The following is a 57,671-nucleotide window of genomic DNA, read 5'->3' as shown; positions in this document are numbered from 1 at the left end:
TACAGCCGTTGCGAACTCTTGTCGCGTTCGTCGAACGTCACGTAGTTCAGCATCGCCGGAGTGATCGACCCCAGGCCGCCGAAGATGTTGAACGGCACGCAGTCCCCGGTGCAATTCGCGACGGGACCCAGTGCCTTGGCGAGCTTGGCGGCGTTGAGGTTGCCGGTGAACAGCTGATGGGCGTCATTCAGGCCGACCACGGCATTGGCGTCCCAATACCATTTCTTGGTGCCGAGGAAGAACGAGCCGTCGAGCGTGACGGTGCCCGAGAAAGTGTTGACGTCCTGGGTGAAGACGCGCTGGCCGCCTTCGACGAAGCGCCGCCGGATGGTCGAATAATTGGCCGGGGTGCCGTCCGCGCCCGAGGACAGGGTCACGCCGAACGGATTGTACGGGTTGGTGGCATCGACCGAGATCGTGTCGAGCAGATTGCCGTTCCCGGCGTCGGGCCCGATGAACAGCGGCAGGAACGCCGCCTCGGTGGTCGAATGGCGATGGTTATAGACCAATTTGACCCGCAGATTGACCGAGCTCGACAATTCCTGCTTGAAGTTGAAGAACCCGCCGATCCGCTCGTTCGGCGTGATCAAATAGTTATACGGCGCGAAATTGAACCGGTCGGCGAGCGTATAGTCCCGGAAATCGGTCGGATAGACCGGCTTGCGCCCGACCACCGGGGCGACCAGGGTCAGGCTCTGGCCAAGCACGTCGAACCGGCCATTGGGGATGGCGCTGCTGCAGCCGCTGGTCGGCACCGCGCACGAGGTGATGCCGGCGGTCGGGAATAGCGAGATGGCGCGGTTGGCGGTGCTCACCGCTTCCTGCTTGGTATAGGTCGCACCGAAGACCAGCGACGTGCCGGTCGATGGCGACTGGATGCCATAGCTCAGCTGGAGGTCGGTGGTATGGCCATCGCCTTCCCGATAGGTGCCGAATTGCGCTGATGCCTTGAGCCCTTTCTGCGCCTGGCGGGTGATGATGTTCACCACCCCGGCGACCGCGTCCGAGCCGTAGAGCGGCGACGCGCCGGACTGGAGCACTTCGACGCGCTCGATCATGTTGGTCGGGATTTCGTTGAGGTCGACCGAGGCCGGAATCCCGCCCGCGGCGGACCCGTTCACGAACCGCAATCCATCGACGAGCACGAGCGTGCGCTTGGCGCCAAGATAGCGCAAATCGATCTCGGCCGAGCCCGAACTGACGCCGGTGCCGTCGGGGGGACCGCCGATATTGCCGGCATTGTTGACCTTGGTGTTCAGCCCGCCGCCCGCGCTGGGCAGGCGCTGAAGCACGTCGGCAACCGAACTGAGTCCGGTCTTGGCCATTGCCGCTTCGTCAACGGTGACGACCGGCTTGTCGCTATCCAGCGGGCTACGGCGAATGCGCGATCCGGTGACGACGATTTCGTCGCCGGTGGCGGATGCTGCTGCTGCGGGGGTGGCGCCGGCGGTGTCCTGGGCGAATGCCGGCATTGCCGACAGACCAGCGATCAGCGCCAAGGTAGCCACCGAGGTGCGTTGTGTGATGCGTACGCGATTCATTGAGCCGTCTCCCTTTACGGCCCTCAAGCATCGCTCCCCTGTGACGGCAAAAGGGACCAAATCGGGACAAGGCGCAAGCACAAAAGCTTCAATCGCCGCCCAACCCACAACTCCTTTCGAAAGTGTGGTGGCAGAACAACGCCATTTTCGGTCGCCGTTGCGACGGTGATCTCCGACGGCGCGGACGAGCGCTGCAGGAACAGCGGCCGATACCGATCGCTTTCGCGGCCATAACGGCCGCTTACATTCGCGCCTGCTTAAGGCTAGATCGCTCGACCACGAACCGAGCGGCGGGCGCCCTTCCATGTCCATGATTTCGCGGAAATTACGTCGCAGTGGAAAGGGGCTGGCGGCGATCTTGTGCCTGCTGGCGCCATGGGCCGCCCAGGCGTCGCCCTGTCGCGTGATCGATGCCTATACGCCCGCCGATACGCTGTCGCATCGCACCACCGGCATGGCGTCGGCCGATCAGCTGGCGGCGTTCCGGCGAGACGTCGTCGCGCGATATCCGGGCCTTTATGCGCCACAGGTGCTCGATCTCTCGCCCGGTCAGGATATGGATACGCTCGTCCTCGCTTCCTTGGCCTCGGCGCGTGAAAGCCGGACGCGCGCCGCATTGATGGCCACGTTGCGCCACTTGGTCGACCGGACGCAGACGTCGTTCCGGAAACTCGACGGCTTTCGCTGCGACTTCCCGATCTATCTCACCGACAGCCTGGGCCAGTTCGATGGCGCCGGCCGTATCGTCGACGGACAGCGATCGCTGGTCCTGGGGGTGGATGCGCTCGACGGCGAGCAACGCCTCATCTCGCTTCCCGTCTTCATCGCTCACGAGATATTCCACCGGTACCATTTCATGGCCGGCGGCTTCAGCGACGACGATGCCGACCGCCAGCCGCTATGGCGCACGCTCTGGGCGGAAGGGCTCGCGACCTATGCCAGCCGCGCGCTGACCCGTGGCGCGACGATCGAGCAGGCGCTGATGCTGCCCGCCGACCTCTCGCAACGGGCCGCGCCCTTGCGGCAGACGATCGCCGCCGACCTGCTGGCGCATCTCGATCGGGCGGACCCGGATATCTACCGGACCTATTTCACCTACGGGAACAAGGCCGTGGCCGCGCGCGGCCTGCCCTGGCGATCGGGTTATTATATCGGCTATCTCATCGCCGCACAGCTCGCCCGGCGCCATACGCTCGGCCAACTCGCGCATATGCCGCCCCGTCAGGTCCACGCACTCATCCGCGACGCACTGCGCGAGATGGCGTCGCCGCGACCCTGACGGCGGCGGCATCACTGCCGCGATTGCGTCAATAGGCTGCCGACAGCGTCAGGAACCATTGCCGCGGCGCGATCGGATAGGCGGAATAGCTGTTGGTCGCCGATCCGATCGACAGGCTCGACACGCCCTTGCGGTCGGTCAGGTTGGTGACGTTGAGCGACACCTCCAATTTGCGCAGCGGCAGGATATTGTCCGGCACCTTGGCCGCGAGGCGCAGCGAGGTCAGGAAATAGGACGGCACGCTGGTGTCGTTGGTGAAGGTGGCGAAGCGACGGCCGACGAAATCGCCGATCACCTGGGCCTCGAACGGCCCGACCGACAAAGTGGCGACGGTCTTGTTCATCCATTTTGGCGTGCCGGGCAGCTGCTTGCCGCAGGTCGGGACGACGCCACCGGTCACCAGATAGCCGCCGATACAGGTCCCGGTGGCGGCGCCGATACCGGTCGCGGTGGACGAATAGTCGCTCTGATATTTCGACAGGTTGTACGACGTCGCATTGTAGAGCGAGAAAGTGCGGCCGACGCGGAAGGTGAAGGCGGCGTCGACGCCGTCGGTATGGACGTCGCCGACATTGACCAGGATCGAGGTGCCGCCGGTGATGCCGCTGCCGGCGATGCCGCCCGGATTGGTCGAGATCGCCAGCAAGCGGTTGTTGAACACCACGTGATAATAATTGACCTGAGCGTCGAAGCCGATGCCGTTGCCCAAGCCGCGGCTGGTGCGCAGGCCGCCTTCATAGGTCCAGCTGCTCTCGGGCTTGCCCTGGTCGGCGAAGGCGTCGAACGCCGCCTGGCTGCCGGTGAACCAGGGACCGCCACCGCCGGCCAGATAGGCCTGATACTGACGCAGATTCTTCTGGACGTTGAAATAGAGCTGCTCGTGGCCGTTGAAATTATAGTTCGCGCCGACCGCGGGCAGGAACCAGTTCTTCGTATCGATCCGGCCCTGAGGCAGACCGCCGGCCAGGCCCGACAGCGACCCCGCCTTGGGCTGGACCGGGAACCAGCCATTGGCCCATTGCGCGCTGGTCTTGAAGCCGGCGTTGACGAGCAGCTTGCTGGTCACTTGCCAGCTGTCCTGCAAATGGAGCTGCAGCTCGTTGATCCGCGCCTCGCCCTGATATTGGGTGAACAAGGGCGATTTGGCGTCGAGCGGGCGGATATAGGGCGTGCTCGCGGCCGGATTGTTGATGTCGACCGCGTACCAGCGGCGATATTGCGTCGTGCTGTTGCGTTCGAACCAGCCGCCGAACTCGATCTTGTGATTGCCCAGATCGAGGTTGAGCGCGGAGATAATGCCGCCGCGGTCGATGCGATATTCGGTGGTGCGGGTGATCAACCCCGAGCCGCCGGTCGCCGCGACCAGGGCGGCGCCGGCCGCCGCCGCCTGGGCGTCGGTCAGTCCGGTGCAGGCAGTTGGGCGCACGCCATTGGCGTTGCCGCCGAACCGGCAATTGGCGGGAAGGCTGGCATAAGCGGGGTCGAGATAGGGCTGCGCGGTGGTGATCGACTGGCCAAGCGGGCCGGCGACCACGCCCACGCCGTCATTATGGTGGAAATAGCCGGTGGTCGACCAGGTCACGCGGTCCGACAGATGCGCGTCGTAGCGCATGTAGAGCAGGTAATCGGTCCGCTGCGCGTCCGAATAATAATTGCGGTAATTGCTGCCTTGCGCCGCGGGCGAATTGCCCAGCGCGTTCAGATAGGACGTCCGGTAGGTGGCCAGGTCGGGATAGAAGAACGGCTTGGTATAGGGGGTATAGAGCTGGACCGGCGTCGCCGTGCCGCCAGCTGACGGCTTGAAGAAGGTGGTCGCGTCCTCGTTCGGCTGGGTCATGTCGTTATAGTCGAAATAGAGCGTCAGCTTGCCGGCCTTGCCGTCATTGACGAACTTGCCGTTCGCCTGCCAGCCGCCCTGGATGCCGTTGAAGTCCCAGGCGCGGGCATGCTGGCGCGCCGCCGAGACGTAAGCGGACGTATTGCCGTCGACGCCGAACGCGCCGGTATCGATCCGGACGAAGGTTCGCGACGTGTCGAAGCTGCCGAATGTCTGGCCGAGCTGGATACCGAATTTGTCGAGCGGCGCCGACGAATAGGTTTCGACCGTGCCGCCGAGATTGCTGTTCGACGCGGTGGCGAGATCGCCGGCGCCGGTCGACACGACGACGCGGCCGACATTCTCCGAGATGATCGCGCGCTGCGGCGCCAGGCCGTTATAATTGCCGTAGCTCTGGTCGCCCAGCGGCACGCCGTCCATCGTGTAGCCGAGCTGGTTGCTAGCAAAGCCGTGGATGAAGATCTGCGCGTTCTGCTCGTTATAGCCCCAGGGATCGGCGGTGATGTAGAGCACGCCGGGCAAGGTCTGGATCGCCTTGAGCGGCGAGACGCCGGGCAGGATCTTCTGCATCTCGGTCCCGGGAAGCTCGGTCGACGAACGCGTCGACCGGCCGGTGATCACGATCGTCGCCGCGGGGTCGAGCTGGGCATCGTCGGGCTGCGCACTGGCCGGATGGGCATCGCCGGGTTGCGTCGTGCCAGCATCCGCCATGGCGGTCTGCGCGGACGCCGCATCGGCGCAGAACAGCGCGCCGGCGAGCGCGAACAAGCTGGTAGTGGAACGGATCACGGCGGCCCCTTTATTGTGGACGTTGCTGCACTGCAGAACGAGGCGCCTGTGCCTCCGCATGATGCCATTTTCGCGTCGTTTCGGTTGCGATCGCATGACAGCGGCGAGGCCGACCGGCCGGCGCGGCGGGCGACGACTGGTCGCCGGTGCTGAGCGGGAGACGATGTTCACCACTATTCGGCCAGGCGCTGTCATCTAATTGGACAGTCGGCACCCGAAAACAAACGTCCGCTCGGCCCTAAGATGCCGTAATTTGCTATATTCTTCCGAATGAATTCCGATATGATCGGCCAGTGTTCAGCCTTCTTTTAACTACGGAATATGCGCCTTTCGCGGTCGCCTTCGTGGTAATGTTGGGCATTGGCATCATCGAAGGCGTGGGGCTGGGTCTGGGGCATCTCGACCTCGGGTCGCATTTGGATGCAGGCGGCGCCGAGGCTGGGCCGGGTCTGCTCGATTGGCTGGGGTTCGGGCGCGACTTGCCGATCCTGATCTGGCTGACCTCGCTGCTATGTTGCTTCAGTGTCGCTGGCGTCGCCATCCAGCAGATCGCCACGGTCGCGATCGGAAGCCCGCTACATTGGGGCATCGCGAGCGCTGCGGCGCTAGTGATCGCGGGCGTCGCAAATGCATTCGTCTCCGCCGGCCTGGCGCGAATCTTTCCGTCCTATGAGTCTTCCGTGATCAACGCCGAGGACCTGCTTCGGCACCGCGGGACGGTGCTGGAAGGCGCCGCCTCGCGCGGACATCCGGCGCGCGCGAAGGTCGTGGATCAGTTCGGCCAGGCGCATTACGTCATGGTCGAGCCGCATGACGACGCCGACGTGATCGCGCAGGGCGAAAGCGCCCTGTTGGTTGGCAAGCGGGGGGCGGTGTTCTTCGCCATTCCCGACGTCAGCACGCCGTTCCAGCCAATCTGAACGATTTGAAATTTGCAATTGGGGGAGGGTCTTTTGTCCGCATCGCTGCTGAACGTCCTGATTTATGCCGGTATCGCGCTCCTGGCGCTGGTCGTGATGGGGATCATCCTCACCCGCCTGTATCGCCGCGCCACGAAGGACATCGCGCTGATCCGCACCGGCTTTGGCGGCGAGAAGGTAGTGCTGAACGGCGGCATCATGGTGATCCCCGTGCTGCACGAATTGATGCAAGTCCGGCTGACCACCGTGAAGCTCGAGGTTTCGCGCCTCAACAAGGACGCGCTGATCACGCTCGACAAATTGCGCGTCGATGTCGTCGGGCTTTTCCACATCAAGGTGAAGCCCGATGCACAGTCGATCGCCGCCGCGGCGCAGACGCTCGGCGAATCGGTCAACAGTCCCGATGCGGTGAAGTCGCTGCTTGACGGCAAGCTGGTCTCGGCGCTGCGCTCGGTCGCGGCGACGATGACGATGGAGCATCTGCACGCCAACCGCGCCGACTTCATCCAGAAGGTCCAGGAAGCGCTGATGACCGATCTGGACATGAATGGCTTTCAGCTGGAATCGGTCAGCATCACCCATTTCGATCAGACCGCGTTCGAGCATTTCAACGAGAACAACGCGTTCGACGCCGAAGGCCTGACCGTGCTCACCCGCACGATCGAGGAGCGCAAGAAGATCCGCAACGATATCGTCGCGACCAACCGCGTCGAGATCGAGCAACGCAATCTCGATGCGAACAACCAATCGCTGGCGATCGCGCAGGAAGCCGAGCAGGCCCGCCTCACGCAGGAACAGACACTGGCCGCCCGCCGGGCAGAGCAAGCGACCGCGATCGCCACTGCCGAAGCCGAACAGACCCGGCTGGCCGAAATCGCCCGGATCAATGCCGAGCAGGCGCAGACGGTCGCGCAGACCGAGGCCGACAAGGTGATCCAGACGGCAACGATCGCCCGCGACGGGGCGGTGCAGACCGCGGCGATCGAGCGCGACCGCACTATCGAGATCGCGCGCATCACCACCGCGGTACAGACCGCGCAGAAGTCCGAGGAGGAATCGACGGCGACCGCCGCGGCCAACGAAGCACGCGCCTTGGCCGTGCGTGCCGAAGAAAGCGTCCAGACCGCAAAGGCGACGGAGATCGCCAATCGCAACAAGAATGTCGCGGTGATCGCGGCCACCCAGCGCGCGCAGGAAGAGGCGGTCCAGATCACCGTCGCCGCGACGGCCGAGAAGGAAGCCGCCGAATCCCGCGCTGCCGCTTTGCGCACCGAGGCCGAGGCCGAGGCCGATGCCGAAAAGGCGCGCGCCGAGGGTCGGGCGGCAGCGTTCGAGGTCGATGCCGCGGGCCAGACCGCGCTCAACGAAGCCACCAACGTGCTCAACGATTCGCAGACGGCCTTGCTGGTGCGCAAGGCGATGCTGGAGGCGCTGCCCGGGATCATCGCGGCGGCGAGCAAGCCGATGGAGCAGATCGACAAGATTTCGATCCTCGACGCACGCGGCCTGCACGGAGATTCGGGCGCCTCGGATGGTGCTGGCGGTCCCGGGAACCTTGCCGATTCCGCGGTTGCTGCGGCCATGCGCTATCGGGTCGGCGGCCCGCTGATCGACGGACTGATGGCGGAATTGGGGATGAGCGGGGGCAGCCTCAACGGCATGCTCTCGGGTGCGGCAGCCGCGCAGGGCGCGGTCGCGACCGACGATGAGGCGGAAGGCAGCAAGGAATAGGGTCGTCCGCCGCTATCCCCGCGGAATCCTCCCGTCACCCCAGCGAAAGAACATCGGGTTGAGCATGCCCCACATACTCAACCCGATGTTGGTCTCTGGCGGTGACGCGATGCCGCTTGAGATCCCGGCTTTCGCTGGGATGACGAGTTTTGGAAATGGATCGCTTTAAGAACAACGACTTATTTTGGTTCTCAACCTAGTCCTCGATGATCGTGTCGCTGCCCTCCTGCTTCATACGGGCGAGATTATCCTTCATCTCCTGGAGTCGCTCGGGGGGATGGCCGACCCAATCCTCGACCTCGCCGGTGATCCGTAGCGGATCGACCGAGCGGTAGGATGCGGTCATATTGCCGGGGAATCTCTGATCGGTCAGATTCGGATCGTCCTCGAACGGGCCGGTCGGCTCCACCACGAAGATGCGGCCCCGGCCTTCGCCCTTGGCGAGTTCCGCGCCCCAGGTGGCCGCTTCAAGCGTCGCGGTGAAATAGACGTGCTTCAGCCCGCGCTCGACGAAATTGCTTCCGAAGCCCGGTCCGATGAGGCTTCCGATGTCGAGTTCGGCCTTGGTGCCATGATAGAAGATGGTCCCGGGGGGAACGTCCTTGGCGTACACTAATGCCTCCTCAGGCTGCGTCGGCCGCAGCAAAATGGATCATCTGGTCGCTATATGCTTTCGCTGCTCGACTGAGTTGCTAAGTCGACCACAAGGTTCGCGCTTCCGCGGCGAAGAGATCCGGGTGCTCCTCCGGCCAGAACAATCGGCCACCGTCGACAAGACGCACGCCGCGCGACTTGGGCAGGGTGCGATCGAGCCACTTCGCCCATGTAAGCGGGAAAAGCGGGTCGGCCGTTCCCCACACCATCCGGGTTGGCGCGTTACAATGTTCGAGCAACGGCTTGATCGCCACAAGCGGATTGGGTTCGAATGCGGCCAGGTAGCGGTTCAGCTGGGTTCTTCTCAGAGGTGAGGCGATCAGCGGGCGGAAGCTGTATTCGATTGCCTCATCGCTGAAATTCGCGGGATCGACATAGGCACCGCCGCCGATGCCTTGCGGAGATCTCGCATAGGATCGATCCGTCAGGTGTCGCTCGATCTTCTTGTCGTACAGTCCGTCGCGAGCCTGCTGAATCGAGTTGCGCATTTGCGGCGGTGGACTGTTCTCGTGAACGTCGCAATCGGTCAGAATGACGGTGCGAATTCTGCGCGGATGCTGCGCCATGAGAAGCTGCGCAACGGTGCCTCCGCTATCGTTCGCGATCAGGTCGACGGCCGGGATGGAAAGCCGGTCGAGAAACGCCACGAGCATGTCGGCTTGTGCATGAGGGGAAAGATCCTGCTCCTCACCAACCTCCGAATAGCCTAGCCCCATCAGGTCCGGTGCGAGACATCGCCGCTGGCTTGCCAGGCGTTCCAGAGCGCCGCGCCATTGAAAGCCGCTGAGCGGGAAGCCGTGGATGAAGAGCGCGGCGGGACCGCGGCCGCGTTCGACGAAGGCGATGCGCCCGAATCGGGTGGAAACATAGCGTCGCGACGCGTGATACGCCGCCGCATCCAATCTGGTCGGCAAGCCCTTCTTGTTGCGGCCCGAGGCGCCTGGGGAGAACGCCAGGATTCCTGCCGCGAGCAACGACGATTGAACAAATTGCCTGCGATCCATCGCGCCATCCTTCGCGGTTGATCCGATCGGTTGATTACGTCGTTCGATTGAATCTCTGAGCCGCGCGGTTGGCTGCCGTCGCGCGCAAGGCCTTCACGACAGGACCTCGGCCGCAAACACCTTCTGGACGATCTGCCAGCGGCCGTTGAGGTGGAAGCAGGATAGCAAATCCGTCACTTCTCGAGGGGGAAGTCGCAGACGGAGCGTAAGCACCGCCAGGTCACCGGTAATGGCGATGGAAAGAATCTCGTCCCTGCGCATGCTGCCGGCATCACGCGGCGAGGGCATGCCGCGGACTAGGTCGAGCCATTTCGCTATGGGCGTAACAACCGCTCCGCCCTGATCGTCTCGCCGAGTGACGGAAGCGGATGGATCGAAGATCGTCGCGAATTTTTCCGCATCCATCGTGTACGCGGCTTCGAAATAGGCTTTTGCCAAGCCTATCAGCCCATCTACGTCTTGCGAATATGCCGCCTGCATCCGCTCCACTCCCCAAGGTCCTTGCCTCATGGTCGCCTTGACAGCCAATCAAACGGAGGAATATCCTCCGATTATGGAGGCGTCAAGGAGATCGGCGATAGGCCGGCCGCGGGTGCACGGTGCGGGCTGATGCGCAAAAGAACCGGCAGCGGCTGATCGATGTCGCCGTCGAGCTGGTTCTGGAGGTTGGCGGCGAGCCGGCGCGAGACGCTATCGCCCAACGCGCCGGTGTCGGCATCGGAACGCTCTACAGGCACTTCCCCGACCAACAGTCGCTACTTCACGCTGCCACGCGTCACGTGCTGGAAAAGAGCATCAGTGCCGGAGAAGTCCTGATCGGAACCGTTCCCGACGGTGCCGACGCGCTCCGCCAATATATGCACTTGGCGTTGGATAACGGCATTGGCGCGGTGAACATTCTCCACCCGCTTCTGGAGAAACCGGATTGGCCCGACCTCCGAGTTCGTGCGGCTCGGCTCATGAAATCCTTGGTCGGCCGCGCCGTGCGGGGAGGCGCCCTCCGCGATGATCTGTCCGAGCGGGACATCGTGTTCGGCTTGACGCGCTTCGCCCGGCCGTTGGCAGTGGGATTGCCGCCGGACGAGGAGCGATCGCTTGCTCATCGGCATCTCGATTTCTACCTCGACGGGCTGCGCGCACAGAGTCCTGGCCCGCAGAAGCCGCTCCTCCCGGACAGTCGTTAGGACCCGACTGCAAGCCTCCGCTTCGGCGGCTTCTTGGCAGAAAACGGTCCGGCCGCTCCCGGCCGAATAGTCGTCTCACGTTCGCCGTCGCCAACCGCCTTCCACCCGCCACAACCTGCGTCTAACGTAGCCCCGTGGACCTCTATCTCCCCATCGCCAACATGTCGGTCAACGCGGTGGTGATCGTCGCGCTCGGACTGTTCGTCGGGTTGTTGTCGGGGATGTTCGGGGTCGGCGGCGGGTTTCTGACCACGCCGTTGCTGATCATCTATGGCATCCCGCCCACCGTCGCCGCGGCCTCGTCGGCGAGCCAGGTGACCGGGGCGAGCGTCTCCGGCGTGTTCGCGCATCTGCAGCGACGCGGGGTCGATTTCCAGATGGGCGGCTTGATGGTCGCGGGCGGCTTCGTCGGCTCTGGAGTCGGCGCGTGGATCTTCCGCATCCTCCAGCGGACCGGGCAGATCGATACGGTGATCGCGGTCATCTATGTGCTGATGCTCGGCTGGATCGGGTCGACCATGGCCAGGGAATCGGTCCAGTACATTCTCGCCGCGCGCGGCGGAGCGCCACTGCCGGCGCGCAAGCGGCGCCACCATCCCTTGGTCGCGGCCCTCCCGCTCAGGATGCGTTTCTATCGCTCGGGGCTCTACATCTCGCCGCTCGCGCCGTTGCTGCTCGGGTTCGGGGTCGGCATCCTGACCATCCTGCTCGGCGTCGGCGGCGGCTTCATTCTGGTCCCGGCGATGATCTACCTGCTCGGCATGGCCACCCAGGTCGTGATCGGGACCAGCCTGTTCCAGACATTGTTCGTCACCGCCTGGGCGACGATGGTCCACGCCACAACAACCAAGGCGGTCGACATCGTGCTCGCGGTGCTGCTGCTGATCGGGTCGGTGACCGGCGCGCAGCTCGGCGCGCGCTTCGCGGCGCGAGTGAAGCCCGAATATCTCCGCCTGGCGCTTGCCGTGCTGGTCCTGCTGGTCGGCTTGCGCATCGCGATCGGGCTCGGCTGGCGGCCCGATGAAATCTATTCGGTTGAGCTATCTTGAGGAGCCGTGCCGCTCTCGCGTTGGTGAGCGCGCCGCTCCTGCTCGGCCAGTCCAAGCCGGTGTCGAAACCGGTACTGGTCCCCGACGTCTCGCAACGCCAGATCGAGATCGCCTATTCGTTCACGGGTGCGGACCTGTTGCTGTTCGGCGCGATCCTCTATCCCGGCGGGCGGCTGCCCGACGACGATGCGCCGACCGATATCGTCGTGGTGGTGAAGGGCCCGACCCAGTCGATCCTGGTGCGCGAAAAGGAAAAGATCGCCGGCATCTGGGTCAATGCCTCGCGGCTGCGCTATCGCTCGGCGCCGAGTTTCTACGGCATGGTGTCGTCGCGCCCGATCAATCAGGTGGTCGATGGCCGCACGCGCGCCATCTACGAACTCGGGCTCGACAGCCTGCAATTGTCCCCGGCATCGAGCGCGCCGCAGGACGAGCAGGACCGTTTCGCACGCGGGCTGGTCGACCTCAAGCGCCGGTCGGGTCTCTATTACGAGCAGCCCAACGCGGTCGAGATCAGCGACGGCGTGCTCTACCGTGCCCGCGTCAACATTCCGGCGCGCGTGCCGGTCGGCCGCTTCACCGCGGAGACCTTCCTGATCCGCGACCGCCACGTCCTGGCGGTCGCGACCAAGGATATCGACATCCGCAAATCGGGGTTCGAGCGGTTCGTCGCGCGGTCGGCGCAGCGCAGCTCGATCGCTTACGGGCTGGTCGCGGTCGCGCTGTCGGTGCTGTTCGGCTGGAGCGCCGGGTATATCGCGCGGCGGGTTTGATGGGTTTGGATCCCGAACATGCCGGGCTTCGTCACCCGGACTGGTCCCGGGGCCAATCTGCCGAGCCCTATTAGCCCTCTCCCGCAAGCGGGAGAGGGAAACGCGTGCTTTAATCTGGAATAAGTCCGACATGACGGCCAAGGCCGCGCCAGCAGCCCGTTAGCGATAGCAAACCCAATATTTACCCCTGACCTGCCATAGCGACTCGGAATGACCAGGGGATTCCGATGACCGAAATGCTGGGGGGTAGCGCATTCGCGCGGACGACGGCCGATGAGGCCGAAGCGCCGACCCCCGCCGCGAGCCTCGGTAGCGAGATCGGCGGATTGATCGAGATCGCCGGTTCGGGCGGCCAGGTGCTGTTCGATCCCGATGCCATTGCCAGCTATGCCGCCGATCCCGATCCCGTGCTGGCATCGGCCGGGTCGGTCGGCGCGCAGGTCAAGATCCGCGTCGGCGCCTGCTGGATGATCGCCAATATCCGGTCGCTACGCCTGGTCGAGGCCGGCGTCCTGGCACTGATCGACTTCCTCGGCGAAGGCGATGAGGAACGGCTGACCGGCAAGCTCTACAAATTCCGCCGCGGCGTCACGCGCTATCCCTCTCCGGGCGCGGCGGTGTTTCCGGTCTCGACCGCCGACCTCAAACAGATTTACGCCGCCGACGATCGCGCCAATATCGAGATCGGCACGGTCTATCCGACCAAGGACATCCGCGCCTCGCTCTATGTCGACGCGATGCTCGGCAAGCATTTCGCGCTACTCGGTTCGACCGGTACCGGTAAATCGACCAGCGCCGCGTTGATCCTGCACAAGATCTGCGAGCTCGCGCCGCAGGGCCATATCGTGATGGTCGATCCGCACGGCGAATATTCCGCCGCGTTCCAGACCACCGGCGCGATCTACGACGTGTCGAACCTGCAGATGCCGTATTGGCTGATGAATTTCGAGGAACATTGCGAAGTGTTCCTGACGACGTCCAACTCCGAACGTCAGATCGACGCCGACATCCTGGCCAAATGCCTGCTCGCCGCGCGCGCCAAGGGGCGGCTGGGGCAGGAGATCAGCAAGCTGACGGTCGACGCCCCGGTCCCCTATCTGCTCAGCGACCTGACCAATTTGATCCAGCTCGAAATGGGCAAGATGGATCGCGCCGGCGACACGGCCCCCTATCTGCGGATCAAGACCAAGATCGACGAGATCAAGGCCGATCCGCGCTACAGCTTCATGTTCTCCGGCATGCTCGTCGCCGACACGATGCAGGATTTCATCAGCCGCGTGTTCCGCCTGCCCGGCGACGGCAAGCCGATCTCGATCATCGACGTGTCGGGCGTGCCGAGCGAGATCACCTCGGTGGTGGTCGCCGTCCTGTCGCGCATGGTGTTCGACTTCGCGATCTGGTCGCGCAACGAAGCGCGGCGCCCGATCCTGCTCGTCTGCGAGGAAGCGCACCGCTATATCCCCAACGAGCGCAACGCCGACGGATCGTCGGTCGGCAAGATCCTCAGCCGTATCGCCAAGGAAGGCCGCAAATACGGCGTCAGCCTGGGCCTGATCACGCAACGTCCGTCGGATCTGGCGGAAGGCGTGCTGTCGCAATGCGGCACGATCATCGCGATGCGCCTCAACAACGATCGCGACCAGGCGTTCGTCCGCGCCGCGATGCCCGAAGGCGCGCGCGGCTTTCTCGACGCGATCCCGGCGCTTCGCAACCGCGAGTGCATCATTTGCGGCGAGGGCGTCGCCATCCCGATCCGCGTCGCCTTCGATGGGCTGGAAGCCAATAAGCGCCCGGCGTCGGACGATCCGACCTTCTCCACGTTGTGGCGCGAGACCGGCGGCGAGGATCAGATCATCGGCCGCACCATCCGCCGCTGGCGGTCGCAGGGGCGTTGATCGCCCGGGCTGCCTGGATCAATCGGCGCGTCGATTGACGTCGGCGCGACCGTAACGACACCTCCCCGGTGCAGGCCCGGATCCAGGATATGCCGGACTAAGTATCATCACCAATGGCAGCAACTTAGCCGAAGCGCGATCGGTTGCGTCATTGGCTTGATGCGGCTCGCCCGGCGCTTGCGCCTTCCCCGAGCAGTGCATCGCTTCGGATGCCGGCCGGGAAGGAGGAAGCGTGGCGCGATCTTCGCAAACGGCGGCGGAGACATCGGAATCCCATCGAGGGCGCCCAATCATCTATCGCGCCGAAGGGCTCACCAAGATCTACGGCGAAGGCGACAACGCCGTCCACGCGCTGCGTGGGGTCGACTTCGAGATCGCCGAAGGCGAGATGCTCGTGCTGCTCGGCCCGTCGGGGTCCGGCAAGTCGACGCTGGTCAACATTCTCGGCGGACTCGATCACGCCAGCGCCGGCAAGGTCTGGTTCTACGACCGTGACATCACCCTGTTCGACGACGCAGCCCTTACCGAATATCGGCGCCAGAACGTCGGCTTCGTCTTCCAGTTCTACAATCTCGTCGCGTCGCTCACCGCGCGCGAGAACGTCTCGCTCATCACCGAGATTTCCGACGCGCCGATGGACCCGGTCGAAGCGCTGGCGCTGGTCGGGCTGGATCATCGGCTGGATCATTTTCCCGCCCAGCTGTCGGGCGGCGAACAGCAACGCGTCGCCATCGCGCGCGCGATCGCCAAACGTCCCAAGGTGCTGCTGTGCGACGAGCCCACCGGCGCGCTCGACAGTCTCACCGGCACCCGCGTCCTGGCCGCGCTCGATCAGGTCAATCGGGAGCTCGGCACCACTACCTTCATCATCACGCACAATGCCGTGATTGCCGGCATGGCCGACGAAGTGATGCTGTTCGGCGACGGCCGAATCTCCGGCAGCCGACACAATGCGACGCGCGTGCCGCCGATGGAGCTGAGCTGGTGAGGCGGTTTCGGTCGACGCTGACGGTCAAGCTGTTCCGCGACCTGTGGCGGCTGCGCGCGCAATCGGTGGCGATCGCGCTGGTCATCGCGGCGGGCGTCGGCACGGTCGTGATGGCGGCGGGGCTGATCCGCTCGCTCGAAGCGACGCGTGCCGATTATTACGACCGCTACCGCTTCGCCGACGTGTTCGCGCCATTGGTCCGTGCGCCCGAAGCCGTGATGGCTCAGGTCCGGCGCATCCCGGGCGTGGCCGCCGCCGACAGCCGCGTCACCGCTTACGCGACGCTCGACGTCGCGCATGTCGCGGAGCCGGTATCGGCGCGTGTCCACTCGGTACCGCCGGCCGGCGGATCGGCGCTCAACCGCCTCGTCCTGCGCAGCGGCCGCTTTCCCGAGCCGGGCAGTCCCCGCGACGTGGTCGCGAGCGAGCCGTTCGCCAAGGCGGCGCGGCTGCGGCTGGGCGATCCGATCAAGGCGGTGATCTATGGCAAGCAGATCGGTCTCAGGCTGGTCGGCACGGTCCTGTCCCCCGAATATGTCTACGCGCTCGCCCCTGGCCAGATCGTGCCCGACAATGAAAGATACGGCATCTTGTGGATGGACCGCGAGCCGCTCGCGGCCGCGCTCGACCGCAAACAGGCATTCAACGACCTGATCGTCCGCACGACGCCCGGCACGGTGCCGGAGGACGTGGCGCGCAGGCTCGACGTTCTGCTGGCTTCCTATGGCGGCGTTGGCGCCTATACCCGCAAGCAGCAGATTTCGGACCGGTTCATCTCCAGCGAGATCGATCAACTCCGGACGATGGCCCTGGTGCTACCGCCGGTATTCCTGCTGGTCGCCGCCTTCCTGCTCAACATCGTCCTCGCCCGGCTGGTGGACACCGAGCGCGAGGTCATCGGGCTGCTCAAGGCGTTCGGGTTTCGCAACTTTTCGATCATGTCGCACTATGTCCAGCTGGCGTTGCTGCTGTCGCTCGGCGGTTTCGCCCTGGGCATCGTGCTTGGCATCTGGCTCGGCCGCGCGCTCGCCGGCGTCTATCAACACTTTTACACCTTTCCCTTCCTGACCTTCCGCGCCGGGCTCGACGTCCATCTGATCGCCGCAGCGTCGACGCTGGTGCCGGTCATGCTGGGGGCTGCGACCGCCGCCTGGCGCTCGGCACGCCTCACGCCGGCCGAGGCGATGCGCCCACCGGCGCCGCCCGATTATGCCGGGCGGCTGACCGGCAATCTTGCCCGCGCCCTCGGACCCGACGAACCATCCCGCATCATCCTGCGCGGGCTGCTGCGCCGCCCGGTTCGCAGTGGGCTGTCGGTCCTGGGGCTCGCCGCCGCGCTTGCCCTCTACATCGCGACCGAAAGCGCGCCGGCGAGTATCGAGCGGATGATCGGGCTCGGCTTCGGCGGCGCGAACCGCTCGGACCTGGTGGTGACGTTCGCCGAACCACGCGATGCCAACGCGCTGCACGAGCTCGAGCGCATTCCCGGCGTGCTTGCGGTCCAGCCGTTTCGCGCCACCGAGGCACGCTTTCGCGCTGGCCATCGCACGATGCGAGAGGGCCTGTCGGGCGTCGAGGCGGGGGGCGGCCTCGAGCGCGTGATCGATATCGAGGGCAACGCGCTTCCCCCGCCGCGGATGGGCGCGCTCGTCTCCGGCCGCATGGCGCAGACTCTCGGGGTAGGACGCGGCGACGTTATCGAGGTCCGCGTCACGGAGGGCGAACAACCACAGCTTAGCTTGCCGGTGGTCGGCGTGCTCGACAGCCCGTTCGGCGCGAGCGCGACGCTCGATCGCGCGGCGCTCAATCGGCTGATGCGCGAAGGCGACGTGCTGTCGGGCGCCTATCTGGCGGTCGATGCGCGCCAGCTGCCCCGCATTCGCGCACGGTTGAAGGAAAGCCCGATGGTCGCGGGAATCAGTTCGAGCGCCTCCGCGCTCCGCTCGATCCGCGCGACGATCCAGGAGAATATCGGAACGATGACGCTATTCTATGGCGGACTGGCCGTCCTGGTGGTGGCCGGCGTGGTCTATAATGGCGCGCGCATCAGCCTGTCCGAACAAGCGCGCGACTTGGCGTCGCTACGCGTGCTGGGGTTCCGGCGGCGCGAAGTGTCGTTCATCCTGCTCGGCGAACAGGCGCTGCTGGTGGTGCTATCGCTCCCCTTGGGCATGCTGGGCGGGATCGCGTTGTGGCGCTACCTCAGCAGCCGGTTCAACAGCGACCTGTTCACCATCCCCTTCGTGATCGACACGCGCGTGCTCGGTCAGGGAGTGCTCGTCGTCGCCGTTGCGGCGGTTGGCACCGCGTTCCTCATCAACCGTCGCGTCGATCGGCTCGATCTCGTGCGCGCACTCAAAACCAGGGAATGACGTGGCGAAGAAGCTCATCACCGGCCCTCGGCTGATCGTCGGACTTGTCGCTCTGGTGCTCGCCATCGCGATCGTCGTCGCAACGCGCACGCCGGCGGTCGAGGTCGAGATGGGACAGGTCACGCGCGGCCCCCTGTCGGTCACCGTCAGCGACCTCGCCGAAACCCGCGTCCGCGACCTCTACATGGTCTCGGCGCCGATCTCCGGAGAGATGCTACGCGTGCCGCTGAAGCCTGGCGCGCGCGTCATTGCCGGCAAGACGGTGCTCGCCCGTATCCAGCCCAGCGCGCCGGGGCCTCTCGACGCGCGCACCGTCGCACAGATTCAGGCCAATATCCGAACGCTTCAGGAGCAACAACAGGCGGCGCGGGCGCGGGTCGACGAAGCCAACTCGGCTCTGGCGCTGGCCGATCGCCAACTCGGACGCGTCACGACGCTGCAGCAGCGCGGGTTCGCCACGATGGCCGCGTTGGACGAGGCGCGCGCGGCGCGCGACCGCGCTCGCGCCGGCATGCGCTCGGCGATCGAGGCCGAACATGCTGCGCGCGAAAGTGTGGCAGCAGCCCGCGCCGGCCTGATCGCATCGGACACTACGGCGCGCGGCCGGGGCGTGGTCGATGTTCGCGCCCCGGTGTCCGGCTACGTCCTGAGCGTACCGCAGGAAAGCGAGCGTCCGATCGCGGCGGGCACGCCGCTGGTGGCGCTCGGCGACCCGCAACAGCTCGAGATGGTGACCGACCTGCTCTCGTCCGACGCTGTCCAGGTCCGGCCGGGTGCCGCCGTATCGATCGAGGATTGGGGCGGCACCGCACCGTTGAAGGGGCGCGTGCGCCTGGTCGAGCCCTTTGGCTTCGTGAAGATCTCCGCGCTCGGGGTCGAGGAACAGCGCGTCAACGTCGTCATCGACCTGGTCGGCTCGCCCGACGCCTGGACACGCCTCGGCCATGGTTTTCGCGCGACGGTGCGGATCGAAACCTGGTCCGCGCCGAACGCGGTGCGGGTCCCCGTGAGCGGGCTGTTCCGCAGCGGCAGCGACTGGCAGGTGTATCGAGTCGGCGCCGATGGCCGCGCCAGGGCCACGACGGTCGGCCTGGGACAGATGAACGACGAGTGGGCGCAAGTGCTGCGCGGCGTGGCGCCGGGCGATCGCGTGATCCTGTATCCGGGCGACAAGGTTGCCGACGGCGTCCGGGTCCGCACCCGGGAGGGAAATTGATAGGCGTGTGCCGGCGCGGCGGTCGGCGCCCGTTAGCGGTTCCGCCCGCCATGATCGCGATCGGGCAGGTGCCTATGGAGCGATAATCATCTATCCCACTGCCTTCGCCCGGGAGGCGTGGCGATTCCGCGCACTCTCAAACCCGGGCGCAGCCAAGCCGTCTCAGCTCGACTTGCGCGCCGTCCCGGGATGGACCGAGAGCAGTTCGGACACGTGCGACTTGAACGCGCGTAGCGCCGCACCGGTCAGCGCGGCAACGCTCGAGAAAGAGAAGCCGCGCGGATTGACTACCTGGCCGCTGCGATAGACCTCGAAATGCAGATGCGGTCCGGTCGACAGGCCCGAATTGCCGGAATAAGCGACGATCTGGCCGCGCTGGACATGCTGGCCGTTGCGCACCAGCACCCGGCTCAAATGGCCATAGCCGGTGCCGACCCCGCCACCCTGCGCACGAATGCCGACGAAGCTGCCATAGCCGCCCTTGTAGCCGGCCCAGTTCACCGTGCCGTCGAACACCGCATAGACTGGCGAACCATAAGCGCAGGCAATGTCGATGCCCTTATGCATCCGGTAATAGCCGAGGATCGGGTGCAGCCGCATGCCGAAGGACGAGCTGATCCGCCCCGCGACCGGCAAGCCCATGAAGCCCTGGCGCTCGGTCTGGCCACTGGCGTCGTACCAATCGCCATGGCCGTTGCCGTCATCCTCGTCGTCATCGGAGTTGCGGCTCCACTTGACCAACTGGACCTTGCGGCGGCCCATATCGAGTCCGGCGAACAGGATCTTGCCGAGTTCGACCTCGCCGGTCGCGGCGCGGCGCTGCGATAACATGACGTCCCAGGTATCGTCCGACGCGACATCGCCGCCGATCGAGATCCGCGTCGCGATCGCCTTGATGTAATCTGCGGCGACGGTCGAGGGCACGCCGGCGGCGCGCATCGACTTGTACAGGCTGGATCCGGCCAGGCCCTGGATGCGTAGCGGCGTGTCGTCGACCGCGATCGCCTGGCGATCCATCGTCAGGCCATTGGCGGTGCGCTTGATGGTCAGGCGGAAATCGAATGCCGGCTGGAAGCTCAATTGTTCGAGCGGACGCGGGTCGCTCTTCTTCGCGCGGCGGCCGAGCACGCCTTCGAACCGCGTTCCCGGGCGGATCTGGTCGAGTGGCAATGCCGCAGCGACGAGATCGGTCACGCGCGCGATATCGGTCTTGGCGGCGCCCGCCCGGCGCAACACCGCCGCCAGGCTGTCGCCGTCGCTCATCGCCGAAGCGAAGGCCTGGGTCGGACGATCGGGCGTTTCGGCGAGCGGCCGCACCAGATCGGTCGCCGCCATGCGCTGACCGGTATCGGCGCCGAAGGCGAGCGGCGCGATCGACTGCGCGCGGGCATTTTCCCATGCCTTGCCCTTGAGCGGCAAAGCGGACGCGGCGACCAGCGGCTGGCCGATGCCCGGCGACAGCGCCCAGCACGCGCCGATCAGCGCGGTGCAGGTGGCAAGCCCGCGGAACCAGTCGCGCGATCCGATCCGCGCGCCGAGATCGGGCGCCCAGTCAACCTGCGCCATCGTGGCGCGCAGCCGGTCGACGAAAGAGAGGTCGGTGGTGAGAATGAGGTCGCGGCCGGCCGAGCTGGGGGCAGCTCCCCCCGATTGCTCATAATGCTCATTGCGCAGAAACACGACGAAACGATCCCGATCCGTAATCGCCGATCCACCCCCGGCGCTGTCGAATCACTCTGCCGATGGGGTGTTAAAGTCAATTTAACCGCCCGCTCTTGCGCCGATCCGTGCGGCAAGCCGTGCAGAGCGAGGGACAAATCCCATTTGACGCGGAACTATTTCAAGTACCGATGAATCGGGGAACTTTTGACCGCGGTGACTTGCCTTAGGGGCGATTACTTACGGACTCGCAACAAGGGCGCGACTATCATGGCTCAGCCAAGTCATGCTTGCGTCGGTCGCCTGGCGCGACGATCTATAGGTCGTCATGCGTGCGTTCTCGTCCCCGGTCACCGCGGTGCTCGGCCCTACCAATACCGGCAAGACGCATCTCGCGATCGAGCGGATGTGCGGTCATTCGAGCGGGATGATCGGCTTCCCGCTGCGATTGCTCGCGCGCGAAGTCTATGACCGCGTCGTCAAGCTCAAGGGCGCCAAGCAGGTCGCGTTGATCACCGGCGAGGAACGGATCGTCCCACCCGACGCGCGCTGGTTCCTCTGCACCGCCGAGAGCATGCCGCTCCAGAGAGACCTGGCGTTCGTCGCGCTCGACGAGGCGCAACTCGGCGCCGATCCCGAACGCGGCCATGTCTTCAACGACCGCCTGTTGCGCGCGCGCGGGCGCGAGGAGACGATGATCCTGGGCTCCGAGACGCTGCGGCCGATGGTCAAGGCGCTGGTTCCCGACGCCGAGATCATCAATCGCCCGCGTTTCTCGACGCTTTCCTATGCCGGCGCGCGCAAGCTGTCGCGACTGCCCAAGCGCTCGGTGGTCGTCGCGTTCAGCGCCGAGGAAGTCTATGCCGTCGCCGAGATGATGCGGCGTCTGCGCGGTGGCGCGGCGGTGGTGATGGGCGCCTTGTCCCCTCGTACGCGCAACGCCCAGGTCGCGATGTTCCAGGCCGGCGAGGTCGATTATCTCGTCGCGACCGACGCGATCGGCATGGGCCTCAATATGGACGTCAACCATGTCGCCTTCGCCAGCCTGACCAAGTTCGACGGCTATCGCCAGCGCCGGCTGACGGTGAGCGAAATGGCGCAGATCGCCGGGCGCGCCGGGCGCCACCAGCGCGACGGGACGTTTGGCGCACTCACTGCGGATGGTCCAGGCGCGTTCACGCCCGAGGAAGTGCACGCGATCGAGCACCACCATTTCCCGCGGCTCGACTTCCTCTATTGGCGCGACGGCGAGCCCGATTACGACTCGGTCGACGCGCTGATCGCCAGCCTGGAAGCCAAACCCGACAATCGCGTGCTGCGCGCGGCGCCGGTCGCGACCGATCTCGCGGTGCTCAAGCGGCTGACCGAGGACGATGCCGTCCGCGACCGCGCGCGATCGCCGGCTCAGGTCGCGCGATTATGGGCGGCATGCGGCGTGCCCGACTTCCGCAAGCTCGGGGTCGATCCGCATGCGCGGCTGGTCGCCCGGCTCTACGACGATCTGAGCACGGGCAATGGCCATATCGCCGCGCCCTGGTTCGCCGATCAGGTCGCGCGGCTCGACGACGTCACTGGCGATGTCGAGACGATCGCCGGGCGGATCGCCGCGATCCGCACCTGGGCCTATATCGCGCATCGCGGCGACTGGCTGGCCGACCCGGCGCATTGGGCCGCGCGCACGGCAGCCGTCGAGGAACGCCTGTCCGACGCGCTCCACGCATCACTGACCCAGCGCTTCGTCGACAAGCGCACGACCGCATTGCTGCGCCAGATCGGCAAGGATGCCGGCGCGCTGCCGGTGGTGATCGGCGAAGAAGGCGAGGTGCTGGTAGAGGATCATGCGATCGGCACGCTCGAGGGGTTCCGCTTCACCGTCGCCGCCGACGCGCGCCATGCGGACAAAAGGCTGTTGCTCGCGGCGGCGGAGAAAAGGCTCGGCGCCGAGCTGGCGAAGCGTGGCCGCCAGCTGGCGGAATCGAGCGACGATGAGCTCGCTTTGTCCTTCCCCCGGATCGAGTGGCGCGGCGTCGGCGTGGCGGAATTGGCCGCCGGTCCCAATCTCGCCCAGCCGCGCGTCCTCCTGGATCGCGCGGTCGAGGCGCTCGATCCGGCGGTACGCAAAGCGGTGCAGGCTCGGCTCGACCGCTGGGTCGCAGCGCAGCTGGCGCGGCATTTGCCGGTATTCGGCACGCTCGATGCCTGCCTGCGCGATGCCGCCGCCGGCGCACCGCTGCGGGCGGTCGCGGGGGCGCTGCTCGACGCCGGCGGATTGTTGCCGCGCCGCGCGATCGGCGCGCAGGTCGAGGCGCTCGATCCGATCGCGCGCAAGAAATTGCACAAGATGGGGGTGACGATCGGTACGCTCGATCTATTCGCGCCTGCCTTGCTCAAGCCCGGTCCCGCACGCTGGCGGCGGATGCTGATGCGGCTCGGCGAGGGACCGCGCGACGGTGCTACGGTGCTGCCGCGCAACGCGCCCGGCGCCGATCTGCCCTTCGGCTTCCGCCCGCTCGGCCAGCAAGCGGTACGCATGGATATGGTGGAGCGCATCGCGCGCGCGGCGCACGATTCCCGAAAGGGACGCGCGCCGTTCGCGCCCGACGCCGCGCTCGCGACGTCGATGGGAATCCAGCCCGACACGCTGGCGCGGCTGATGGCCCAGCTCGGCTTTCGCGCCGCGCGGCCAGGCGACGACGGCAAGCCGCGCTGGATGTGGCAGGGCCTGACGCCCAACGCCAAGCCCAAGGCACCGCCCAGGGACAACGCCTTCGCCGCGCTCGCCGGGATGCTCGATGGCTGAGCATCCTTTCAGTAACGGCCCGACGATGCGCCTCGACAAGTTCCTGTGGTTCGCGCGGATCGTGAAGACGCGAAGCTTCGCGCAACGGCTTGCCGAGGAGGGACATCTGCGGATCGACGGTCGCCCGATCGATCGCGCCGCGGCACCGGTGCGCCTGGGCAATATCCTGACATTCGTCACGCATCGCGGCCACGTCCGCACCATCCGGATCGAAGCGCTGCCGATTCGGCGCGGCCCGCCTTCCGAGGCGCAGCGTTGCTATCAGGATCTCCAGGCGGGGGATGCTTGTTGACGACTGCGGCTCCGGCCCGCTCCCCCACCCGACCGCCCATCAAGATACGCTGTCTGGGCGGTCGGGTGGGGGAGTGGGCCGGAGCCGCGACACCAAAGCCGACAAGTTGAAAACGTCTCGCAGAAAGGCGCGATTGATTGACGGGCGCGGAACACGCGCATAGCACGGCCCAAATCGTACTCCTGGGGAGCCAGAAATGACCTACGTCGTGACCGACGCCTGCATCCGCTGCAAATATATGGACTGCGTCGAGGTGTGTCCGGTCGACTGTTTCTATGAAGGCGAGAACATGCTCGTCATCAATCCCAGCGAATGCATCGACTGCGGCGTGTGCGAACCCGAATGCCCGGCCGAGGCGATCCTGCCCGATACCGAGAGCGGCCTGGAAAAGTGGCTCGAACTCAACAACACGTTCAGCAGCCAATGGCCCAACGTCACGCGCAAGAACGACCAGACTCCCGCCGATGCCGACGAGCACAAGGGCGAAGAAGGCAAATACGACAAGTATTTCTCGCCCGAAGCCGGCCAGGGCGACTGAGCGCGCCAACAAAGTTGATCGAGATCAAAGCGGCCTCGCCCAGCAATGGGACGGGGCCGTACCCATTCTAGGTCGGGGCTCCGTCGTATGAAAACGACGCCGGGCTGGTAATTTTATTACGACTGTGTTAAATAGGTCAGGACGAGAGCCCCTTTCCGAGTCTCTCGTGTGGAGACACACACATCCAATCAAGCCCCTGCCGGCGCCATGTCCGGGCGTCGTGCGTTTATTCGGGCGACATTCCAGTGAAAGGTTGAAGTTACATGGCTGCCAAGGCGCTGTCCTTCGACGTCGGTGATTACGTTGTTTACCCCAAGCACGGTGTCGGCCGTGTCGTTGAACTTCTGAAACAAGAAATCGCCGGCATGACGCTGGAGCTTTACGTGCTCCGGTTCGAGAAAGAGCGCATGACGCTCCGCGTGCCGACCAACAAGGCCGAGAGTGTCGGCATGCGCAAGCTGTCCTCGGACAAGACGCTCCGCGAGGCGCTCGACACGCTCAAGGGCAAGCCCAAGGTCAAGCGGACCATGTGGTCGCGCCGCGCGCAGGAATATGAAGCGAAGATCAATTCGGGCGACCTGGTGTCGATCGCCGAAGTGGTCCGCGACCTGTTCCGTGCCGACGACCAGCCCGAGCAGAGCTATTCGGAGCGCCAGATCTTCGAGGCCGCCGCGTCCCGCCTCGCCCGCGAACTCGCGGCGATGGAAGAGACCGACGAAAAGGGTGCGCTCGAGAAGATCCTCGACATCCTGCGCAAGGCCGCGGCGATCCACAACAAGGACAAGGTTCCGGCTTAACGCCCGACCAAGTCGTTGACAAAAGAGGGCGGTCCTGCGGGGCCGCCCTTTTTCGTTGCGGCCCCGCCGATGGTGTGTTAACAAGACAACACACAATGGAGGATCCCATGAACCGCTACATGCTGCTCGCCTTGCTTCCGCTCGCCGCCTGTTCGGGCACGGCCCGGTCGGAAGGTACGCCTCCCAGCGGCACCGGCGGCAATCGCACGTTCGCCGTCAACGACTTCACCAGCGTCGATGCCGCTGGGCCCGACGATGTCGATGTCCGCGTCGGGTCGGGATTTTCGGTCCGCGCCGAGGGCGATCCCAAGATTCTCGACAAGCTCGAAATCGTGAAGGAAGGCGATACGCTGAAGGTACGCCGCAAGGAGCACAGCTTCAGCTGGGGCGGCGAGCGCAAGGGCGCCAAGGTCTTCATCACCATGCCGCGCATGACCGCCGCCAGCACTACCGGATCGGGCGACATGGCGGTCGACCATATCGATGGCGAGAAGTTCGAGGCCAGCGCGACAGGGTCGGGCGACCTCACCGTCGGATCGCTCAACGTCCAGGCGGTCGAGCTGTCGGTCACCGGGTCGGGCAGCCTCGGCACCGCCGGCAGCGCCAGGACCGGGTCCTTCTCGGTCACCGGATCGGGCGACATCACCGCACCCAAGCTCTCGCTCGGCCAAGCCAGCGTCAACGTCATGGGATCGGGCGGAGTCACCGCGGCGGTGAACGGTACGGCCAGCGTCAATGTCATGGGATCGGGCGACGTCACCCTGACCGGTGGCGCCAAATGCACCACCTCCAAGATGGGATCGGGCGACGTCAGCTGCAGCTAGGTTTTTCAGCTTCGCTGTCACGGTGCCGGCCCGCTCCCCCGCCCGGCCTCCCATAGAATACCCTGATTGGGAGGCCGGGTGGGGGAGCGGGCCGGTGCCGCAACCGTTTCAGCTTGCTGAAACTAAATAGCGCAGCTTGCATAAGGCGGCGGGGCGGTGCGATGCTCGCATCCATGCTCCGCCGCTCCCTCGTCCTCGCGCTGATCGCGCTCGCTGTGCCGGCGCAGGCCGCCGACCGCAGCTATGTCGTCACCAATTTCGACCGCGTCCGCGTGGACGGCCCCTATTCGGTGCAGGTCGAGGTCGGCACTGGCGGCGCCGCCGCCAGCGCGTCGGGCGACGACCGGGCGCTCGGCGACCTCGATATCTCGGTCAACGGCAGCACGCTGACGGTCCGCAAAGGCAGCCAGGGCTGGGGCGAGCGAGGCAAAGCGAGCGGCCCGCCGCCGGTGATCACCCTGCGCACGCCGGCGGTGCGCGGCGCGGCCGTGGTCGGGGGCGGTAAGCTGGCGCTCGCCGGCACGCTCCGTACGACGCGGTTCGACGTGCAGGTTACCGGTTCTGGGACGATCGACGCGCGCGGCGTCGATGCCGACGACGTCGTGGTCACCGTGATCGGCAACGGCAATGTCGCGCTCGCCGGGCGCACCGCCCGGGCGCGGTTCTCGACCAATGGCGGCGGCTCGATCGCCGCGACGGCGCTCGACGCGGGCGAGATCGTCGTCATCCTCGAAGGCGCGGGCGAAACGCGGGCAAGCGCACGCTATTTAGCCGACCTGACCAACAAGGGGCTGGGCCTGATCGCGGTCACCGGCAATCCGAAATGCACCGTGCGCGGTCAATCGGTCGGGCCGATCGAATGCGGCACCGGGACGCAGCCTTAGGATTTCCTTCTACAGCAATCCCAGTTCCGCGAGTTTGCCGATCATGTCGGCCGGCAGTTCACCAACCCCTTCGCCACCTGCGCCCAGATCGCGCGGCGCGCTCGCGTCTTCGAGATAGCGCCAGCCTTGGTGCGCGCGCTTGGGCCGCGCTTCGACCAGGACCAGGCGCGGATCGAGCCTGATCGCGGTGCGCCCGCCCGGCAGCTCGCCGAACCCGACGATCGGCGACCGTGCGACGAGCTGGTGCTTGAGGATCCAGAACAGCGACCCCTGCCCGGCAATCTCTTCCCAGCGCTTGGGCAGATAGCGCGTACCGAGTTCGTAGGGCGGATCGCCCTCGCGCGCCGCCCAGCGCGCGACGAACGCCTCCAGGCTCGCCACGCCGAACGCGACCTTGGTCAGATGAAGCGGCATCCAGCCGATCTGGGCTACCGGCCCAGGCCCCACAAGAAGGCAAGGCCGAGGAAAGAGAAAAAGCCCATGCAATCGGTGAACATCGTCACGAATACCGAGGACGAGATCGCCGGGTCGATCCGGAAGCGGTCGAGCGTCACCGGCACGAACACCCCGGCCAGGCCGGCAACCATATTGTTGATCAGGATCGCCAGCCCGAACACCGCCGCCAGATCGCCTCTCCCGAAGATGAAATAGGTGCCGATCCCGATCAGCACGCCGAGCGCCGCGCCGTTCGACACGGCGATGCGGAATTCGCGCCAGATCATGCGCGCGGTGTTCGAATCGGTCAGCTGGTTGGTCGCGATCGCGCGCACCACCACCGCCAGAGTCTGCGTGCCGGCATTGCCGCCCATGCCGGAGACGATCCCCATCAGCGCCGACAGCACCGCGAACTTGGCGATCTCGGTATCGAACAGGCTGACCACCCAGGCCGCGAGCATCGCCGTCGGCAGGTTGATCAGCAGCCACATCAGCCGGGTCCGGACCGTCATCACGATTGGCTCGTTGATGTCGCCATCGCCGGCGCCGGCCAGGCGCAGCGTGTCCTCGCCCGCTTCTTCCTGGATGATGTGGACGACGTCGTCGACCGTGATCATGCCGACCAGACGCCCCGCGGCATCAACCACCGCGGCCGAGATCAGCGCGTATTTCTGGAAGCGCAGCGCGACTTCTTCCTGGTCCATGTCGACCGGGATCAACGTCTGTTCGCGCTTCATCACATCGGCGATCGCGACCGAGCGCGGCGCGCGCAGGATCCACGACAGCGAGCAGGTGCCGATCGGCTTGTGCCCGGGATCGACCACGAAGATTTCCCAGAAATCGGTGGTCAGTTCGTCCTGGCTGCGCAGATAATCGATCGCGTCGCCAACCGTCCAATGTTCGGGCACCGCGATCAGCTCGCGCTGCATCAGGCGACCGGCCGATTCCTCGGGATAGGACAAAGCCTCCTCGATCGCGGCGCGATCGTCGGGGTCGAGCGCGCGGAGCACTTCGCGCTGATCCGCCGGCTCCATGTCCTCGATGATCGCGACCGCGTCGTCGGTATCGAGTTCCGACGCGATCTCCGCGACTTCCTGCGGCTCGAGACTGTCGATCAGGTCCTCGCGGACATAATCGTTCATCTCGGCGAACACATCGGCATCGAGCAGGTCGGTCAGCGCCTTGGCGAGCGGTCCGCGATCCTCGTGCGGCGCCAGCTCGAACAGATCGGCGATGTCGGCGGGGTGGAGCGGCTCGACCAGCGCGTGCGCCGCGTCATTGTCGCCGGCCTCGACCGCGTCGAGCACCGCACGCACGAATTCGGGCTTCAGCCGGTCGTCCTCGTCCAGCTGATCCGCGACGTTATCGAGTTCGGTGGCGCCGTCCGTGGGCGCCAGATCGGTCTCGCTCATCGTCTGACCTTTTTTCGGGCACCGGCATATCCATATCGGGGGCCGTACGCGGTTTCCGCGCGGTTTGCCAGCACTCACCGAGCAGTTTAGGGCAGGCGCAAATTCCCCGATTCATGGAGCAAAATGATGGCCGACACCCCCGAAACATTGACCCTGACGCTGGATGGCGGCGATGTCGTCATCAAGCTGCGCCCGGATCTCGCGCCCCAGCATGTCGACCGCATCGCCGAGCTGGCCAATGAAGGCTTTTACGACGGCGTCGTGTTCCATCGCGTGATCCCCGGCTTCATGGCGCAGGGCGGCGATCCGACCGGCACCGGCATGCACGGATCGGACAAGCCGAACCTTCCGGCCGAATTCTCGCGCGAGCCGCATGTCCGCGGCGTTGCGTCGATGGCGCGGACGATGGATCCCAATTCGGCCAACAGCCAGTTCTTCATCTGCTTCGACGACGCGCGCTTCCTCGACGGCCAGTACACCGTATGGGGTGAAGTCACCGAGGGCATGGAGCATATCGATGCGCTGCCCAAGGGCGAGCCGCCGGCGAACCCGGGCAAGATCCTGAAGGCGCGGGCGGAGTAAGGACTTCGCGACTCCCCTCCCTGCAAGGGAGGGGATCAAGGGGTGGGTTGAGCGTCGAGCGAGGCTCGATGCCTCGCTCGACGCTGTTGTGGCGATCGGTAGACGAGTCTTCTGAGCGCGCAGACGCGCGCACCCACCCCCTAACCCCCTCCCTTGCAGGGAGGGGAGCTTGAGAACTGAGACGCCTTGGGGCGCAGCGCTCCGCGGGCGTCGCGCCCGCTACGGCCCTACGCCTTCAACACCTCGACCAGCCAGTCGTGGAACCATTTGACCTGGCGCAGCTGCATCGCGCGCGGGCGGCAGACGAACCAGTAACTGTACGGGCTGGCCACCTCGATATCGAACAATTTGACCAGCCGCGGGTCGTGCGCCTCGTCGAAATGGCTTTCGTGCATGAAGGCGATGCCCAGGCCCTGCGCCGCCGCCTCGAGCATCAGCGCGCCCGAATCGAAATGGTCGATCGCCAGCGGCTCGAGTTCGTCGAGCCCCGCCGCGTGGCGCCAGGCGCTGAACGTGTCGGGCATGTCGCGGTGGATCAGCGCGGTCAGCTTCTCGATCTGTTCGGGGCGCGTGACCGGATCGGGCCCTTCGAGCAGCGTCCGCGCGCCGATCACATAGACGTTATTGGTGTCGAGCCGCTTGGCATAGAGGCTGGGGTCGGGATCGCGCGCCAGCGCGATCGCGGCATCGAGCCCGTCGCCGACCCGCGCCATATTGTGCCCGGCCGTATCGATATCGAGATGGATCTGCGGGTAGCGCGCCCGCAGGTCGCCAAGGTGGGGAAAGATGCGTTGCGACGCGAACAGCGGCAACACACCCAGCCGCAGGCGCAACACCTCGACCCCGCTGGTCATATATTCGACCGCGTCGGTCAGCCGGTCGAGCACCGGCGCGATCTGTTGCAGCAGCCGTTCGCCGTCACTGTTGAGCGCCACCGCCTGATGCCGGCGTTCGAACAGGGGCTTGCCGATGAACCGTTCGAGCGCCTGGATTCGGCGGCTGAGCGCCGGCGCGGAGAGAGCGAGTTCCTGCGCGGCGGCCTTGACCGACCCGGTGCGGGCGACCTGAATGAAGGCCTCGATCGCGGTCAGCGGTGGCAAACGCCGCATGATTGTTCCTTCTTTTAGCGCGGCTGATTGTGCGTCGCGTCACATACCGATGCTTGGAACGCTATCATCCCCTCTCCTTGAAAATAAAGGGTCGATTGCGAAAAATGCATGTTAGCGATCTCACTTCGCACTTGCACAATAATCTGCTGCACTGCACATAGAGCGGGCCTTTCAGGCATCCTCTCCTAAAAACTTTCCCGGCCGGGCCCCTTGGGTCCGGCCTTTTTTTGTCTCGATTCGGGGCCGCCTGATAGCCGCCCTCTCGCGCTTCGGGAACCGGGTCACTATCTCACGCGCTCTCGATTCTTCCGCTCGCGAAACAAGGTGACCCTATGGCAGACGGCGACGATGCCCCCCAACGCAAGCTCCAGGTTGCCAATGCGCGACCCGAGGATAGTGGTCGCGGACTGGCACACATTCCACGCGCGCTGATGGCGCAATTGGGCATCGGCGAAGGCGACATCATCGAGATCGTCGGCAAGTCGACCACCCCGGCGCGCGCGGTCGCGCCCTATCCCGAGGATGAGGGACTCGAACTGATTCGCATCGACGGCCTGCAACGCGCCAATGCCGGCGCCGGGTCGGGCGATTATGTCGATGTGCGCAAGGCCGAGGCCAAGCCCGCGACCCGCGTCGTCTTCGCGCCCGCGCAGCAGAATCTGCGCCTGCAGGGATCGACCGGCGCGCTCAAGCGCACCTTTTTCGGCCGCCCGCTCTGCGCCGGCGACGTCGTCGCCACCGCCGGGCAGCAGCGGATCGACCCCGACGGCGTCCCGCCCAATGTCGCGCAATATCTCCGCGCGCCGGCCTATGCGTTGCAGGAAATCCGCCTCGCGGTGATCTCGACCGTGCCCAAGGGGGTGGTGCTGGTCGACGAAAATACCGAGATCGAGCTGCGCCCCGAATATGAAGAGCCCAAGGACGCGCGGCGCGCCGACGTCACTTATGACGATATCGGCGGCATGGCCGATACGATCGACCAGTTGCGCGAGATGGTCGAATTGCCGCTGCGCTATCCCGAACTGTTCCAGCGGCTGGGCGTCGAGCCGCCCAAGGGCGTGCTGCTCCATGGCCCGCCCGGCACCGGCAAGACGCGCCTGGCGCGCGCGGTCGCCAATGAGAGCGACGCGCAATTCTTCCTGATCAACGGGCCCGAGATCATGGGCTCGGCCTATGGCGAATCCGAATCGAAACTGCGCCAGGTGTTCGAGGAAGCGGCCAAGAACGCGCCGTCGATCGTGTTCATCGACGAGATCGATTCGATCGCGCCCAAGCGCGGTAATGTCTCGGGTGAGGCCGAAAAGCGCCTGGTCGCGCAGTTGCTGACCTTGATGGACGGGCTGGAAGCGCGCGCCAATCTGGTGGTGATCGCGGCGACCAACCGGCCCGAGGCCGTCGACGAGGCGTTGCGGCGTCCTGGCCGGTTCGACCGCGAGATCGTCGTCGGCGTTCCCGACGAGCGTGGCCGCCGCGAGATATTGGGCATCCATACGCGCGGCATGCCATTGGGCGACCATGTCGATCTCGACGAGCTGGCCCGCACGACCTACGGTTTCGTCGGCGCCGATCTCGCCGCGCTCGCGCGCGAAGCCGCGATCGAGGCAGTGCGGCGGATCATGCCGCGGCTCAATCTCGAGGACCGCACCATCCCGGCCGACGTGCTCGAGACGCTGGCGGTCACCCGTGAGGATTTCCTCGGCGCGTTGAAGCGCGTCCAGCCCTCGGCGATGCGCGAAGTGATGGTCGAGGCGCCGCGTGTCCGTTGGGACGATGTCGGCGGGCTCGACGACGCGCAGATGCGATTGAAGGAAGGCGTGGAGCTCCCGCTCAAGGACCCCGACGCGTTCCGCCGGCTCGGCATCCGTCCGGCCAAGGGATTCCTGCTCTACGGCCCGCCCGGCACCGGCAAGACCCTGCTCGCCAAGGCGGTCGCGCGCGAGGCGGAGGCGAACTTCATCTCGACCAAATCGTCCGACCTGCTCAGCAAATGGTATGGCGAGAGCGAGCAGCAGATCGCCAAATTGTTCGCCCGCGCCCGCCAGGTCGCGCCGACGGTGATCTTTATCGACGAGCTGGACAGCCTGGTCCCCGCGCGCGGGGGCGGCCTGGGCGAGCCGCAAGTCACCGAGCGCGTGGTCAACACGATCCTGGCCGAGATGGACGGACTCGAGGAATTGCAGTCGGTCGTCGTGATCGGGGCGACCAACCGCCCCAATCTGATCGACCCGGCGCTGCTGCGTCCGGGCCGGTTCGACGAGTTGATCTATGTCGGCGTTCCCGACGAGAAGGGCCGCCGACGCATCCTGGCGATCCAGACGCAGAAGATGCCGCTGGGCGACGATGTCGATCTCGATCGCATCGCGGCGCGGACCGACCGCTATACCGGCGCCGATCTCGAGGACCTGACCCGGCGCGCGGGCTTGGTCGCGCTGCGCAAGAATATCGACGTCAAGCAGGTGACTATGAGTGATTTCGAGGACGCTCTGGTCGATTCGCGCGCGTCGGTGACCGCGGAGATGGAACGCGACTACGAACAGATCGCCGCGACGATCAAGCAGGATGCGGCGTCGCTGCAGCCCTTGGGCTTCATCTCCCCCGGGCAGCTGCGGCCGCATGGACCGAAGGGGACCGACTAGGCCGCCATGCCGACTGCATTCATCGTCGGCGCTTCGCGTGGCCTCGGCCTCGCGATCGCCGCCGAACTGCTCGAGCGCGAATGGAACGTCATCGGTACCGTCCGAGGCGGCGCACGCACCGGCATGCACGATCTCGCCGACAGCTGTCCCGATCGGGCGGAGGTCGAGACGCTCGACATGAACCGCCCGGATCAGATCGCCGCGCTGCGCGGACGGTTGGCGGGCCGGACGCTCGACCTGTTGTTCGCCAATGCCGGCGTCACCACGCACGATCCGCTGGCGCGCATCGGTGATGTCGACGCCGACGAATTCACCCAGGTTATGATCACCAATGCGTACAGTCCGATGCGGGTTATCGAGGCGTTGCACGATCTGGTCCCGGCCGACGGCCTGATCGGCGCGATGTCCTCGGGCCAGGGCAGTATCGCAAATAACGAGATAGGAACGCGCGAAGTCTATCGCGCCAGCAAGGCGGCGCTCAACATGCTGATGCGCAGCTTCGCGGCGCGGCCGGAGCAGAATGGCCGGGCGCTGCTATTGATGGCACCGGGCTGGATCCGCACCGACCTCGGCGGTGAACACGCGCCGTACACGGTCGCGGACAGTGCGCCGATCCTGGCCGGGCTGCTACTGTCGAAACGCGGCGTTCCCGGGCTTCAATATCTCGATCGCTTCGGGAAAGACGTGCCCTGGTGAATCAGCGTGCCGCCGGCCGCAACGCAATCCAGCAATAAACCATCAGCACCAAACACGCCGCACCCGCGGTCAAATACGGCAGCGAGTGCCAGAACTCGTACAGCCCGACCCCGATCGAGGGCCCGAGCACGAAACTGGCGCCGTTGACCGACGTGACCTTGCCCGCGACCGATCCTTGCGCGGCCGATCCAACCGCGAGCGACGAGCCCGCGGTGAAAGCGGGGCGCGTGAAGCCGAAGCCGATGCTCGCCAGCGCGTACGCGGTCGCCAGGCCATAGAGCGAGGTAGCGAGTCCGGTCAGCGCGCAGCCGGCGGCGGCGAACACCAGCCCGACCAGCATCATCACGCGCGGCGTCAGATTGAACAGCGGAATGAGGCCCCATTGCACCAGCAATGCCGCGCCGGCGCCCATCATCAGCACGATTCCGGTCGGCTGCAGCGCCTCGGCCGGCGGCAGATGGAGGCGGTCGATCACCAGAAAGCCGATCGCCTGCCCGGTCATCGCCTGGGCATGGCCGAAGACCAGCCCCGCGATCATCCAGGCACGGACCCGCGGATCGAGGAAGCCCACTTCCTCGACATGCTGACCCATCGCGGCGGTGATGCTCGCGCCAGAGGACTGGCCGCCGATCGACGGATAGGCATTGGCGGCGCCGTGCGCGCCGGGATCGTCCATCGCCGCCTCGCTGCGGTCGTTGGGCAGCATGCGCAGCACCGCGATGAACATGGCGGCGCCGAACAGCGCGAACAGGAAAGCGGGGCCGGATAGACCGATTTCGATACCGCCGACGCTGCCGAGCAGCAGATACGGCGCGATCGCGGGGCCCAGGATGGTGCCGAGCCCGAACGCCGAGCCGAGCAAGGTCAGCGCCTTGGTCCGCTCTTCGCGCGTGGTGCGGCCCGCGACGATCGCCTGCACCGCCGGCGGCGCCGCCGCGCCGAACGTGCCGTAGATCAACCGACCGACGATGAAGAGCAGGAAGGCCGCGGTCCCGCCGATCCAGCCGTTGATCCCCGCTGCGAGAAAGACTCCGCACAAGGTCAGCGAGACGGCGAACCCGCCGACCCCAAGGAGAATCATCGACCGTCGACCGCGCCGATCCGACCGGCTCGCCCAGAGCGGCGCGGCGATCACCCATAACAGCGCGGATACCGAAAAGGCCGCCGCCACCGCATTGTCGCGGACATGGAGCGACCGCCCGATCGCGGGCAGGACCGATTGCAAGGCAGTGTTGCCAGCCGCGATCGTCAGCATCACGGTGAACAACAAGGCGAAGTCGCGGTCGAACTTCGCCGTCATCCCTTCTCCCAATCGTAACTGCGCCCGACCTCGGCGACATGGAGCGAATACCAGCGATACCAGCGCCCGCGTCCGGCATCGCGAATCTCGCTGTGCCGCGCGTGTTGCCGCCAGCCGATCGCTGCCGCTTCGTCGGCCCAATAACTCACCGTAATGCCGATACCGTCGGCGCCGCGCGCGCTGTCGATTCCACGATAGCCGGGTTGCGCGGCGGCCAGCGCATCGGCCTCGGCGGCGGCGGCGGCATAACCTTCGGGGTCATCCCCGGTGACCTCGGACACGAAGATCACCGCGATTGTTCCGGGTGCGAGCGTCGTCATGTCGCGTCGATGAACCGGCACGCCGCCTAGCGCAACCCGTCGAAGCAGCCTAAAGACTTGATCGCGCGTTACAGCTTTGCGACAGGGGTTTCCGGTCGCGTACGAATTGGCGCACAGCTACAAGGAATATCATGTCCCAGCCCCGCTTCGCTCTAGACAATGCGGAGACGCGCGCGCGCAAGCTCCCCTCTCCATGGGCGATGTTTCTCAGCGGGTTCTTCAAACGACCCGTCATGGTCGGCTCGATCGTCGCCTCGTCCAAGGCGCAGATCAACGCCATGCTCAAGGTGCCCGACTGGCCCAAGGTCAAATTGTTCGTCGAATACGGACCGGGCGTCGGCACCTTCACCCAGGCGATTCTCGACCGCCTGCCGGCCGATGCGACCTATATCTCGATCGATACCAACCCGGATTTCATCGACTATCTGCGAATCAAGTTCACCGATTCGCGATTCGTCCCGGTCCATGGTTCGGCCGCCGATGTCGAACAGATCGTCGCCGAGCACGGCTTCGAGGAAGCCGATTACGTGCTGTCGGGCCTGCCCTTCTCGACCTTGCCCAAGGGCGTCGCTCCGGCCATCGCCGCCGCGACGCACCGCGTGCTGAAGACCGGCGGCGCCTTCCTGGTCTATCAGTTCCGTCCCAAGGTGCGCGACTTCCTGGAGCCGCATTGGGACCGGATCGACTATTCGATCGAATGGTGGAACATCCCGCCGTCGCACAATTTCTTCGCCTGGAAGGACTGAGGGGCCGGAGGATCGAAGGCGCCCGTCCAGGATGAGCCCCCGGGTTCGCGGGGAGGACGTCTGGGTGTCGCGCCGGCAACCATGCGTTACCCCCGCGGTGTCGGATTCTTCTCGAAACTGACGACATGGTCGGGCAAGCGCACCCAGCGATGTCCCTCGCCTGCCCACACCGCTTGCTCGGGCATCGCGAAATCGCGGTCGGCAAACCCGCCCAGCGCCACTCCGACCAACGCCGGCATCCGCTGCGGATACCAGAACAAATTGGACCCGCAGGCCGGGCAGAAGCGGAAATCGACCGCGAGCCCGCTCGCAGAGGCGCGGACATAGCTCGCCGCCTCGCCGCGCGCCGTTACCTGCTCGCGCATATAGAAGACCGCGACGCTGAACGCGCTGCCGGTGCGGCGCTGGCATTGCTCGCAATGGCACAAGGACACTTTGCGCGGTTCCCCGTCGCACGCGACCTCCAGCGCACCGCAATGGCAGGAGGCGACGCGGAGGGTCATTTGCGAAACCGCCGCTCGGGGCCGAAATTGAGGCTGCGCGTGACGTTATAATCGAGCACGGTCATCACGAAGAACGCCGCCGCCTGCTTGGTCCGCGTCCACCAGCCGGTGCGCGCGCGATAGAGGTCGGGTGTGATCCGCTCCGATTCGGCGATTTCTCCGTCGACATATCCCCGGACATGCGCGGCGAACGCCTTGTCCTCGACTCGCAGCATCAGTTCGAGGTTCAGATAGAGGCTGCGAATGTCGTAATTGGCCGAGCCGACATAAACGGTGTCGTCGATCACGAAGAGCTTCGTGTGCAGCTTGGTCGGCTGGTATTCGTAGATCTCCACGCCTTTGCGGAGCAGCCCGGCATACGTGAAGCGCGACGCCCAGATCGCCGCGCCATGGTCGTTCTTCGACGCCAGCACTACCCGCGCCTGGCCGCGCTGGCCGATCTGGTCTAGCCGCCGCAACATGCCGGGGCTCGGCGCGAAATAGGCGCTGATCAGGTCGACCCGCATCGCGCGTTCGAGGTCGGCGCGCACCGATCTGGCCCAGGGCGAGGGCCGTCGTGTCGGACCGCCGAACAGCCAGCGCGTCGCGCCGTCCGGCTCGCTCCATTTCGACAATAGCGCGCGCAATGCCCGCAGCGGCGCCTGGTCGCGCTTCGCCCAGCGGTCGAGCGCGTCGAAATAGCCGGTCAGGTGGTTCGCCGACGGCCCCTCGATATAGAAGCCCAGGTCGCGCCACGCTTGCTCTTCGTTGGTCCCGAAATAGCTGTCCTGGATGTTGAATCCGCCGATGATCACCCGCTCCTCGTCGGCGAGCGCGAGCTTCTGGTGATTGCGCAACAGATAGCGCCGCCCCCAGCGCGGCACGAAGCGGCAGACGTCGATGCCGGCATCCTTCAGCGGATCGAAGAAGCGATGGTTCTCGGCATGCTCGCTGCCCAACCCGTCGACGATCAATTTGACCGTGACCCCGCGTCGCGCGGCGTCGATCAACGCCTGGCGCACCTTCGCCCCGGCATCGTCGTCGACATAGATGTAATAGAGGATGCGCAGCGATCGCTCGGCGCCCGCGATCAGGTCGAGCAAGGCGGTCAGCCGTTCCGGCCCATCGGTGATGAGCCGTAGCGTGTCGCCCTCGATCTTGAAACTGGGTTCGCCGGCCATCCCCTCTCTATTGAAGCGCGGCGCCGCGTCGGGCAAGCGGGCGCCGTCGTTCGTGGCGACAATGTGCGGAAAACGCGATTTTCTTGACTCTTTGCGACCCATTGCCCTAAGCGCCCACGCTTCCCATCTTGGTGTTTTGCTGAAGGAAGCGTTTCATGGCGCGCGTCACTGTCGAAGATTGCGTCGACAAGGTTTCGAACCGTTTCGATCTGGTCCTGTTCGCGGCCCAGCGCGCCCGCCAGATCTCTGGCGGCGCCGAGCTCACCGTCGATCGCGACCGCGATAAAAACCCGGTCGTCGCTCTCCGCGAAATCGCCGAGGAGACGGTGCGCCCCGATCATCTGCAGGACGCGGTGATCAGCGGCATGCAGAAGGTCCAGGTCGACGACGACGACACGCCCGACGAAATCGGCTCGCTGTCGCAGTCGGCCGAGGCCCTTCGCCTCACCGCCGCCGCGCCGCCGCGCAACCAGAATTTGGGCGGGGATTACGACGGTTGAGGCCAGCGATTAGCGGTCGCTAATCCCTGAAAAAGCCGAAACCACGGACGGCGGGCGAAGCCCGACCGACGTCGCGGCTTCGCCGCGACGGTTTGATAGAGATTTTTTGATAGAGATTTGAGGCCTGCGGAGCGATCCGCGGGCCTTATTCTTTGCCCACCGCCCGCCGAAACCCCGCCATCCGCTCAATCGCGGCATCCAGCGTCGCGTCGCTCTTGGCGAAGCACAAGCGAACGACATTGGTCACAGGGTCTTCGGCATAAAAGGCCGAGACCGAGATTGCAGCGACTCCCGCTTCGTCGAGCAAGCGGTTGCTGAAGGTGACGTCGTCGAGCGCGATGCCCGAGGCGGTCAGGTCGATCGGAAACATTAGGGCGATGGCGCTTTGTCAGCGACGCCAGTTAGCCAGTATGATCTGACAAGCGCGGGTGGAAAAGCTCCGAGGTGAAATCCCCCATACGGACGCGGTGCTTCTGCCTTTTGAGGCTGCTTGCTTCTGTACTCGCCAGTCGCCTTTATAAAGCCTGACAGGCCAGGGCGCAGCCGTTCTTCCTGCCGGTCGCACCAGGCGGAAAATTTGCCCTCAAGGCTATCGATCGCCGAAGCTGGCGTTTCAACGGTGCAGGCAAATTCGACCGAAGAGCTAAGTCCGTCGCGCTTACCGACCTTATAGCGCAAAGCGAGAATGCTCCCGTTGGCGAACCACGCATACCGCCATTGCGTGCTTCCCGGGCGCTCGTAACCGTCGTCTCTGTCTATACCCCGGATAAGGCTCGCGGACGTATGAGCGACTATCTCGAACTCCCGAACGAGTTCAGGATATAGAGTAAGCGGCTCATCCGTCGCATAAATAGCTACTTTCGCGGCGGTCACGCTGGGCAATGCTTCGGTCCCGATGGGAGTTAGCCGAACGAGGCCGGCGGCCCCCCAGCCGCGTTCCTCAACTGCTCGACAAGACCGGGCAGCAAGTGAAATAACGACTGCGCTGTCAAACCCGTCCTTGAGTTTCGCAACAGGCACTTCAATGCGGCAGATGATAGTGTTGGAGTAGCGCCCGGTTACGACCACAAGAGCATCCCGGTAGATAAGACGTATGTGTCCATCCTCGACCGAGCCGTCTTGAAGAAGCGGCGAGCCGTGTGTGGCAATCACCTCCTTCAGCGCGATCGAAAGAGTTGCTCGACGCCGCTCGATAAAGGCGATCGAAGGTTCATTGGATATCGGATAGGTCCGTGCGGTTACCTCTCGCGCCAACCCTTCAAGCGGTCGGCTATCTTGGGAATCGGCAATGCTCGGACTGCTCAACGAGAGCGTAGCGACCACGACGATCGACAACGCTAACCAGAGACGAAAAACCCGCATCCTCTTCTCCCGCTTGAAGCCCCGCGACAGGACTAGCTCGAGGCGAAGGTGTAACAAGCTGGATTGATAGTTAGCGCACCCCCGCTACCGCACAAAAGAGTCCGAAACGGCGGGAACGGCAGCTCAGTAAGCTCGACTCCGCGAAAAAATGGGCCGTTTACGCAGACCCCAGCGCCCGCCGAAACCCCGCCATCCGCTCGATCGCGGCGTCGAGAGTGGCGTCGCTCTTGGCGAAGCACAGGCGAACGACATTGGTCACAGGGTCTGCGGCATAAAAGGCCGAGACCGGGATCGCCGCCACGCCGGCCTCGTCGAGCAGACGATTGCAGAAGGTGACGTCGTCGAGCGCGATGCCCGAGGCGGTCAGATCGATCGAGATGAAATAGGTCGCCGCCGACGGCAAGGTGACATAGCCCGCCTCGCGCAGTCCCGCCGCGAGCCGGTCGCGCGAGCGCTGGAAGCCTGCGCGTTCCTTGTCGAACCAGGCCTTGTCCTTGGCGAGGCCGTAGGCGGCCGCCCATTGCAGATTGGGTGGTGTGGTGAAGGTCAGGAACTGGTGCGCCTTGGCCAGACCGCGCGCCAGCTCGGGCGCGGCGCACATCCAGCCGACTTTCCACCCGGTCAGCGCGAACATCTTGCCAGCCGAGCCGATCTTGACCGTGCGCTCGCGCATCCCCGGCTGCGCCATCAGCGGCACGTGACGCGCGCCGTCGAACACCAGTTCTTCCCACACCTCATCGCAGATCGCGATCAGGTCTCGCTCGACGCAGAAGCGCGCGATCACCGCCAATTCCCCTGCCCCAATCATCGAGGCCGAGGGATTGAGCGGACTGTTGAGCACCAGCAGCCGGGTCTTGGGCGACCACGCCGCCTCGAGCATATCCCCAGTCACGCGCCAGTCGGGCGGGCTCAGCCGCACCAGCTTCGCCACGCCGCCGGCGCGTTCGACCAGCGGCAAGTACGCGTCGTAGAGGGGCTGGAACAGGATCACCTCGTCGCCCGGCGAGACGAGCGCGAGCAGCGCCGCGGCGATCGCCTCGGTCGCGCCCGACGTCACCACCACCTCGTCCGGCGACAGATCGAGCCCCTGATGCTCGGCATAATGCGCGGCAACCGCCTGGCGCAGTTCCGGCAAGCCGATCATCGGCGGATATTGGTTCGACTTCTCGACCAGCGCCCTGGCCGCCGCGTCGATGATATCGGCCGGCCCCTGGGCCTCGGGAAATCCCTGGCCCAGGTTGATCGCGCCGGTCGCCCGCGCGCGCGCCGACATCGCTTCGAAGATCGTGGTGCCCATACCGGCATAGATCGGATTCATGCCAGCCTGATAGCGGCCGAGGGCGAGTGGAGCAAAAAGACGCGGCATCTGTTAAACTGGCGTACCGCTTCCGAGGCACTAACCCGGTGTCCCTTGTTGCCGAAAAGGTCGCCGCTCGTGTCCGCCAATGTCTATCTCAACGCTATCGGTACCGCAGTGCCCGACCATGACGCGCACAACGCGTTCATCGGCTGGGCCCAGCCCAAGATCGCCGATCCACGCCTCGCCAAAGTGTTCGGCCGGATGGTCGCGCGATCGGGGATCGAGCATCGCTGGACCGTGTTGCCACACGCCGACGATGGCGGGTCGCCGATCGGCCCCGGCGGATTCTACGAAGGTGGCTTCATGCCGGGCACCGACGCGCGGATGCGGGTCTATGCCGATGCAGCGCCGGCGCTGAGCCTCGACGCGATCGACCGGCTCGCCGAACAGGTCGAGATAGACCGGATCACGCATCTCGTGCTGGCCAGCTGCACCGGCTTCGTCGCGCCCGGCGTCGATCAGATCATCGCCCGCCGGCTCGGCCTGGCGCCGTCGGTGGAGCGGCTGCTGGTCGGGTTCATGGGTTGCTATGCCGCGGTCGCCGCGTTGCGCAGCGCGCGCCACATCGTGCGGTCCGAACCCGGTGCGCGCGTGCTGGTGGTCTGCGTCGAACTCTGCTCGCTCCATCTCCAGGATACCGGCGAGATCGAGAAATTGCTGGCGATGCTCCAGTTCGGCGACGGCGCGGGCGCGGCCTTGGTGACCAGCGATGCCGCCGGGTTCGAGCTCGAGGCGCCGTTCGCCACCACCTTGCCCGATTCGGAGCAGCTGATCCGCTGGGACATCACCGACAAGGGGTTCGAGATGCATCTGTCGGGCGAAGTCCCGCAGCGCATCGCGCAAGGGCTCGCCGATCCCGATTTCGCCACCGCCGCGCTCGGTGGGCGGAACGTCGAGGATATCGACGGCTGGGCAGTGCATGCCGGTGGGCGCTCGATCCTCGACGCGGTCGAGACTGCCTATCATCTGCCGCAAGGCGCCTTGTGGGCATCGCGCGAGACGCTGCACGATTATGGCAACATGTCGTCGGCGACATTGATGTTCACGCTGGCCAAGATGCTCAAGGGACCGCGAGTCGGCCAGGGCATCGCGCTGGCGTTCGGGCCCGGGCTGGCCGCCGAAGGATTCGGGTTCCGGAGCGCGGCGTGAGTCTCGCTCAGCGCGCCATCGCCGATGAGCTGATGGACGCCGACGACCTCGACGCGGCGACCTATGCGGCGGTGGTCGGCGATCTCGCCAAGGTCAATGTCGTGACGATGGCGGCGCGTCCGACCCTGTCGTTCATCGATCGCGCGCTCAACGGCCGCAAAGCATTCAAATTACTCGATGTCGGGTTCGGCGATGGCGACATGCTGCGGACGATCGCGCGCTGGGCAGCGAAGCGCGGCATCGCGGCCGACCTGGTCGGCGTCGACCTCAATCCGCGCAGCGAAGCGGCGGCGCGGCAGCACTCGTCCCCCGATACGGCGATCCGCTGGATCACCGGCGATTACGCCGATCTTGCCGGCCAGGGCTGGGACATGGTGATTTCCAGCCTGGTCGCGCATCACATGACGCACGAACAGCTCGTCGCCTTTCTGCGCTTCATGCAGGCCGAGGCGCGGATGGGATGGCTGGTCAACGATCTCCACCGTCACGGCTTCGCGCATTGGGGATTCCCGTTACTCGCCCGCACGTTCGGCTGGCACCGCATCGTCCGGCTTGATGGCACCTTGTCGATCGCGCGATCCTATCGCCCCGGCGAATGGCCGCCGATCCTGGCCGAGGCCGGTATTACTGACGCGCGCGTCTATCGCGCCTTTCCGTTTCGCCTGTGCGTCGAACGCCTGCACTGATCGTCGGCGGCGGGCCGGCAGGCGCGGTGGCGGCGCTGCTGCTGGCGCGCGCCGGGACGCCGCATCTGCTGATCGAGCGCAGCGCCGAGACCGGCGACGCCTTGTGCGGGGGGTTCCTGAGCTGGCGGACGCTCGAGGCGCTCGATCGCCTCGGCATCCGACGCGATGCGCTCAACCGTGAGGAAATCCGCCGGCTGCGGCTGTTCGCCGGCGCGCGTCGGGCCGAAGCATGGCTGCCGCGCCCGGCGCTCGCGGTCTCGCGCCGGCGGCTCGATACCTTGCTGCTCGATCACGCGATCACCGCCGGCGCGGCGGTCGAGCGCGGCGTCGCGGCGCGCGCGCTCGAAGGCGATTGCGTCCGCCTGGCCGACGACAGCGAAATCACTCCTGACGCCTTGTTCCTCGCCACGGGAAAGCATGATCTGCGTGGGCTGGCACGCGGTGCCGAGCGTAGCGACGACCCGACTTTGGGCCTGCGCGTCCGGCTGGGGCCGAGCGACGCGCTCGACCGGATAGTTGGCGATACGATCGAGCTCCATCTGTTCGATCGCGGCTATGCCGGGATCGCGCGGCAGGAAGACGGCACGGTCAATCTGTGCATGGCGGTGCACCGGTCGCGGCTGAGCGGGGCGGGATCGCCGGACAAATTGCTCGACGCACTGGCACGCGAATCGCCCCGGCTAGCCGAGCGGTTGGCCCATCGCGCCAGCGCTGCGGCGATCGATGCGGTGGCCAACGTGCCTTATGGCTGGCGCGTCGCGGACGGCACGGCCGGGCTGTTCCGGCTTGGCGATCAAGCTGCCTGCATCCCCAGCCTGGCGGGCGAAGGCATGGGAATCGCGATCGAAAGCGGCGCGCGGGCGGCGACCGACTATCTTCGCCATGGCCCAGCCGGCGCCATCCTCTATCAGCAGCGGCTCGCGCGCGACCTGACGACCCCGTTCGCGGTGGCCAACAGAATTCGCGCCGCCGCCGAGCGACCCGCCTGGGCGAGCGCACTGACCGCGGCCGTGCGACTGGCGCCGCAACTCGCCGGAATCGCCGCCCGGCTAACCCGGATCAGCCACAAGCCGCTTGACGCGTGATCGCAGCGTAACGATCTTCCCGCGCATGGAACATCTCTCGCTCTCCGAAACCGAATGGCGCAAGCGCCTGACCCCCGAGCAATATCATGTGCTGCGCGAGGCGGGGACCGAACGCGCCTTTGCCGGCATCTACAACGACAATAAGGCCGACGGCATCTATGCCTGCGCCGCGTGCGGACTCGACCTGTTCGACAGCGCCGACAAATATGATTCGGGATCGGGCTGGCCCAGCTTCACCCAGCCGATCGCCGAGGATCATGTCACCAACCATAGCGACACCAGCCATGGCATGACGCGCACCGAAACCCGTTGCGCGCGCTGCGACAGCCATCTGGGGCACGTCTTCCCCGACGGGCCGCCGCCGACGGGTCTGCGCTATTGCATGAACTCGATCAGCCTCGATTTCCGTCCGCGTGCGGATTGATTGGCGCGGCGAACCGCTTGAACCCGCGCTTGTCGAGCCTCGGTTAACCCTCTAAGCCCTCGCCCATAACGATGGCCAAGGCGTCCAAAATTGTCCCCCGCTGGCGCCGCTGGCTCGTGCTGGGCCTGCGCCTTTCCGGCGTCGCCGCCTTGCTCGGCATCATCGCGCTCGTCGTCACCGTCTATGTGACCGAATCGCAGCTGCCGAGCTTCGACGAGCTCAAATCCTCGCCCAACGGCCAGATGATCCGCGTGCTGGCCGATGACGGCACCCCGATCGTCAGCCTGGGGCCGAGCTATGGCGAGTGGCTGCCTTACGCCCAGATCCCGCAAGTGATGAAGGATGCGATGGTCGCGGTCGAGGATCGCCGCTTCCGCAGCCATCCCGGCGTCGATCCGATCGGCGTGATCCGCTCGTTCCAGGTGCGCGCCCAACAGGGGCATTGGACCCAGGGCGGATCGACCATCACCCAGCAGCTGGCGCGCAACATCTTCCTGTCGTCGACCAAGAAGTTCGGCCGCAAGGCGCGCGAGATGGTCCTGGCGCTGGCGCTCGAGCGCAAGTTCACCAAGGACCAGGTGCTCGAACTCTATCTCAACAAGGTCTATTTCGGCGGCGGCGCTTACGGCATCGACGCCGCCAGCCGCAAATTCTTCGGCCATGGCGCCGGCCAGCTGAGCCTGGGCGAGGCGGCGATCATCGCCGGGCTGGTCAAGGCGCCATCGCATTATTCGCCCACCGCCGACGCCCAGGCCGCGGTCGACCGCGCCGGCGTGGTGATCGGGCTGATGAAGGAAACCGGCAAGATCTCCGCTGCCGAAGCGGCGTCGGTCGATCCCAGGACGGTCAAGCTCGCGCCCGAGCCCAACCAGAACAGCGTGCGCTATTTCACCGACTGGGCACTGCCCCAGCTCGAGAATCTGATCGACGAGCCGACCCGTCCGCTCGAAGTGTGGACGACGATCGACATCCGCATGCAGAAGGCGGCCGACGCCGCGATCGCCGCTTACGCCCCCCGCAATGCGCAAGGTGCGCTGATCAGCCTCGATCGCGACGGCGCGGTGCGCGCGATGGTCGGCGGCAAGGATTACGTCACCTCGAACTATAATCGCGGCGTGACCGCGCTGCGCCAACCGGGGTCGTCGTTCAAATTGTTCGTCTATCTGGCGGCGCTCGAGGCGGGGCATCGCCCGAGCGACCGCATCGTGGACGAGCCGATCACGATCAATGGCTGGAGCCCGCGCAATTCGTCGGGGCGCAATGCCGGGGAAATGGATATCCGCACGGCCTTTGCCTACTCGGTCAACACGGTCGCGGCCAAGATCGGTCAGGAAGTCGGCTTCTCGACCGTCGCCGACATGGCGCGCCGCTTCGGCATCTCGACTCCGATCTCGACCGTGCCGTCGATGGTGCTGGGATCGAACGACGTCCGCCTGATCGACATGACCCGCGCTTTCGCCAGCGTCGGCAACAAGGGCGTGGCGGTGACCCCGTACGGGATCACCAAGGTCACTTCGATGGGCGAGACGATCTACAATCACGAAGTCGACCGCAGCCACGTGCTGGTCGCGCCTTATGTCGCCGCCGAGATGACCGACCTGCTGCAGACCGCGGTCGCCACCGGCACCGGCAAGGCGGCGCAGATCGGACGCCCGGTCGCGGGCAAGACCGGGACGACGAGCTCGAACAAGGATGGCTGGTTTCTCGGTTTCTCCTCGGGCCTGACCACCGGGGTGTGGATGGGGCGCGACGACGCCAAGTCTATTCCGGGCCTGCAGGGCGGCACCTTGCCGGCGCGCGCCTTCGCGGCGTTCATGAAGATCGCTACCGCCGGGCGCCCGGTCGAAGCGTTCGACACCCAGGTGACCTTGCCCGAATGGCAGCTCGACAACGAAAGCGATTTCGGCCAGCCCGATAACGGCCTGTTCGTCGACCCCGACGGCAATCCGATTCCGCCCGACCAGATCGCTCCCGATGCTCCGATCGGCGGGGGTGATGCGGGCGAGCCGCCGCAGACCGAAAATGACCCGCCGCAGACCGCGCCCGACGCCGCCGACGATGGTACGCAACGGCCCGAGGAGCGGCTCGACCGCAAATGGATCGATCGCATGACCGGCAGTTCGGGCGGCGATCCGAACCGGCCCAAGCGCGTCGTGCCGAACGGCGCCCCGGCCGATCGGCCGCGCGAGATTCAGCCGCCCCGCCCGACCCAGTGAAGCGTCGCGCCGTGGCGCCGCAGCCAGGCGCGCGCCGGAGCCGGGTCATCGCCCAGCAAATGCCGATAGGCGGCGTGGAATGCCGGCGAATGGTCCATATGGAGCCGATGCGCGACTTCGTGCGCGACGGTTGAACGCCGAACATAGGTGGGCGCGCAGATCAGCCGCCAGCTGTAGCGGATCGCACCGGTCGACGCACAGCTGCCCCAGCGGCCTTTGGGATCGGCGACCGCGACGCGGCTGACGGTGACGCCGGCCTTGGCCGCGAATTCGGCGGTCTCTTCGGTCAGGACCGCAAGCGCACGGCGTTTAAGCCAGGTTTCTATGCGGCGTGAGAGACCTTCCAACGGCCCGCCACACACCAGCCTTTCGTCACCCCGGCCTTGTGCCGGGGTCCACAGAGCCGCAAATCCCGGGTCGTGCGGCTCCGTGGATGCCGGCACAGGGCCGGCATGACGGATTAGGGTAATCGTCCGTGACCGCTCCGGCGACCAGTCGATCGCCACATCCTCACCCTCGATCGGGATGACCGCCCCCGGCACGAACGGCCGCCCCTCGGGCAGCTTCGCCCGCTGCGCCTCGATCCAGCCGCGATGATCGTTGGCCCAGGCCATCGCCTGCTTGAGCGAGGCGCGCGGGGGAATGGTCAGCCGTACGCGCCCGCTCGCCGGATCGACCGACAGCCGCATCCGCCGGGCGCGGGCATGGCGGACGACGTCGAGATCGCCGCTCACAGCTTGCGGTCGACCAGATGGAATTCGAGTTCGCCGGCATCGTCCTCGCTGACCGTCCAGCCGCGCGTCGATTCGCCGGCGCGATGCACCGCCTCGCGGTCGCCGCTGACGAGATAATGCCAATCGGGCAGCTTCTCGCCATTGGCGCGCAGGCGATAGGCGCAGGTCGAGGGCAGCCAGTCGGTGGTATAGACGTTCTTGACCGTCAGCCGCACGCAATCGGGCACATAGGCGCGGCGATTGCGATAGTCCTTGCACTGGCCGGCGCGGCGATCGAGCATCCGACACGCGACGTTGGTCGGATGGAGCTCGCCGGTTTCCTCATCCTCGAGCTTGTGGATGCAGCATTTGCCGCAGCCGTCGCACAACGCCTCCCATTGGCCGCGATCGAGTTCGGCCAATGTCTTGGTTTCCCAGAACCTGTCGGTCGTCACGGGTTGGTCTTCACCCAGCGCTTGATCTCATCCGCGGTCGCCTGCGCGCCCTGCTCGGTCGGCAGCAGGGCGAGCGGCTTGCCGTTGCTGTCCATCAGATAGGCAGCGTTGGAATGTTCTACCAGATAGCCGCCATTGGGCGTGGATTTGCCCTTGGACGAGAACACGCCGTACTCGGTCTTGATCGTGTCGATCGCCGCCGCGCTCCCGGTCAGGCCCACGAAGCGCGGATAGAAAGCGCTGACGAATTGCTTGACCACCGCCGGCGTGTCGCGATCGGGATCGACCGTCACGAATACCGGCACGACCCTGAGCGACAGCGCGGGATCGCTCTTGTCGAGCAATCGCATCGCCGCGCCGATCGTCTGCGCCGTGGTCGGGCAGACATCGGGGCAATAGGTGTATCCGAAATACATGATCCGATATTTGCCCGCGAACGCCTTGTCGGTGATCGCCCTGCCGTCCTGGTCGATCAACTGGAACGGGCCGCCGATCTTGGCGCCCGCCAGCGGGGGGTCGGCCGGGGTGGCGTTCGAGCAAGCGGCGAGCGCCAGCAGCAGTGAAATCGGAAGCAAACGCAGGTTCATCGCAGCGCCAGCCTTGATCTTTTACGGTCGGCTACGCAAGTTGATCCCGACTTTTCCCGCAGGGCACCAGATCATGATCGCACGACTTTCCCGCATCGCGCTTGCCGGCGCGCTGGCCGTCACCGCCCTACCCGCCGCGGCGCAGCTCGCCAGCGGCTCGCCCGGCTATCAATTCCTCGACGCGGTCAAGAACGACAAGGGCAACGACGTCGAATCGATCCTGGCCAAGCCGGGGTCGCGCATCATCGACACCCAGGACCCGTCGACCGGCGAAGGCGCGCTGCACATCGTCGTCCGCCGCGACGATTCGCGCTATCTGTCGTATCTGCTCGCCAAGGGCGCCAATCCCAATATCAAGAACCGCCAGGGCGACACGCCGCTGCTGGTTGCGGTCGACCGCGGCTATGGCGACCTGATTCCGATCCTGCTCAAGAACAAGGCCAACCCCAATTTGGCGGGCGATGGCGGACAGACCCCGCTGATCAAGGCAGTGCTGCGCCGCGACGAACAGATGGCGCGCGACCTGATCGAGGGCGGCGCCGACCCCGACAGGCGCGATTACATGGCGGGCAAATCGGCGCGCGATTACGCCAATGGCGATGCGCGCAGTCCCGGCATGATCAAGCTGTTCGCCGATCTCCCGGCTGCGCCCAAGCGCGGCGTTTCGGGACCGACGCTTCGTTGAACCGGTAGCGGCCGATGGAATGACCGCAGGGGGCAGCGCCGCGGCCAAAATCGTTTGCGATCAGCTTTAGCCGTCATGCCGGACTTGTTCCGGCATCCAACGTGCAACAACGGCTGGAGTCCGTGGTGGAGAGTTGGACCCCGGCACAAGGCCGGGGTGACGATTCGGCTTAGTCGTATTCGGCTCCAAGATCGCTCAGCTAGCGGGTACCGCGGCGCTCGCCCCGGGCAATTTCTTGAACAACGCCCGGTCCTCGGGCCGGAACGCCCATTTCCACAGCACGAACAGATAGGTCACCATGATCGCGGGCTCGCCGACCGAGAGCTCGATCCATTCATAGCGCTTGGGCAGCGAGGTGAACGCCATCCCGACCAGGATCGCGACCGCCGCGGCGCCGAGCAGCGACCAGCGCCACCCCGCCACGCGCGCCTTCAACAGCCGGGCGAGGAAATTGGACTTGATCACCGACCCGACGCTGAGCGCGACAAACAAGGCGATCGCGACGCTCACTCCCTGGACCGAATCGCGCGTGCCGAACCGTGCCAGGATCGAGCGGTCCCAGTCGATCGATCGCATCACCGCGACCAGCGCGAAGCTCAGCACGATCTGAAGCACCAGCACGCCGATCGAGATCATCAGGTTGCGATGCCGCGCGATATAGACCAGCGCCGATTCGCAGACCGCGCCGGTCGAGGCGAACACTTCCGCCCATAACAGGAAAGCGAGCGCGGCAGTGCCCGCGACGAATTGCTTGCCGACCAGCCCCATCACTGCCTCGCCCGGGATCGAACCCATCAGCGCCAGGCAAGTCTGCAGCCCCATGATCCAGAAGCCGACCTGGCGCACCTGGTCGGCGATCGCCGCCTTGTCGTCGCGGGCCAGGCTGGTGGCAATGACCGGCCCCAGGATCGGATCGAAGCTGGTCTTGAGCTTTTGCGGCAGCGAGGCGACCTGTTGCGCCATGTAATAGATGCCGACGATCGCCGGCGGGAACAGCAAGCCGAGGATGAAGCGGTCGACATTGCGCGTCGCCCATTCGATCGCGTCGGCGCCGGCCAGCGGCGCGTTGCGCCGCGCCAAGGTCGCCACGTGCGCGACGTGCGGCGTCCAGCCGCGCGGCAGGCCGTAGCTGCGGATCAGCGGGATCAGCGAGGCGACCATCGCCGCGACCATCGACAGCATGTACGCGAGCACCAGCCCATTGCGCGCGCTGATGAAATAGAAACCGAGCGCGGCGATCGAGATCGTCCAGGGCTCGACCACCGCGCGCGCGGTCACGCTCGCCTTGATGTTATGGCGAAAAGCGAGCGCCGAGAGCGCGACATCGGACCAGGCGCTGGCGACGATGATGCACGGCAACAGCCGCTCGATCAGGGTGATGTCGCCATGCGGGTACATCACGCGCGGCAAGGCGATCAGCACCGCGCCGGCGATGGTCGAAGCGAGCATCGCCACCGCCATCCCGTCCCACACGACGTGCGGATGCGGGCGCTCGGTCGTGGCCAGCGCCTGGGCCAGCCCGCGCTTGAGCCCCAATGTCGCGACTAACGCGGCGAGTTCGACCACCACGAGCGCGAGCGCGAACCGCCCGACCGCATCCGGTCCATAGAGCCGCCCCGCGACGAACAGGAACGGCAGACGTGCGACCAGCCGCAGCGCGAACCCGCCGATATTGGTCCGGCCGCCCTTGGCCAGCACGGCAAGGTCGTCCGCCGGACCGGTCGGCGGCACGACCGGCGCGGCGGCAGTGTCAGTCGACACGCGCCATCCCCTCAACCATGCGTCCGGCAAGCGCGGAATCGATCAATGCGCCGCGCCCCAGCTGGCGCCGGTGCCGATCTCGACCGCGAGCGGCACCGATAGCGGCACCGCGGGCTCCGCCGCCGTCGCCATGACACGTTCGATCACCGGCTTGGCCGCCTCGACCTCGCTTTCGGGCACTTCGAACACCAGTTCGTCATGGACCTGGAGCAGCATTTTCGTGCCGGTCAGACCGGCATCGGCCAGCGCCGGTCCCATCCGCGCCATCGCGCGCTTGATGATGTCGGCGCTGGTGCCCTGGATCGGCGCGTTGATCGCCGCGCGTTCCGCCCCCTGGCGGACGTGCTGGATCGGCGCGCGGATCTGGGGGAACCAGGTCTTTCGGCCAAACAATGTCTGGGTATAGCCCCGCTGCCGCACGCCCTCGAGCGTCTCGTTGATATAGGACGAGATGCCGGGGAAGCGGTCGAAATAGCGCGAGATCATTGCCTGCGCCTCGTCCGCGTCGATCTCCAGCCGGGCGGCGAGGCCCCAACGCGAAATGCCGTAGAGAATGGCGAAATTGATCGTCTTGGCGCGCCCGCGCGTGTCGCGATTGACCTCGCCGAACAGCTCCTTGGCAGTCGCGGCGTGGATGTCCTCGCCGCGCAGGAACGCGTCGCGCAACGGCGGCACGTCGGCCATGTGCGCCGCCAGCCGCAGTTCGATCTGCGAATAGTCGGCCGCCAGGATCACGTTGCCGGGTTCCGCCACGAAAGCGTCGCGGATCTGCCGCCCGATCTCGGTGCGGATCGGGATGTTCTGCAGGTTTGGATCGGTCGAGGACAGGCGCCCGGTCTGCGCGCCGGTCAGCGAATAGCTGGTGTGGACGCGCCCGGTGTCGCGATCGATCTGCTGCTGGAGCGCGTCGGTATAGGTCGACTTGAGCTTGGACAGCTGGCGCCAGTCAAGCACCAACCCGGCGATCGTCACGCCCTCGGCCTTCATCTTCTCGAGCACGGTGACGTCGGTCGAATAGGCGCCGGACTTGCCCTTCTTGCCGCCCTTCAGTCCCATCTTGTCGAACAGGATCGCGCCCAGCTGCTGGGTCGATCCGATCTGGAACGGCTGCCCGGCCTCGGCCTGGATCTCTTCCTCGAGCCGGACCATTTCCTGCGCGAAACGGCTCGACAGGCGCGAGAGCTGGTCGCGATCGACCTTGATCCCGGCGCGCTCCATCGCGGCGACGACCGGGATGATCGGGCGGTCGACCATCTCGTACACGCGGGTCGCGCCTTCATAGGCCAGCCGCGGCTTGAACCGGGTCCATAGCCGCCAGGTGACGTCGGCATCCTCGCCGCCATAGCGCGTCGCCTGGTCGAGCGGCACCTGGGCAAAGCTGATCGCTTTCTTGCCGGTGCCGGTCACGTCCTTGAAGCTGATGCAGCTATGTTCGAGCACGGCATGCGCCACCTCGTCCATGCCGTGACCGGCGAGCGACTGGCCGGCATCGAGATCGAAGCTCATCACCATCGTATCGTCGATCGGCGAGACCGGCAGGCCGTGGCGGATCAGCACGTTGATGTCGTATTTGATATTGTGCCCGATCTTGAGCACGCCCGGCGCGGTGAACAGCGGCTTCAACCGGCTAACCACCTCGGCCAGCGGCAGCTGCGGCGGGACTTCGCCGAACATGTCGTCGCTGCTCTTGTGCCCAATCGGGATGTAGCAAGCGCGCCCCGGCGCGGTGGCGAGGCAGATGCCGACCAGATTGGCCGCCATGCTGTCGAGCGAATCGGTTTCGGTATCGATCGCGATCGTGCCGCTGGCATGGCTTTCGGCGATCCACGCCTCGAGCCGGTCGATGCTCGTCACGGTTTCATAGGCATCGCAATTGACCGGCGGCAGCTCGATGAAATCGGGCGTGACCGGCCCGGCGGTCGCGACCGCCGCGGCGACCGGATCGGGCTGCTCGCGGCCCGGGGCGTGCGCGGCCATGCGCGACAACAGGGTCTTGAACCCCTGATCCTCGAGGAAGGCGCGCAACGGCTCGGGCGGGATGCCGTCGAGCTTGAGCTCGTCGAGCGTGTGCGGCACCGCCGTGTCGACATGGAGCGCGACCAGCTTGCGCGACAGCCGGGCCATCGCCTCATGCTCGATCAGATTGTCGCGCATCTTGCTGGGTTTCATCTCCGGCGCGGCGGCCAGCACCGCGTCGAGATTGCCATATTCGACGATCAGCTTGGCCGCGGTCTTGGCGCCGATCCCCGGCACGCCGGGAACGTTGTCGACTGCATCGCCCATCAGCGCCAGCACATCGCCCAATTGGTCGGGTCGCACGCCGAACTTCGTCTCGACATAGTCCGCGCCGCGCCGTTCGTTCTTCATCGTGTCGAGCATGTCGACACCCGGCTGGATGAGCTGCATCAGGTCCTTGTCGGAACTGACGATGGTGACGTCCCACCCCGCCTCGACCGCACGGCAGGTATAGGTGGCGATGATGTCGTCGGCCTCGAACCCCTCTTCCTCGATACACGGCAGCGAGAAGGCGCGGGTCGCCTCGCGGATCAGCGGGAATTGCGGGATCAAATCCTCGGGGGGCGGCGGACGCTGCGCCTTGTACTTGTCGTAGAGATCGTTGCGGAAGGTGTGCGAGCCCTTGTCGAGCACGACCGCGAGATGGGTCGGCCCCTCCGCCTTGTCGAGCGCGTCGGCGAGCTTCCACAGCATCGCCGTATAGCCATAGACCGCGCCCGCCGGCGTACCGTGCCGGTTGGTCAGCGGCGGGAGCTGATGATAGGCGCGGAAGATATAGCCCGAACCGTCGACGAGATAGAGATGAGGCATCGCGGGAGGAGATAGCGCCCCGCGCGCGCCGGAACAAATGGTTAGGATGGGTGGAGGGACATTCGTTCGACCAATCCGACAGCGGCGACCGCCTCGCCCAATACCTCAACCGTCACCCCGGACTTGTTCCGGGGTCCAATGCGCCTCCAGCGCGGGCTTTCGAACCTCTTACTTCACGCCTGCCTCCCGTTGGACCCCGGCACAAGGCCGGGGTGACGAAGGCGGAGGTGCAACCCCTCTTCCAGCTACGCCGCGTCGTGGAAGATGATCCCCAGCGTATGACGCCGCCCCGACCGCAACGTGCTGACGCCATGACGCATTGCGACGCGATAATCGCCGCGGCCGCCCGCAACCGGCCGGTGATTGACCGCGAACGCCACCCCATCGCCCTGGCTTAGCGGCACCACCTCTACCCGCGACTGCATGCGCGGCCGCTGCTCGGTCAGGCCGAATTCGCCGCCGGTGAAATCCTCGCCCGGGCGCGACAGCAGGATCGCGACCTGGAGCGGGAAGACGTGCTCGCCGTACAGATCCTGATGCAGGCAATTGTAATCGCCGGGTCCATAGCGCAGCAGCAACGGCGTCGGCCGCGTCTGCCCCGCTTCGTGGCACCGCGCGAGGAAGTCCGCATGGCCGGCGGGAAAGCGCGTCGGCAGGCCGAGCCGCTCGTGCCAGCGATTGGCGATGGGCGCGAGGCGCGGATAGAGCGCCGAGCGCAACCCGACGATCGGATCGGGCAGCGGGTAGCGATAATAACGATATTCGCCGCGTCCAAAGCCGTGCCGCGCCATCACCACCTGGCTGCGGAACTGGGCCGGATCATCATAGCCGGCGGCAATTCGCGCGCAGCTGTCGGCATCGAGCAGCCCAGGCAACATCGCCCAGCCGCGCGCATCGAGCTCGCCGGCGAGCCTCGTCCAATCGTGATCGTCGTTCATGAAGCAGCCCATAGGGCGCGGCCTTGCCGGACCGCGCCCCGGGGATTGCGGTCAAATCACCAACGGTGGTTGGTCACCACGCCCAGCACGACCGCCTGCATCAATTGCTGGCGTTGGGGGATGGTCTTGGGCGTGTCGCCGATCATCACCGCGATGGCATAGGCCTTGCCGTTGGGCGATATCAGGAAGCCGACATCGTTATAGCCGGCGGTCCGTCCGCTGAAATCCTGCCCGGTTCCGGTCTTGTGCCCAAAGGTCCACCCTTCCGGAACCGCGCCGCGCAGCCGCTGGCGGCCGGTATGCGAGGATTCCATCGTCGACATCAGATATTGGGTCGAGGCCGGCGAGAGCAATTCGCCTTTCTTCAGCCGGGCGAGCGCGGTCACGATCGCACGCGGCGCGGCGCCGTCGGGCGGATCGGCGACATAGCGTTCGAACGCGTCCATCCGGGTCGAGGCGGGGATTTTCGCGCGCGCGGCCTCGAACGAGCGGCCGGTCGAATATTGCGGCTTCCATTCGAGCCCGGCGGTGAAGCTCTGCAACAAACGCTCGCCCGGTCCGAAGCGGATATCGGCGATCCCCTTCTTCGCCAGGAAGGCGCGCACCGCGGTCGGCCCGCCGGCAAGCCGCAACAGGCAATCATTGGCGGTATTGTCGCTCTGCGTCAGCGCACGCTGCAGCAATTCGCCGACCGTGGTCTTGTAGCCGTCATCCTTGACCAGGGCGGCGATCGGCTGGTGGAACAGCGTCAGATCGTCCTTGCGCACGGTATAGGGATCGTTGAGCGTCAACTTACCCTGATCGCGCAGGTCGAGCACGGTCATCGCTACCCACAGCTTCGACACGCTCTGCTGCGGCAATTTCAGATCGCCGTTCGAGGTGACCGTCCAGCCATCGTCGATGCTCATCACCGCGATGCCGACCTTGCCGCCGAAATCGCGCGTCAGCGACGGCACCAAATTGGTCAGCGCGGCGGGCGCCAGCACTGCCGGCTTGGGCGCCGGGAGCGGCTGCACGACTTCGCGCGGCGGCGCATACGCCACCGGCGGCGCGAGGCTGCGCGAGACCCTGCTGGACTGGCTATCGGAGACGCAGCCCGCGATCGCGAGGCCGACGACTACACCCAACGCTATTTTACCGAAACGCTTCACAGAACGACCCATGATCCCCGCCCATGTTCTTCTCGACGATGAGAGTATCGCAGGAAACCTGTTGCGGAATCCCTGATATAGTGTCTCCGCGATGAACCGCACCTGAAAAGCGGTGGAGCGAGCAACCAACCCGCTGAGAATCCGTGGATTCCCTTAAGGGACCAGCACAGTATCCGCGGCGACCGGCAAAGTTTCGGGATAATCGAGCGTGTAATGCAGCCCGCGTGATTCGTGGCGGTGCAGCGCCGAGCGCACGATCAGGTCCGATGTCTGGAGCAGATTGCGCAGCTCGATCAGGTCGGGCGTCACCCGGAAATGGCCGTAATAATCCTCGATCTCGCCGGTCAGCATCTTGATCCGATGGGCGGCGCGTTCGAGCCTTTTGGTGGTGCGGACGATGCCGACATAATTCCACATGAAGCGGCGGATCTCGGTCCAGTTCTGCTTGATCACCACCTCTTCGTCCGAATCGGTCACGCGGCTTTCGTCCCATGGCCGGATCGGCGGCGGCGGCGGCAAATCGTCCCAATGCGTATTGATGTGCCGCGCGCAGGCTTCGCCGAACACGAAACATTCGAGCAGCGAGTTGGAGGCCAGGCGATTGGCGCCGTGCAACCCCGATTCGGTGCATTCGCCGGCGGCATAAAGGTGCGGCAAGTCGGTACGGCCGTCCAAGTCGATCACGATCCCGCCGCAGGTGTAATGCTGCGCCGGCACGACCGGGATCGGCTCCCTGGTCATGTCGATACCGAGGCCCTTGAGCTTCTCGTAGATGGTCGGGAAGTGATGGGTGACGAACTCCGCGCCCATGTGACTGATGTCGAGATGGACGTAATCCAGGCCGAGCCGCTTGATCTCATGGTCGATCGCGCGCGCCACGATGTCGCGCGGCGCGAGTTCGGCGCGCGGATCGAAATCGGGCATGAAGCGATAGCCCGTTTCCGGGATCTTGAGCTGCCCGCCCTCGCCGCGCACCGCCTCGGTGATCAGGAAATTCTTGACCTCGAGATTGTAGAGGCAGGTCGGGTGGAACTGCATCATCTCCATGTTGGAGATGCGGCAGCCGGCGCGCCACGCCATGGCGATGCCGTCGCCGGTCGCCCCGCGCGGCGCGGTCGAGAACAGATAGGTCCGCCCCGCCCCGCCGGTCGCCAGGATCGTCGCATTGGCAGTGAACAATTCGACCCGGCCGGTGGCGCGGTTGACCGCATAGACGCCCCAGATATTGCCCGCGCCCGAATAACGCTGCTCGTGCTTCGAGGTGGCGAGGTCGACCACCACCATGTCGGGGACGAGCGTGATGTTGGCATGGGCCTGGGCGGCATGGAGCAGGGCTTCTTGAACGGCCCAGCCGGTGGCGTCGTTGACATGGACGATACGCCTGTGGCTGTGCCCGCCCTCGCGCGTCAGATGGAGGTCGCCGCCTTCCTTGTTGAACGGCACGCCGAGTTCGATCAGCCGCTCGATCGCGCGCGGCGCATTCTCGACGACGAACTCGACGGTCTTGCGGTCATTGAGCCCCGCGCCGGCGATCATCGTGTCCTCGATATGGCTCTCGAACGTGTCGCCCGGCTCGAGCACCGCGGCGATGCCGCCCTGCGCCCAGGCGGTCGACCCCTCGGCGAGCCCGCCCTTGGCGAGCACCGTCACCCGGAAACGGTCGGCAAGGTTGAGCGCGGCGGTAAGCCCGGCGGCGCCGGAACCGATGATCAGGACGTCGGCATTGTGGGGGTCGGTCAACAGCCCCTTCCTTTCATTAGCCCCTCCCCTTCAGGGGAGGGGTTGGGGTGGGGCAGTGCCCCAAGCGAAATTCTCTGCGAGGCATGCCCCCCCCCCCCCCCCCCCCCC

At 65.8% G+C, this 57,671-nt stretch carries 50 protein-coding genes and 1 pseudogene (1 of these 51 running past the window's edge); 27 read left to right on the top strand and 24 right to left on the bottom strand.

Annotated features, from left to right (window positions below):
* Positions 1-1,541 carry the 5' portion of a TonB-dependent receptor domain-containing protein gene (locus SMA01S_RS07845; RefSeq protein ID WP_066820075.1) on the bottom strand. The gene continues 1,315 nt to the left of window position 1, outside the view, so only the first 1,541 of its 2,856 coding nucleotides appear in the window; its start codon is at positions 1,539-1,541; its stop codon lies beyond the left edge, outside the window.
* A 304-nt stretch (positions 1,542-1,845) separates the two neighbouring features.
* Here SMA01S_RS07845 and SMA01S_RS07840 point away from each other — a divergent pair, with 304 nt between their 5' ends.
* Positions 1,846-2,820 (top strand): DUF2268 domain-containing putative Zn-dependent protease, encoded by a 975-nt coding sequence (locus tag SMA01S_RS07840; RefSeq protein ID WP_066820073.1) that lies wholly within the window; start codon positions 1,846-1,848, stop codon positions 2,818-2,820.
* Between the two features lie 28 nt (positions 2,821-2,848).
* Here SMA01S_RS07840 and SMA01S_RS07835 read toward each other — a convergent pair whose 3' ends face one another.
* Positions 2,849-5,446 (bottom strand): TonB-dependent receptor, encoded by a 2,598-nt coding sequence (locus tag SMA01S_RS07835; RefSeq protein ID WP_084250173.1) that lies wholly within the window; start codon positions 5,444-5,446, stop codon positions 2,849-2,851.
* A 293-nt stretch (positions 5,447-5,739) separates the two neighbouring features.
* Between SMA01S_RS07835 and SMA01S_RS07830 the strand changes: the two genes are divergently transcribed.
* Together SMA01S_RS07830 and SMA01S_RS07825 are read left to right on the top strand one after the other, a co-directional pair.
* Positions 5,740-6,366 (top strand): OB-fold-containig protein, encoded by a 627-nt coding sequence (locus SMA01S_RS07830; RefSeq protein ID WP_066820070.1) that lies wholly within the window; start codon positions 5,740-5,742, stop codon positions 6,364-6,366.
* A 33-nt stretch (positions 6,367-6,399) separates the two neighbouring features.
* Positions 6,400-8,097 carry a flotillin family protein gene (locus SMA01S_RS07825; RefSeq protein ID WP_066820068.1) on the top strand — a complete coding sequence of 566 codons (1,698 nt, stop codon included), beginning with the start codon at positions 6,400-6,402 and terminating at the stop codon, positions 8,095-8,097.
* 196 nt (positions 8,098-8,293) lie between these two features.
* On the opposite strand, the gene arr is transcribed toward SMA01S_RS07825, so the two are convergent.
* The 3 genes from arr to SMA01S_RS07810 form a co-directional block, all read right to left on the bottom strand.
* Positions 8,294-8,710 (bottom strand): NAD(+)--rifampin ADP-ribosyltransferase, encoded by a 417-nt coding sequence (gene arr, locus SMA01S_RS07820; RefSeq protein ID WP_066820066.1) that lies wholly within the window; start codon positions 8,708-8,710, stop codon positions 8,294-8,296.
* A 79-nt stretch (positions 8,711-8,789) separates the two neighbouring features.
* Positions 8,790-9,755 (bottom strand): alpha/beta fold hydrolase, encoded by a 966-nt coding sequence (locus SMA01S_RS07815; protein WP_066820064.1) that lies wholly within the window; start codon positions 9,753-9,755, stop codon positions 8,790-8,792.
* 93 nt (positions 9,756-9,848) lie between these two features.
* Complete coding sequence (locus tag SMA01S_RS07810) at positions 9,849-10,235, bottom strand: nuclear transport factor 2 family protein (protein WP_066820231.1); 387 nt, start codon at positions 10,233-10,235, stop codon at positions 9,849-9,851.
* 119 nt (positions 10,236-10,354) lie between these two features.
* On the opposite strand from SMA01S_RS07810, the gene SMA01S_RS07805 reads away from it, so the two are divergent.
* From SMA01S_RS07805 to SMA01S_RS07775, 7 genes are all read left to right on the top strand, one after another.
* On the top strand, positions 10,355-10,939 hold the full coding sequence (locus SMA01S_RS07805; protein ID WP_066820062.1) for a TetR/AcrR family transcriptional regulator: 585 nt from the start codon (positions 10,355-10,357) through the stop codon (positions 10,937-10,939).
* A gap of 134 nt (positions 10,940-11,073) precedes the next feature.
* Positions 11,074-11,988 (top strand): sulfite exporter TauE/SafE family protein, encoded by a 915-nt coding sequence (locus tag SMA01S_RS07800; protein WP_066820059.1) that lies wholly within the window; start codon positions 11,074-11,076, stop codon positions 11,986-11,988.
* Entirely contained in the window at positions 11,985-12,761 is a 777-nt protein-coding gene (locus tag SMA01S_RS07795) for a TIGR02186 family protein (protein WP_066820057.1), read from the top strand. The genes SMA01S_RS07800 and SMA01S_RS07795 overlap by 4 nt, the downstream gene beginning before the upstream one ends.
* Positions 12,762-12,988: 227 nt before the next feature.
* Positions 12,989-14,656: an ATP-binding protein gene (locus SMA01S_RS07790; RefSeq protein WP_066820055.1), complete on the top strand. Its 1,668-nt coding sequence runs from the start codon at positions 12,989-12,991 to the stop codon at positions 14,654-14,656.
* Positions 14,657-14,888: 232 nt separating this feature from the next.
* Positions 14,889-15,644 (top strand): ABC transporter ATP-binding protein, encoded by a 756-nt coding sequence (locus tag SMA01S_RS07785; RefSeq protein ID WP_066820053.1) that lies wholly within the window; start codon positions 14,889-14,891, stop codon positions 15,642-15,644.
* A complete protein-coding gene (locus SMA01S_RS07780) occupies positions 15,641-18,016 on the top strand; it encodes an ABC transporter permease (protein ID WP_066820051.1) in 2,376 nt (791 codons plus the stop codon). The genes SMA01S_RS07785 and SMA01S_RS07780 overlap by 4 nt, the downstream gene beginning before the upstream one ends.
* Before the next feature lies 1 nt (position 18,017).
* Positions 18,018-19,232, top strand: coding sequence for an efflux RND transporter periplasmic adaptor subunit (locus SMA01S_RS07775; protein ID WP_066820049.1), 1,215 nt, complete (start codon positions 18,018-18,020; stop codon positions 19,230-19,232).
* Positions 19,233-19,394: 162 nt separating this feature from the next.
* Here SMA01S_RS07775 and SMA01S_RS07770 read toward each other — a convergent pair whose 3' ends face one another.
* On the bottom strand, positions 19,395-20,912 hold the full coding sequence (locus tag SMA01S_RS07770; protein WP_066820047.1) for a M23 family metallopeptidase: 1,518 nt from the start codon (positions 20,910-20,912) through the stop codon (positions 19,395-19,397).
* A 307-nt stretch (positions 20,913-21,219) separates the two neighbouring features.
* Here SMA01S_RS07770 and SMA01S_RS07765 point away from each other — a divergent pair, with 307 nt between their 5' ends.
* From SMA01S_RS07765 to SMA01S_RS07740, 6 genes are all read left to right on the top strand, one after another.
* Positions 21,220-23,691 (top strand): helicase-related protein, encoded by a 2,472-nt coding sequence (locus SMA01S_RS07765; protein ID WP_066820045.1) that lies wholly within the window; start codon positions 21,220-21,222, stop codon positions 23,689-23,691.
* Positions 23,684-23,983: an RNA-binding S4 domain-containing protein gene (locus SMA01S_RS07760; RefSeq protein ID WP_066820043.1), complete on the top strand. Its 300-nt coding sequence runs from the start codon at positions 23,684-23,686 to the stop codon at positions 23,981-23,983. Before SMA01S_RS07765 ends, SMA01S_RS07760 begins: the two co-directional genes overlap by 8 nt.
* Before the next feature lie 196 nt (positions 23,984-24,179).
* Positions 24,180-24,521 carry a ferredoxin FdxA gene (fdxA, locus tag SMA01S_RS07755; RefSeq protein WP_066820041.1) on the top strand — a complete coding sequence of 114 codons (342 nt, stop codon included), beginning with the start codon at positions 24,180-24,182 and terminating at the stop codon, positions 24,519-24,521.
* A gap of 263 nt (positions 24,522-24,784) precedes the next feature.
* On the top strand, positions 24,785-25,318 hold the full coding sequence (locus SMA01S_RS07750) for a CarD family transcriptional regulator (RefSeq protein ID WP_066820039.1): 534 nt from the start codon (positions 24,785-24,787) through the stop codon (positions 25,316-25,318).
* A gap of 107 nt (positions 25,319-25,425) precedes the next feature.
* Positions 25,426-26,142: a head GIN domain-containing protein gene (locus SMA01S_RS07745; protein WP_066820227.1), complete on the top strand. Its 717-nt coding sequence runs from the start codon at positions 25,426-25,428 to the stop codon at positions 26,140-26,142.
* A gap of 173 nt (positions 26,143-26,315) precedes the next feature.
* Positions 26,316-27,026: a GIN domain-containing protein gene (locus SMA01S_RS07740; protein WP_066820037.1), complete on the top strand. Its 711-nt coding sequence runs from the start codon at positions 26,316-26,318 to the stop codon at positions 27,024-27,026.
* A gap of 9 nt (positions 27,027-27,035) precedes the next feature.
* On the opposite strand, the gene SMA01S_RS07735 is transcribed toward SMA01S_RS07740, so the two are convergent.
* Together SMA01S_RS07735 and mgtE are read right to left on the bottom strand one after the other, a co-directional pair.
* Complete coding sequence (locus SMA01S_RS07735; protein ID WP_066820225.1) at positions 27,036-27,440, bottom strand: DUF1489 family protein; 405 nt, start codon at positions 27,438-27,440, stop codon at positions 27,036-27,038.
* A gap of 14 nt (positions 27,441-27,454) precedes the next feature.
* Entirely contained in the window at positions 27,455-28,873 is a 1,419-nt protein-coding gene (gene mgtE / locus SMA01S_RS07730; protein ID WP_066820036.1) for a magnesium transporter, read from the bottom strand.
* A gap of 126 nt (positions 28,874-28,999) precedes the next feature.
* On the opposite strand from mgtE, the gene SMA01S_RS07725 reads away from it, so the two are divergent.
* Complete coding sequence (locus tag SMA01S_RS07725) at positions 29,000-29,455, top strand: peptidylprolyl isomerase (protein WP_066820223.1); 456 nt, start codon at positions 29,000-29,002, stop codon at positions 29,453-29,455.
* Positions 29,456-29,682: 227 nt separating this feature from the next.
* Here SMA01S_RS07725 and SMA01S_RS07720 read toward each other — a convergent pair whose 3' ends face one another.
* Positions 29,683-30,564, bottom strand: coding sequence for a LysR substrate-binding domain-containing protein (locus SMA01S_RS07720; protein ID WP_066820034.1), 882 nt, complete (start codon positions 30,562-30,564; stop codon positions 29,683-29,685).
* Positions 30,565-30,896: 332 nt separating this feature from the next.
* Here SMA01S_RS07720 and SMA01S_RS07715 point away from each other — a divergent pair, with 332 nt between their 5' ends.
* The gene (locus SMA01S_RS07715; RefSeq protein WP_066820032.1) at positions 30,897-33,200 is read left to right on the top strand and encodes a CDC48 family AAA ATPase; all 2,304 of its coding nucleotides are present in this window, start codon (positions 30,897-30,899) and stop codon (positions 33,198-33,200) included.
* A gap of 6 nt (positions 33,201-33,206) precedes the next feature.
* On the top strand, positions 33,207-33,896 hold the full coding sequence (locus SMA01S_RS07710) for an SDR family oxidoreductase (protein ID WP_066820030.1): 690 nt from the start codon (positions 33,207-33,209) through the stop codon (positions 33,894-33,896).
* Position 33,897: 1 nt separating this feature from the next.
* On the opposite strand, the gene SMA01S_RS07705 is transcribed toward SMA01S_RS07710, so the two are convergent.
* Both SMA01S_RS07705 and SMA01S_RS07700 read right to left on the bottom strand, forming a co-directional pair.
* On the bottom strand, positions 33,898-35,196 hold the full coding sequence (locus SMA01S_RS07705) for an MFS transporter (RefSeq protein WP_066820025.1): 1,299 nt from the start codon (positions 35,194-35,196) through the stop codon (positions 33,898-33,900).
* Positions 35,193-35,516, bottom strand: a complete 324-nt coding sequence (locus SMA01S_RS07700; protein ID WP_066820023.1) for an antibiotic biosynthesis monooxygenase family protein — start codon at positions 35,514-35,516, stop codon at positions 35,193-35,195. The genes SMA01S_RS07705 and SMA01S_RS07700 overlap by 4 nt, the downstream gene beginning before the upstream one ends.
* 131 nt (positions 35,517-35,647) lie before the next feature.
* Between SMA01S_RS07700 and SMA01S_RS07695 the strand changes: the two genes are divergently transcribed.
* On the top strand, positions 35,648-36,262 hold the full coding sequence (locus SMA01S_RS07695; RefSeq protein WP_066820021.1) for a class I SAM-dependent methyltransferase: 615 nt from the start codon (positions 35,648-35,650) through the stop codon (positions 36,260-36,262).
* 86 nt (positions 36,263-36,348) lie between these two features.
* Here SMA01S_RS07695 and SMA01S_RS07690 read toward each other — a convergent pair whose 3' ends face one another.
* Positions 36,349-36,765 carry a GFA family protein gene (locus SMA01S_RS07690; protein WP_066820019.1) on the bottom strand — a complete coding sequence of 139 codons (417 nt, stop codon included), beginning with the start codon at positions 36,763-36,765 and terminating at the stop codon, positions 36,349-36,351.
* A complete protein-coding gene (locus tag SMA01S_RS07685; RefSeq protein WP_066820017.1) occupies positions 36,762-37,925 on the bottom strand; it encodes a phospholipase D-like domain-containing protein in 1,164 nt (387 codons plus the stop codon). Before SMA01S_RS07685 ends, SMA01S_RS07690 begins: the two co-directional genes overlap by 4 nt.
* Before the next feature lie 155 nt (positions 37,926-38,080).
* Here SMA01S_RS07685 and rpoZ point away from each other — a divergent pair, with 155 nt between their 5' ends.
* Complete coding sequence (rpoZ, locus tag SMA01S_RS07680) at positions 38,081-38,425, top strand: DNA-directed RNA polymerase subunit omega (protein ID WP_066820015.1); 345 nt, start codon at positions 38,081-38,083, stop codon at positions 38,423-38,425.
* A gap of 145 nt (positions 38,426-38,570) precedes the next feature.
* Here the strand turns inward: rpoZ and SMA01S_RS07675 are convergent.
* From SMA01S_RS07675 to SMA01S_RS07665, 3 genes and pseudogenes are all read right to left on the bottom strand, one after another.
* A pseudogene (locus SMA01S_RS07675) lies at positions 38,571-38,786 on the bottom strand (aminotransferase); the annotation flags it as partial.
* An 8-nt stretch (positions 38,787-38,794) separates the two neighbouring features.
* Positions 38,795-39,787, bottom strand: coding sequence for a hypothetical protein (locus SMA01S_RS07670; RefSeq protein ID WP_157093862.1), 993 nt, complete (start codon positions 39,785-39,787; stop codon positions 38,795-38,797).
* Positions 39,788-39,944: 157 nt separating this feature from the next.
* Positions 39,945-41,105, bottom strand: a complete 1,161-nt coding sequence (locus tag SMA01S_RS07665; RefSeq protein WP_066820009.1) for an aminotransferase — start codon at positions 41,103-41,105, stop codon at positions 39,945-39,947.
* Positions 41,106-41,222: 117 nt separating this feature from the next.
* Here SMA01S_RS07665 and SMA01S_RS07660 point away from each other — a divergent pair, with 117 nt between their 5' ends.
* From SMA01S_RS07660 to SMA01S_RS07640, 5 genes are all read left to right on the top strand, one after another.
* Entirely contained in the window at positions 41,223-42,296 is a 1,074-nt protein-coding gene (locus SMA01S_RS07660; protein ID WP_066820007.1) for a type III polyketide synthase, read from the top strand.
* The gene (locus SMA01S_RS07655) at positions 42,293-42,982 is read left to right on the top strand and encodes a methyltransferase domain-containing protein (RefSeq protein WP_066820005.1); all 690 of its coding nucleotides are present in this window, start codon (positions 42,293-42,295) and stop codon (positions 42,980-42,982) included. The genes SMA01S_RS07660 and SMA01S_RS07655 overlap by 4 nt, the downstream gene beginning before the upstream one ends.
* Positions 42,961-44,067, top strand: coding sequence for an NAD(P)/FAD-dependent oxidoreductase (locus SMA01S_RS07650; RefSeq protein ID WP_066820002.1), 1,107 nt, complete (start codon positions 42,961-42,963; stop codon positions 44,065-44,067). The genes SMA01S_RS07655 and SMA01S_RS07650 overlap by 22 nt, the downstream gene beginning before the upstream one ends.
* Positions 44,068-44,092: 25 nt before the next feature.
* Positions 44,093-44,491 (top strand): peptide-methionine (R)-S-oxide reductase MsrB, encoded by a 399-nt coding sequence (msrB, locus tag SMA01S_RS07645; RefSeq protein ID WP_066819997.1) that lies wholly within the window; start codon positions 44,093-44,095, stop codon positions 44,489-44,491.
* Positions 44,492-44,562: 71 nt separating this feature from the next.
* Positions 44,563-46,707: a transglycosylase domain-containing protein gene (locus SMA01S_RS07640; protein ID WP_066819995.1), complete on the top strand. Its 2,145-nt coding sequence runs from the start codon at positions 44,563-44,565 to the stop codon at positions 46,705-46,707.
* Here SMA01S_RS07640 and SMA01S_RS07635 read toward each other — a convergent pair.
* The 3 genes from SMA01S_RS07635 to SMA01S_RS07625 are packed head-to-tail and all read right to left on the bottom strand — an operon-like array spanning position 46,683 to position 48,462.
* A complete protein-coding gene (locus SMA01S_RS07635) occupies positions 46,683-47,441 on the bottom strand; it encodes a M48 family metallopeptidase (RefSeq protein ID WP_066819993.1) in 759 nt (252 codons plus the stop codon). The genes SMA01S_RS07640 and SMA01S_RS07635 overlap by 25 nt on opposite strands.
* Entirely contained in the window at positions 47,438-47,875 is a 438-nt protein-coding gene (locus SMA01S_RS07630; RefSeq protein ID WP_066819991.1) for a YcgN family cysteine cluster protein, read from the bottom strand. Before SMA01S_RS07630 ends, SMA01S_RS07635 begins: the two co-directional genes overlap by 4 nt.
* The gene (locus SMA01S_RS07625; protein WP_066819989.1) at positions 47,872-48,462 is read right to left on the bottom strand and encodes an SCO family protein; all 591 of its coding nucleotides are present in this window, start codon (positions 48,460-48,462) and stop codon (positions 47,872-47,874) included. The genes SMA01S_RS07630 and SMA01S_RS07625 overlap by 4 nt, the downstream gene beginning before the upstream one ends.
* A 73-nt stretch (positions 48,463-48,535) precedes the next feature.
* Here SMA01S_RS07625 and SMA01S_RS07620 point away from each other — a divergent pair, with 73 nt between their 5' ends.
* Positions 48,536-49,147, top strand: a complete 612-nt coding sequence (locus SMA01S_RS07620; protein WP_066820221.1) for an ankyrin repeat domain-containing protein — start codon at positions 48,536-48,538, stop codon at positions 49,145-49,147.
* Between the two features lie 195 nt (positions 49,148-49,342).
* Here the strand turns inward: SMA01S_RS07620 and SMA01S_RS07615 are convergent, their stop codons facing one another.
* From SMA01S_RS07615 to nadB, 5 genes are all read right to left on the bottom strand, one after another.
* Complete coding sequence (locus SMA01S_RS07615; RefSeq protein ID WP_245649199.1) at positions 49,343-50,908, bottom strand: lipopolysaccharide biosynthesis protein; 1,566 nt, start codon at positions 50,906-50,908, stop codon at positions 49,343-49,345.
* 42 nt (positions 50,909-50,950) lie between these two features.
* On the bottom strand, positions 50,951-53,734 hold the full coding sequence (gene polA / locus SMA01S_RS07610; protein WP_066819987.1) for a DNA polymerase I: 2,784 nt from the start codon (positions 53,732-53,734) through the stop codon (positions 50,951-50,953).
* A gap of 245 nt (positions 53,735-53,979) precedes the next feature.
* Positions 53,980-54,672, bottom strand: coding sequence for a 2OG-Fe(II) oxygenase (locus tag SMA01S_RS07605; protein ID WP_084250183.1), 693 nt, complete (start codon positions 54,670-54,672; stop codon positions 53,980-53,982).
* A 56-nt stretch (positions 54,673-54,728) separates the two neighbouring features.
* Entirely contained in the window at positions 54,729-55,835 is a 1,107-nt protein-coding gene (bla, locus tag SMA01S_RS07600) for a class A beta-lactamase (protein WP_066819983.1), read from the bottom strand.
* 141 nt (positions 55,836-55,976) lie between these two features.
* Positions 55,977-57,563, bottom strand: coding sequence for an L-aspartate oxidase (gene nadB, locus SMA01S_RS07595; protein ID WP_066819981.1), 1,587 nt, complete (start codon positions 57,561-57,563; stop codon positions 55,977-55,979).
* Positions 57,564-57,671 lie beyond the last annotated feature (108 nt).

The organism is Sphingomonas mali NBRC 15500, assembly GCF_001598415.1.
GTDB classification, from domain to species: domain Bacteria; phylum Pseudomonadota; class Alphaproteobacteria; order Sphingomonadales; family Sphingomonadaceae; genus Sphingomonas; species Sphingomonas mali.
The sequence above is the reverse complement of the archived record's forward strand: the minus strand, read 5'-3'. Positions and strand labels throughout refer to the sequence as shown.

Bases quoted from the DNA above. Each gene is read 5' to 3' on its own strand.
- SMA01S_RS07685 (WP_066820017.1), bottom strand. From the start codon at position 37,925: ATGGCCGGCGAACCCAGTTTCAAGATCGAGGGCGACACGCTACGGCTC.
- rpoZ (WP_066820015.1), top strand. From the start codon at position 38,081: ATGGCGCGCGTCACTGTCGAAGATTGCGTCGACAAGGTTTCGAACCGT.
- polA (WP_066819987.1), bottom strand. From the start codon at position 53,734: ATGCCTCATCTCTATCTCGTCGACGGTTCGGGCTATATCTTCCGCGCC.
- SMA01S_RS07765 (WP_066820045.1), top strand. From the start codon at position 21,220: ATGCGTGCGTTCTCGTCCCCGGTCACCGCGGTGCTCGGCCCTACCAAT.
- SMA01S_RS07715 (WP_066820032.1), top strand. From the start codon at position 30,897: ATGGCAGACGGCGACGATGCCCCCCAACGCAAGCTCCAGGTTGCCAAT.
- SMA01S_RS07790 (WP_066820055.1), top strand. From the start codon at position 12,989: ATGACCGAAATGCTGGGGGGTAGCGCATTCGCGCGGACGACGGCCGAT.
- SMA01S_RS07735 (WP_066820225.1), bottom strand. From the start codon at position 27,440: ATGCCGCTTCATCTGACCAAGGTCGCGTTCGGCGTGGCGAGCCTGGAG.
- SMA01S_RS07690 (WP_066820019.1), bottom strand. From the start codon at position 36,765: ATGACCCTCCGCGTCGCCTCCTGCCATTGCGGTGCGCTGGAGGTCGCG.
- SMA01S_RS07725 (WP_066820223.1), top strand. From the start codon at position 29,000: ATGGCCGACACCCCCGAAACATTGACCCTGACGCTGGATGGCGGCGAT.
- bla (WP_066819983.1), bottom strand. From the start codon at position 55,835: ATGGGTCGTTCTGTGAAGCGTTTCGGTAAAATAGCGTTGGGTGTAGTC.
- SMA01S_RS07720 (WP_066820034.1), bottom strand. From the start codon at position 30,564: ATGCGGCGTTTGCCACCGCTGACCGCGATCGAGGCCTTCATTCAGGTC.
- fdxA (WP_066820041.1), top strand. From the start codon at position 24,180: ATGACCTACGTCGTGACCGACGCCTGCATCCGCTGCAAATATATGGAC.
- SMA01S_RS07625 (WP_066819989.1), bottom strand. From the start codon at position 48,462: ATGAACCTGCGTTTGCTTCCGATTTCACTGCTGCTGGCGCTCGCCGCT.
- mgtE (WP_066820036.1), bottom strand. From the start codon at position 28,873: ATGAGCGAGACCGATCTGGCGCCCACGGACGGCGCCACCGAACTCGAT.
- SMA01S_RS07750 (WP_066820039.1), top strand. From the start codon at position 24,785: ATGGCTGCCAAGGCGCTGTCCTTCGACGTCGGTGATTACGTTGTTTAC.
- SMA01S_RS07815 (WP_066820064.1), bottom strand. From the start codon at position 9,755: ATGGATCGCAGGCAATTTGTTCAATCGTCGTTGCTCGCGGCAGGAATC.
- SMA01S_RS07620 (WP_066820221.1), top strand. From the start codon at position 48,536: ATGATCGCACGACTTTCCCGCATCGCGCTTGCCGGCGCGCTGGCCGTC.
- SMA01S_RS07705 (WP_066820025.1), bottom strand. From the start codon at position 35,196: ATGACGGCGAAGTTCGACCGCGACTTCGCCTTGTTGTTCACCGTGATG.
- SMA01S_RS07810 (WP_066820231.1), bottom strand. From the start codon at position 10,235: ATGCAGGCGGCATATTCGCAAGACGTAGATGGGCTGATAGGCTTGGCA.
- SMA01S_RS07840 (WP_066820073.1), top strand. From the start codon at position 1,846: ATGTCCATGATTTCGCGGAAATTACGTCGCAGTGGAAAGGGGCTGGCG.
- SMA01S_RS07710 (WP_066820030.1), top strand. From the start codon at position 33,207: ATGCCGACTGCATTCATCGTCGGCGCTTCGCGTGGCCTCGGCCTCGCG.
- SMA01S_RS07740 (WP_066820037.1), top strand. From the start codon at position 26,316: ATGCTCCGCCGCTCCCTCGTCCTCGCGCTGATCGCGCTCGCTGTGCCG.
- SMA01S_RS07605 (WP_084250183.1), bottom strand. From the start codon at position 54,672: ATGAACGACGATCACGATTGGACGAGGCTCGCCGGCGAGCTCGATGCG.
- SMA01S_RS07745 (WP_066820227.1), top strand. From the start codon at position 25,426: ATGAACCGCTACATGCTGCTCGCCTTGCTTCCGCTCGCCGCCTGTTCG.
- SMA01S_RS07640 (WP_066819995.1), top strand. From the start codon at position 44,563: ATGGCCAAGGCGTCCAAAATTGTCCCCCGCTGGCGCCGCTGGCTCGTG.
- SMA01S_RS07665 (WP_066820009.1), bottom strand. From the start codon at position 41,105: ATGAATCCGATCTATGCCGGTATGGGCACCACGATCTTCGAAGCGATG.
- SMA01S_RS07670 (WP_157093862.1), bottom strand. From the start codon at position 39,787: ATGCGGGTTTTTCGTCTCTGGTTAGCGTTGTCGATCGTCGTGGTCGCT.
- SMA01S_RS07695 (WP_066820021.1), top strand. From the start codon at position 35,648: ATGTCCCAGCCCCGCTTCGCTCTAGACAATGCGGAGACGCGCGCGCGC.
- SMA01S_RS07760 (WP_066820043.1), top strand. From the start codon at position 23,684: ATGGCTGAGCATCCTTTCAGTAACGGCCCGACGATGCGCCTCGACAAG.
- msrB (WP_066819997.1), top strand. From the start codon at position 44,093: ATGGAACATCTCTCGCTCTCCGAAACCGAATGGCGCAAGCGCCTGACC.
- SMA01S_RS07700 (WP_066820023.1), bottom strand. From the start codon at position 35,516: ATGACGACGCTCGCACCCGGAACAATCGCGGTGATCTTCGTGTCCGAG.